The sequence below is a fragment of the Streptomyces sp. CNH189 genome, from assembly GCF_000527195.1.
The window spans coordinates 233,411-288,931 of sequence record NZ_AZUS01000003.1; the positions used below are offsets into that span (position 1 = coordinate 233,411).

At 71.8% G+C, this 55,521-nt stretch carries 54 protein-coding genes and 2 pseudogenes (1 of these 56 running past the window's edge); 27 read left to right on the plus strand and 29 right to left on the minus strand.

The window, feature by feature from the left end; all coding sequences use genetic code 11:
- Positions 1–8 precede the first annotated feature (8 nt).
- The 4 genes from B100_RS0106305 to B100_RS0106320 form a co-directional block, all read right to left on the minus strand.
- Positions 9–2,627, minus strand: a complete 2,619-nt coding sequence (locus B100_RS0106305) for a glycoside hydrolase family 2 (protein WP_024883593.1) — start codon at positions 2,625–2,627, stop codon at positions 9–11.
- A gap of 181 nt (positions 2,628–2,808) precedes the next feature.
- The gene (gene glgC / locus B100_RS0106310; RefSeq protein ID WP_024883594.1) at positions 2,809–4,029 is read right to left on the minus strand and encodes a glucose-1-phosphate adenylyltransferase; all 1,221 of its coding nucleotides are present in this window, start codon (positions 4,027–4,029) and stop codon (positions 2,809–2,811) included.
- A 51-nt stretch (positions 4,030–4,080) separates the two neighbouring features.
- A complete protein-coding gene (gene glgA, locus B100_RS0106315; RefSeq protein WP_024883595.1) occupies positions 4,081–5,232 on the minus strand; it encodes a glycogen synthase in 1,152 nt (383 codons plus the stop codon).
- A 37-nt stretch (positions 5,233–5,269) separates the two neighbouring features.
- On the minus strand, positions 5,270–6,031 hold the full coding sequence (locus B100_RS0106320; protein ID WP_024883596.1) for a (2Fe-2S)-binding protein: 762 nt from the start codon (positions 6,029–6,031) through the stop codon (positions 5,270–5,272).
- Positions 6,032–6,262: 231 nt separating this feature from the next.
- Here B100_RS0106320 and B100_RS0106325 point away from each other — a divergent pair, with 231 nt between their 5' ends.
- Positions 6,263–7,393, plus strand: a complete 1,131-nt coding sequence (locus B100_RS0106325) for a DMT family transporter (protein WP_024883597.1) — start codon at positions 6,263–6,265, stop codon at positions 7,391–7,393.
- On the opposite strand, the gene B100_RS0106330 is transcribed toward B100_RS0106325, so the two are convergent.
- Positions 7,383–8,657 carry a transglycosylase family protein gene (locus tag B100_RS0106330; RefSeq protein WP_024883598.1) on the minus strand — a complete coding sequence of 425 codons (1,275 nt, stop codon included), beginning with the start codon at positions 8,655–8,657 and terminating at the stop codon, positions 7,383–7,385. The two genes, B100_RS0106325 and B100_RS0106330, sit on opposite strands and share 11 nt — an antisense overlap.
- Before the next feature lie 432 nt (positions 8,658–9,089).
- On the opposite strand from B100_RS0106330, the gene gndA reads away from it, so the two are divergent.
- Complete coding sequence (gene gndA, locus B100_RS0106335; protein WP_024883599.1) at positions 9,090–10,529, plus strand: NADP-dependent phosphogluconate dehydrogenase; 1,440 nt, start codon at positions 9,090–9,092, stop codon at positions 10,527–10,529.
- 790 nt (positions 10,530–11,319) lie between these two features.
- Here gndA and B100_RS0106340 read toward each other — a convergent pair.
- Both B100_RS0106340 and panD read right to left on the minus strand, forming a co-directional pair.
- Complete coding sequence (locus B100_RS0106340) at positions 11,320–11,664, minus strand: GNAT family N-acetyltransferase (protein WP_024883600.1); 345 nt, start codon at positions 11,662–11,664, stop codon at positions 11,320–11,322.
- Positions 11,665–11,703: 39 nt separating this feature from the next.
- On the minus strand, positions 11,704–12,126 hold the full coding sequence (gene panD / locus B100_RS0106345) for an aspartate 1-decarboxylase (protein WP_024883601.1): 423 nt from the start codon (positions 12,124–12,126) through the stop codon (positions 11,704–11,706).
- Positions 12,127–12,488: 362 nt separating this feature from the next.
- On the opposite strand from panD, the gene B100_RS0106350 reads away from it, so the two are divergent.
- From B100_RS0106350 to B100_RS0106365, 4 genes are all read left to right on the plus strand, one after another.
- The gene (locus tag B100_RS0106350; protein ID WP_024883602.1) at positions 12,489–14,258 is read left to right on the plus strand and encodes a carboxylesterase family protein; all 1,770 of its coding nucleotides are present in this window, start codon (positions 12,489–12,491) and stop codon (positions 14,256–14,258) included.
- Positions 14,259–14,344: 86 nt separating this feature from the next.
- Positions 14,345–14,821 carry a carboxymuconolactone decarboxylase family protein gene (locus B100_RS0106355; RefSeq protein WP_024883603.1) on the plus strand — a complete coding sequence of 159 codons (477 nt, stop codon included), beginning with the start codon at positions 14,345–14,347 and terminating at the stop codon, positions 14,819–14,821.
- Positions 14,822–14,950: 129 nt separating this feature from the next.
- The gene (locus B100_RS0106360) at positions 14,951–15,940 is read left to right on the plus strand and encodes a pirin family protein (protein WP_024883604.1); all 990 of its coding nucleotides are present in this window, start codon (positions 14,951–14,953) and stop codon (positions 15,938–15,940) included.
- 22 nt (positions 15,941–15,962) lie between these two features.
- Positions 15,963–16,301, plus strand: coding sequence for a GNAT family N-acetyltransferase (locus B100_RS0106365; protein ID WP_024883605.1), 339 nt, complete (start codon positions 15,963–15,965; stop codon positions 16,299–16,301).
- Positions 16,302–16,423: 122 nt separating this feature from the next.
- Here B100_RS0106365 and B100_RS0106370 read toward each other — a convergent pair whose 3' ends face one another.
- The 5 genes from B100_RS0106370 to B100_RS0106390 all read right to left on the minus strand — a co-directional run bounded on the left by B100_RS0106370 (position 16,424) and on the right by B100_RS0106390 (position 19,869).
- Complete coding sequence (locus B100_RS0106370) at positions 16,424–16,888, minus strand: MarR family transcriptional regulator (protein ID WP_024883606.1); 465 nt, start codon at positions 16,886–16,888, stop codon at positions 16,424–16,426.
- Between the two features lie 71 nt (positions 16,889–16,959).
- Entirely contained in the window at positions 16,960–17,703 is a 744-nt protein-coding gene (locus B100_RS0106375) for a GOLPH3/VPS74 family protein (RefSeq protein WP_024883607.1), read from the minus strand.
- A complete protein-coding gene (locus tag B100_RS35030; RefSeq protein WP_037722497.1) occupies positions 17,700–17,960 on the minus strand; it encodes a hypothetical protein in 261 nt (86 codons plus the stop codon). Before B100_RS35030 ends, B100_RS0106375 begins: the two co-directional genes overlap by 4 nt.
- 216 nt (positions 17,961–18,176) lie before the next feature.
- Positions 18,177–18,896: an ABC transporter permease gene (locus B100_RS0106385; RefSeq protein WP_024883609.1), complete on the minus strand. Its 720-nt coding sequence runs from the start codon at positions 18,894–18,896 to the stop codon at positions 18,177–18,179.
- An 82-nt stretch (positions 18,897–18,978) separates the two neighbouring features.
- Positions 18,979–19,869, minus strand: a complete 891-nt coding sequence (locus B100_RS0106390) for an ABC transporter ATP-binding protein (protein ID WP_024883610.1) — start codon at positions 19,867–19,869, stop codon at positions 18,979–18,981.
- 315 nt (positions 19,870–20,184) lie between these two features.
- Here B100_RS0106390 and B100_RS0106400 point away from each other — a divergent pair, with 315 nt between their 5' ends.
- The 3 genes from B100_RS0106400 to B100_RS0106410 all read left to right on the plus strand — a co-directional run bounded on the left by B100_RS0106400 (position 20,185) and on the right by B100_RS0106410 (position 23,943).
- Positions 20,185–21,300: a histidine kinase gene (locus tag B100_RS0106400; RefSeq protein ID WP_024883611.1), complete on the plus strand. Its 1,116-nt coding sequence runs from the start codon at positions 20,185–20,187 to the stop codon at positions 21,298–21,300.
- Positions 21,297–21,899: a response regulator transcription factor gene (locus tag B100_RS0106405; RefSeq protein WP_024883612.1), complete on the plus strand. Its 603-nt coding sequence runs from the start codon at positions 21,297–21,299 to the stop codon at positions 21,897–21,899. Before B100_RS0106400 ends, B100_RS0106405 begins: the two co-directional genes overlap by 4 nt.
- Positions 21,900–22,116: 217 nt before the next feature.
- The gene (locus tag B100_RS0106410; protein WP_024883613.1) at positions 22,117–23,943 is read left to right on the plus strand and encodes a glycoside hydrolase family 3 protein; all 1,827 of its coding nucleotides are present in this window, start codon (positions 22,117–22,119) and stop codon (positions 23,941–23,943) included.
- Between the two features lie 85 nt (positions 23,944–24,028).
- Here B100_RS0106410 and B100_RS0106415 read toward each other — a convergent pair whose 3' ends face one another.
- A complete protein-coding gene (locus B100_RS0106415) occupies positions 24,029–25,480 on the minus strand; it encodes an endo-1,4-beta-xylanase (protein WP_024883614.1) in 1,452 nt (483 codons plus the stop codon).
- Between the two features lie 472 nt (positions 25,481–25,952).
- Here B100_RS0106415 and B100_RS0106420 point away from each other — a divergent pair, with 472 nt between their 5' ends.
- Positions 25,953–27,434, plus strand: a complete 1,482-nt coding sequence (locus B100_RS0106420; RefSeq protein ID WP_024883615.1) for a non-reducing end alpha-L-arabinofuranosidase family hydrolase — start codon at positions 25,953–25,955, stop codon at positions 27,432–27,434.
- Positions 27,435–27,516: 82 nt separating this feature from the next.
- Here the strand turns inward: B100_RS0106420 and B100_RS0106425 are convergent, their stop codons facing one another.
- The 3 genes from B100_RS0106425 to B100_RS0106435 all read right to left on the minus strand — a co-directional run bounded on the left by B100_RS0106425 (position 27,517) and on the right by B100_RS0106435 (position 30,019).
- Complete coding sequence (locus B100_RS0106425) at positions 27,517–28,116, minus strand: TetR/AcrR family transcriptional regulator (RefSeq protein WP_024883616.1); 600 nt, start codon at positions 28,114–28,116, stop codon at positions 27,517–27,519.
- Between the two features lie 62 nt (positions 28,117–28,178).
- A complete protein-coding gene (locus B100_RS0106430; protein WP_024883617.1) occupies positions 28,179–28,895 on the minus strand; it encodes an ABC transporter ATP-binding protein in 717 nt (238 codons plus the stop codon).
- On the minus strand, positions 28,892–30,019 hold the full coding sequence (locus B100_RS0106435) for an ABC transporter permease (RefSeq protein ID WP_024883618.1): 1,128 nt from the start codon (positions 30,017–30,019) through the stop codon (positions 28,892–28,894). The genes B100_RS0106430 and B100_RS0106435 overlap by 4 nt, the downstream gene beginning before the upstream one ends.
- Positions 30,020–30,334: 315 nt before the next feature.
- Between B100_RS0106435 and B100_RS0106440 the strand changes: the two genes are divergently transcribed.
- From B100_RS0106440 to B100_RS0106475, 8 genes are all read left to right on the plus strand, one after another.
- On the plus strand, positions 30,335–31,699 hold the full coding sequence (locus tag B100_RS0106440; protein ID WP_024883619.1) for an MFS transporter: 1,365 nt from the start codon (positions 30,335–30,337) through the stop codon (positions 31,697–31,699).
- Between the two features lie 36 nt (positions 31,700–31,735).
- Entirely contained in the window at positions 31,736–32,671 is a 936-nt protein-coding gene (locus B100_RS0106445) for a 3-carboxyethylcatechol 2,3-dioxygenase (RefSeq protein WP_024883620.1), read from the plus strand.
- Complete coding sequence (locus B100_RS0106450) at positions 32,668–33,552, plus strand: alpha/beta fold hydrolase (protein WP_024883621.1); 885 nt, start codon at positions 32,668–32,670, stop codon at positions 33,550–33,552. Before B100_RS0106445 ends, B100_RS0106450 begins: the two co-directional genes overlap by 4 nt.
- Before the next feature lie 11 nt (positions 33,553–33,563).
- Positions 33,564–34,379: a fumarylacetoacetate hydrolase family protein gene (locus B100_RS0106455; protein ID WP_064751465.1), complete on the plus strand. Its 816-nt coding sequence runs from the start codon at positions 33,564–33,566 to the stop codon at positions 34,377–34,379.
- A gap of 2 nt (positions 34,380–34,381) precedes the next feature.
- The gene (locus B100_RS0106460) at positions 34,382–34,852 is read left to right on the plus strand and encodes a nuclear transport factor 2 family protein (protein WP_024883623.1); all 471 of its coding nucleotides are present in this window, start codon (positions 34,382–34,384) and stop codon (positions 34,850–34,852) included.
- A complete protein-coding gene (locus B100_RS0106465) occupies positions 34,849–35,622 on the plus strand; it encodes an aldolase/citrate lyase family protein (protein WP_024883624.1) in 774 nt (257 codons plus the stop codon). Before B100_RS0106460 ends, B100_RS0106465 begins: the two co-directional genes overlap by 4 nt.
- A complete protein-coding gene (gene mhpA, locus B100_RS0106470) occupies positions 35,619–37,232 on the plus strand; it encodes a bifunctional 3-(3-hydroxy-phenyl)propionate/3-hydroxycinnamic acid hydroxylase MhpA (RefSeq protein ID WP_024883625.1) in 1,614 nt (537 codons plus the stop codon). The genes B100_RS0106465 and mhpA overlap by 4 nt, the downstream gene beginning before the upstream one ends.
- 164 nt (positions 37,233–37,396) lie before the next feature.
- The gene (locus B100_RS0106475; protein WP_024883626.1) at positions 37,397–38,083 is read left to right on the plus strand and encodes a TetR/AcrR family transcriptional regulator; all 687 of its coding nucleotides are present in this window, start codon (positions 37,397–37,399) and stop codon (positions 38,081–38,083) included.
- Positions 38,084–38,117: 34 nt separating this feature from the next.
- Here B100_RS0106475 and B100_RS0106480 read toward each other — a convergent pair whose 3' ends face one another.
- On the minus strand, positions 38,118–38,828 hold the full coding sequence (locus B100_RS0106480; protein ID WP_024883627.1) for an SDR family oxidoreductase: 711 nt from the start codon (positions 38,826–38,828) through the stop codon (positions 38,118–38,120).
- Positions 38,829–39,059: 231 nt separating this feature from the next.
- On the opposite strand from B100_RS0106480, the gene B100_RS0106485 reads away from it, so the two are divergent.
- The gene (locus tag B100_RS0106485) at positions 39,060–39,872 is read left to right on the plus strand and encodes an SAM-dependent methyltransferase (protein ID WP_024883628.1); all 813 of its coding nucleotides are present in this window, start codon (positions 39,060–39,062) and stop codon (positions 39,870–39,872) included.
- A 63-nt stretch (positions 39,873–39,935) separates the two neighbouring features.
- On the opposite strand, the gene B100_RS0106490 is transcribed toward B100_RS0106485, so the two are convergent.
- Positions 39,936–40,994, minus strand: a complete 1,059-nt coding sequence (locus B100_RS0106490) for a DUF6215 domain-containing protein (RefSeq protein WP_024883629.1) — start codon at positions 40,992–40,994, stop codon at positions 39,936–39,938.
- Positions 40,995–41,431: 437 nt separating this feature from the next.
- Between B100_RS0106490 and B100_RS0106495 the strand changes: the two genes are divergently transcribed.
- Positions 41,432–42,472, plus strand: coding sequence for a SpoIIE family protein phosphatase (locus tag B100_RS0106495; RefSeq protein WP_024883630.1), 1,041 nt, complete (start codon positions 41,432–41,434; stop codon positions 42,470–42,472).
- 144 nt (positions 42,473–42,616) lie between these two features.
- On the opposite strand, the gene B100_RS0106500 is transcribed toward B100_RS0106495, so the two are convergent.
- From B100_RS0106500 to B100_RS37500, 5 genes and pseudogenes are all read right to left on the minus strand, one after another.
- The gene (locus B100_RS0106500; RefSeq protein ID WP_024883631.1) at positions 42,617–43,789 is read right to left on the minus strand and encodes a PP2C family protein-serine/threonine phosphatase; all 1,173 of its coding nucleotides are present in this window, start codon (positions 43,787–43,789) and stop codon (positions 42,617–42,619) included.
- 159 nt (positions 43,790–43,948) lie between these two features.
- Positions 43,949–44,434, minus strand: a complete 486-nt coding sequence (locus B100_RS0106505) for a DUF5994 family protein (protein WP_024883632.1) — start codon at positions 44,432–44,434, stop codon at positions 43,949–43,951.
- Positions 44,435–44,577: 143 nt separating this feature from the next.
- Positions 44,578–44,769, minus strand: a pseudogene (locus tag B100_RS35320) (LLM class flavin-dependent oxidoreductase); the annotation flags it as partial.
- Between the two features lie 113 nt (positions 44,770–44,882).
- Positions 44,883–45,440 carry an NADPH-dependent FMN reductase gene (gene ssuE / locus B100_RS0106510; RefSeq protein ID WP_024883633.1) on the minus strand — a complete coding sequence of 186 codons (558 nt, stop codon included), beginning with the start codon at positions 45,438–45,440 and terminating at the stop codon, positions 44,883–44,885.
- Positions 45,441–45,743: 303 nt separating this feature from the next.
- Positions 45,744–45,824, minus strand: coding sequence for a putative leader peptide (locus tag B100_RS37500; protein WP_486585599.1), 81 nt, complete (start codon positions 45,822–45,824; stop codon positions 45,744–45,746).
- A gap of 409 nt (positions 45,825–46,233) precedes the next feature.
- Between B100_RS37500 and B100_RS37505 the strand changes: the two are divergent.
- From B100_RS37505 to B100_RS0106530, 4 genes and pseudogenes are all read left to right on the plus strand, one after another.
- Positions 46,234–46,356, plus strand: a pseudogene (locus tag B100_RS37505) (homoserine O-acetyltransferase); the annotation flags it as partial.
- Between the two features lie 55 nt (positions 46,357–46,411).
- Positions 46,412–47,014: a nitroreductase family protein gene (locus B100_RS0106520; protein ID WP_024883635.1), complete on the plus strand. Its 603-nt coding sequence runs from the start codon at positions 46,412–46,414 to the stop codon at positions 47,012–47,014.
- A gap of 210 nt (positions 47,015–47,224) precedes the next feature.
- A complete protein-coding gene (locus B100_RS0106525; protein WP_024883636.1) occupies positions 47,225–47,794 on the plus strand; it encodes a DUF6328 family protein in 570 nt (189 codons plus the stop codon).
- A 320-nt stretch (positions 47,795–48,114) separates the two neighbouring features.
- On the plus strand, positions 48,115–49,095 hold the full coding sequence (locus tag B100_RS0106530) for a DUF2804 domain-containing protein (protein ID WP_024883637.1): 981 nt from the start codon (positions 48,115–48,117) through the stop codon (positions 49,093–49,095).
- 52 nt (positions 49,096–49,147) lie between these two features.
- On the opposite strand, the gene B100_RS0106535 is transcribed toward B100_RS0106530, so the two are convergent.
- The 4 genes from B100_RS0106535 to B100_RS0106550 form a co-directional block, all read right to left on the minus strand.
- The gene (locus B100_RS0106535) at positions 49,148–49,387 is read right to left on the minus strand and encodes a DUF5302 domain-containing protein (protein ID WP_024883638.1); all 240 of its coding nucleotides are present in this window, start codon (positions 49,385–49,387) and stop codon (positions 49,148–49,150) included.
- An 89-nt stretch (positions 49,388–49,476) separates the two neighbouring features.
- The gene (locus B100_RS0106540; RefSeq protein WP_024883639.1) at positions 49,477–50,907 is read right to left on the minus strand and encodes a DEAD/DEAH box helicase; all 1,431 of its coding nucleotides are present in this window, start codon (positions 50,905–50,907) and stop codon (positions 49,477–49,479) included.
- A gap of 427 nt (positions 50,908–51,334) precedes the next feature.
- Positions 51,335–52,336, minus strand: coding sequence for an oxygenase MpaB family protein (locus B100_RS0106545; protein ID WP_024883640.1), 1,002 nt, complete (start codon positions 52,334–52,336; stop codon positions 51,335–51,337).
- A gap of 44 nt (positions 52,337–52,380) precedes the next feature.
- Complete coding sequence (locus tag B100_RS0106550; protein WP_024883641.1) at positions 52,381–52,728, minus strand: hypothetical protein; 348 nt, start codon at positions 52,726–52,728, stop codon at positions 52,381–52,383.
- A 169-nt stretch (positions 52,729–52,897) separates the two neighbouring features.
- Between B100_RS0106550 and B100_RS0106555 the strand changes: the two genes are divergently transcribed.
- On the plus strand, positions 52,898–53,737 hold the full coding sequence (locus B100_RS0106555; RefSeq protein WP_024883642.1) for an SDR family NAD(P)-dependent oxidoreductase: 840 nt from the start codon (positions 52,898–52,900) through the stop codon (positions 53,735–53,737).
- 92 nt (positions 53,738–53,829) lie between these two features.
- Here B100_RS0106555 and B100_RS0106560 read toward each other — a convergent pair whose 3' ends face one another.
- Together B100_RS0106560 and B100_RS0106565 are read right to left on the minus strand one after the other, a co-directional pair.
- Positions 53,830–54,069 (minus strand): hypothetical protein, encoded by a 240-nt coding sequence (locus B100_RS0106560; protein ID WP_024883643.1) that lies wholly within the window; start codon positions 54,067–54,069, stop codon positions 53,830–53,832.
- A 72-nt stretch (positions 54,070–54,141) separates the two neighbouring features.
- Positions 54,142–54,378: a hypothetical protein gene (locus tag B100_RS0106565; protein WP_024883644.1), complete on the minus strand. Its 237-nt coding sequence runs from the start codon at positions 54,376–54,378 to the stop codon at positions 54,142–54,144.
- 192 nt (positions 54,379–54,570) lie between these two features.
- On the opposite strand from B100_RS0106565, the gene B100_RS0106570 reads away from it, so the two are divergent.
- Together B100_RS0106570 and B100_RS37510 are read left to right on the plus strand one after the other, a co-directional pair.
- Positions 54,571–55,308 (plus strand): nitroreductase family protein, encoded by a 738-nt coding sequence (locus tag B100_RS0106570; RefSeq protein WP_024883645.1) that lies wholly within the window; start codon positions 54,571–54,573, stop codon positions 55,306–55,308.
- A 128-nt stretch (positions 55,309–55,436) separates the two neighbouring features.
- Positions 55,437–55,521, plus strand: partial view of a helix-turn-helix domain-containing protein gene (locus B100_RS37510; RefSeq protein ID WP_486585595.1) — the 5' portion only. Its footprint extends 359 nt past the window's final position; only the first 85 of its 444 coding nucleotides appear in the window; it begins with the start codon at positions 55,437–55,439; the stop codon falls past the right edge of the window.

Genomic DNA, 55,521 nt, shown 5'->3' on the forward strand with positions numbered 1-55,521 from the left:
GGAGCCGGTCATTCGGCGGCCGGGCAGCCCGCGGGGCGGGCCCGGGAGGCGTCCCGGATCAGGTCCCGCTGTGCGGCCCGCACCCTCGGCACGTCGGGCTTCATCACCCGACGGTCGTAGGTGAGCAGACCGTTGAGCTCGCCCTCGACGTCGGAGATCTGGGTGTAGACGGCACCGTTGCCGCCCTTGCACACCAGGGCCCGTACCTCGTCGAGCTTGGTGAGGTAGTCGTCGGTGTAGGTGGCCGGGTCGACGTCGACGTACGACTGCTGTACAGGCCAGGCGTGGCCGGGCACCGCGAGGCCGAGACCGCCGTACTCGCCGCCGACCAGGGCGCGTTCGCCGTCCGGGCGCGGCGGCAGGGCGGGGCTCGGGTAGCCGTGCTCGTCCATGATGTCGCCGGTGCCGCCGTCGGCGCCGAGGTTGAGTCCGGACTGGTTGTTGACCAGCCGGCTGGGGTCCCAGGACTTGGCCTGGGCGGCGATCCGGCCGACGTCGTACTGGCCCCAGCCCTCGTTGAAGGTGACCCACATGACGATCGACGGGCTGCTGATGTGCTCGTCGATCATCTCCTTCATCTCGCGCTCGTAGCGGGCGCGGGCCTCGGCGTCCGGGGTGCGGGCGTCCCGCATGGAGGGCATGTCCTGCCACACCATCAGCCCCAGCCGGTCGGCCCAGTAGAACCAGCGGTCGGGTTCGACCTTGATGTGCTTGCGCACGGAGTTGAAGCCGAGCTGCTTGTGCGCCTTGAGGTCGTACGCGAGGGCCTCGTCGGTGGGCGCGGTGTGCAGGCCGTCGGGCCAGAAGCCCTGGTCGAGGGTGGCCATCAGGAAGACGGGCTTGCCGTTGAGGACCGTGCGCGGCACGCCGTCGATCTTCTCCACGGCGATGGAGCGCATGCCGAAGTAGCTGCTCACGCGGTCGGCGCCGACGCTGACCTTCAGGTCGTACAGGAAGGGGTCGTCGGGTGACCACAGGTGCGGCTTCCTGATCTTCAGGCTGAGCGGCTGTCCGGTCCGGCCGGTCACGGTGGCGACCTTGCGCCGTCCGTCGTAGGCGGTGGCCGTGACGGGCAGGCCCGCGCGGACCCCCTTCGCCTCCACGGAGAGCTTCTCGCCCGCCACGTCGGGGACGAGCTTCAGGGAGTCCACGTGGTCACGGGCGACCGGCTCCATCCACACCGTCTGCCAGATGCCGGAGCTTGGCGTGTACCAGATGCCGCTCGGGTCGAGGCGCTGCTTGCCCATCGGCGGGTTCTCGCCGTCGGCGGCGTCCGTCGGGTCGTGGACGCCGACGATCAGCTCCTGAGGGCCGCCCCGCTTCAGCGCGTCCGTGACGTCCACGGCGAACTTGTCGTAGCCGCCCTCGTGCGTGGTGACCTTCGTGCCGTTGACGTAGACCTCGGCGCGCCAGTCGACCGCCTGGAAGTTCAGCCGCAGCCGCTTGCCGGATCCGATGTGCCAGTCGCGCGGCACGGTGAAGGTGCGGCGGTACCACATGCGGTCCTCGTGCCGCTGGATCCCGGAGAGCTGGGACTCCACCGGGTACGGCACCAGGACGCGCTCCTTCAGGGTGCGGCCCACAGGCGGGCGCTCGCCCTCCTCGGCGGCGGCGAACTGCCAGCTGCCGTTGAGGTTGCGCCAGGTGTCCCGGGTGAGCTGCGGGCGCGGGTACTCGGGGTGGGCGTTGCCGGGACCCACCTGGTCGGCCCACGTGGTGCGCAGCTCATGGGTGGAACGGTTGGGTCCGCTGCTGAGGAAGGCGTCCACGGGGTCGCCGTCGGTGGTCTTCAGGCCGCCCTGGCCGTCGTAGCGGACGTCGGCGCTGCCGCGGGCGGTGCCGGTCCTGTTGCCGACGACGGGCTGGCCGAGCGTGACGAGCAGCGCCTTCGGGTCGGCCGGGTCGGGTTTCGCCGAGGTCAGGGGCCAGGTGGCGCCGCCGATCACCGCGTTGACGTGATCGGTGAAGCCGGCCGGGGGCGCGGCGAGCGGCCGGGGGAAGTCGAGTTTCAGGGTGCGCCCGGAGGCGAGGACGGTGGCGGCGAGGGCGCCGTCGTAGTCGAAGCCGTCCGGGAGGCGGAACGCCGAGCGGGGCACCGGTGCCTTGGTGCCGCCGGGCGGGGTCCAGCGCAGGTGGAAGTTGGAGCCCCCGTAGTGCTCGAAGTACTCGACCTTGATGTCGTAGGCGCGGCCCGCGGTCAGGTCGATCGGTTCGGCGGTCTGTTCCACGTCCCAGTCGTCGACCCAGTGGTCGATGGCGAGGCGGCCGTCGATCCACAGGCGGAAGCCGTTGTCGGCGCTGACCGAGAAGGTGTGGGCGCCGGTGGTCTCCGGCACGATCCTGCCCGTCCAGCGGACGCTGACGTCGTCGGCCCGGCCGGTGGTGAGGCTCAGGCGCGGTTCCAGGTTGTCGAAGTCGAGGTGGGAGTCGAAGGCGACGGACTTCAGTTCGTGGAAGTCGAAGGCGCCGGGGGCGGAGTGGGTCCAGTACTCGCCCTTGAGTCCGTGGATCTCCACGGGGTCGTCCTCCGCCGCGCTCGCGGCGGGCCCGGTCGCGCCGAGTCCGGTGACGCCCAGCACGGTGGCCAGGAGGAGGGCGAAGCGGTTCCTGAGGCGTCTGATGCGCACGGATCCTCCGTCGGTGAGGAAGGTGACGGCTCGCTGTGCATGTGCTGTTCTGTGCGTTGTCAGTCCAGTACAACGTTGTCAAAGAACAGCACTTGGCATAACAGCACGGATTCCGTCAGCAGTCCAGGGACATGACAAAGACCCCGGCCGTCTCGTACGGCCGGGGCCTTCACGACGTCCGCTACGGCACCAACTGCCCCTTGCCGAGCGCGATCACGCCGCCCTTGGACACCGTGTACAGCTCCGCGTCGCGCTCCGGGTTGACCCCGATCGTCGCACCCGGCGGCACCTCGACGTTCTTGTCCAGGACCGCCCCGCGCACCACCGCGCCCCGTCCGATGTGCACGTTGTCGTGCAGCACCGAGCCCTGTACCACCGCTCCCGGGTCGACGACCACGCCCGGCGACAGCACCGACCGCGTCACCTGCCCCCGGATCAGGCACCCGGCGCTGATGATCGACTCGCTGGCGATGCCGCCCGCGTTGAACCGGGCCGGCGAGAGCTGACCGGAGTGCGTGTAGATGGGCCACTGGCGGTTGTAGAGGTTGAACGCGGGGCGCTCGGCGATCAGGTCCATGTGCGCGTCGTAGTACGCGTCGAGCGTGCCGACGTCCCGCCAGTAGCCCTGGTCGCGGCTGGTCTCCCCCGGCACGTGGTTGGTGCTGAAGTCGTACAGGTGGGCCTCGCCCCGCTCGGTGAGCTGGGGCAGGATCGAACCGCCCATGTCGTGCACCGAGTTCTCGTCCTCGGCGTCCCGCTGGAGGGCCTCGACGAGCGCCTTGGTGGTGAAGAGGTAGTTGCCCATGGAGGCGAACACGCACTCGGGATCGTCGGCGAGGCCGGGCGGATCGGTGGGCTTCTCCAGGAAGCGCTCCACGGTCTGCCCGTCGGAGCCCGGCGTGATCACCCCGAACGCGGACGACTCCGCGCGCGGCACCCGGATCCCGGCCACGGTGACGCCCGCACCGCTCTCGATGTGCTGGTTGAGCATCTGGCGCGGGTCCATGCGGTACACGTGGTCGGCGCCGAACACCGCCACGTACTCCGGGCGCTCGTCGTAGATCAGGTTCAGCGACTGCAGGATGGCGTCGGCGCTGCCCAGGTACCAGCGCGGACCGAGGCGCTGCTGTGCGGGGACCGGGGTGACGTAGTTGCCGAGCAGGCTGGACATCCGCCAGGTGGTGGTGATGTGCCGGTCCAGCGAGTGCGACTTGTACTGCGTGAGCACGCAGATCCGCAGGACGTCGGCGTTGACCAGGTTGGACAGCACGAAGTCGACCAGGCGGTAGGTGCCGCCGAAGGTGACCGCCGGTTTGGCGCGGTCCGCCGTAAGGGGCATCAGGCGCTTGCCCTCGCCACCCGCCAGCACGATTCCCAGGACCGAAGGACCACCACGACGCATGGCCGCTCCCCTCACGCCGAGTTTTCCCATGACTGCCCCGGACGGGCCGGGCTAAGCCTGTTCTCCGACCTCCTCGTACAGCGCGGCCGTGCGGCGCGCCACCGCGTCCCAGCCGAACTCGGTGACCGCGCGCTCCCGTCCCGCCTCGCCCATCGCCCGGGCGGTGCCCGGGTCGCCGAGCACCGCGTCCAGCGCCCGGGTGAGCGCCTCCTCGAAGCCGTCGTCCACGTCCACCAGCAGCCCGGTCCTGCCGTCGTCCACGACCTCCGGGATGCCTCCGACGCGGGAGGCGACCACCGCGGTGCCGCACGCCATCGCCTCCAGGTTCACGATGCCGAGCGGCTCGTACACCGAGGGGCAGGCGAACACGGCGGCGTGCGTGAGCAGCTGGATCACCTCGGGGCGGGGCAGCATCTGCGGGATCCAGTGCACGCCGTCGCGGACCCGGCTCAGCTCCTCGTACAGCTCGCGGAACTCGCGGTCGATCTCCGGGGTGTCCGGGGCGCCCGCGCACAGCACCACCTGCGCGGCGGGGTCGATGTCCCGCACCGCCCGCAGCAGGTGGGGCACGCCCTTCTGCCGGGTGATCCGGCCGACGAACAGCACGTACGGGCGGGAGCGGTCCAGGCCGATCCGGTCCAGCGCGTCGGTGCCCGGGTCGGGCCGGTAGAGGGCCGTGTCGATGCCGTTGTGCACCACGTGCACCCGGGCCGGGTCCAGCGCGGGATAGCACTCCAGGATGTCGTCGCGCATGGCACCGGACACGGCGATCACCGCGTCGGCGGCCTCGTAGGCGGTGCGCTCCGCCCAGCTCGACAGGGCGTAGCCGCCGCCCAGCTGTTCGGCCTTCCAGGGGCGCAGCGGCTCCAGGGAGTGGGCGGTGACCACGTGCGGGATGCCGTACAGCAGTTTGGCGAGGTGGCCGCCGAGGTTGGCGTACCAGGTGTGGGAGTGGACCAGCTCGCGGCCCTGGAGGGCGGCGGCCATGGCGAGGTCCACGGAGAAGGTGCGCAGCGCGTCGTTGGCGCCGTCGAGCGACGGCCAGGAGCGGTGGCGCAGCACGCCGTCGGTGCGGCCCTCGCCCCAGCAGTGCACCTCCAGGTCCACCAGGGACCGCAGCTCCCGGGCCAGGAACTCCACATGGACCCCCGCGCCCCCGTACACGTCCGGGGGGTACTCCCGGGTCAGCAGTCCCACTCGCACCCTGAACCCCCTGTCTGCGCGGACGTCGCTCTCATGGTCACCCAGACGGGGCGCGTGGGGAAGAGCGGGGCGGCCGAACGAAGCAACAGTCGCCGCAGACGCCCCCGCCGGGTACCCGGTAGTACAGGCAGCAGCTGCGGCGCCGGAAGGCGGTGCCGGTGAGGGTGCCGGATCCGGTGAGCAAGGGGTGGGCGAGGAGTTCGTGGGACAGCCGGGCGGCCCGGGAGGCCACGTCGGGCCGGGCGTGGCGGCTGAGTTCGCGGGCCGAGGCGGCGAGGGCGGAGGCGGCGTTGCCGCGCAGCAGTCCGGGCGCGAGGCGGTGGCGGGCGCGCAGGGCGGCGGCGAGGGGTTCCAGATGGCCGTGCAGTACGACGTCCGCGAGGGTCGCCGCGTCGCCGGGCAGCGGCCGGAACTCGGTCAGCCACAGGTCGTCGGGGGCGCTCCCCTCGGGGTCCCAGCGCATCGCCTGCGGGTCGAGGTCGGGGACGGCGCCGTACAGCGCGGCGCAGCCCAGGGCCACGGACCACAGGCGGGCGGCCAGACCCTGGTGCGCCACGGAGGCGGCGACCCGCCGCTCGGGGGCGCGCAGGGCGGCGCCGACCCGGCGCACCCGCACGGCCAGGGGGTCGGTCAGGGGGTCGGTCAGGGGATCGGTCTGGGGGGCACCCTGAACATCCGGGCGGCGGGGGCCGTATGCCTGGTCGAGCGTGGGCAGGCGGCGGCCGGCTTCCTCCGCCGCACGCAGGACGAAGAAGCCACCGAGGTCACGGAGGGCGGTGAGGCGCGGGTCGAGGTCCACGAGGTGCAGTAGTACCAAGTCCGCCGAGGCGGGTGGTTGTCAGGGGCCCCGGTCCCCTGGTCCCCACCCAGGGGATGACGGGCGCGCCCCCGTACTCCATCGGCAGTAGGACGCATTGGGTGCTCAGGGACGACGACGGGGAACACCCTGGCACGGCATCGTGTTGCTTATGGAAGCCGACCGTTCGCCGCGCCGGGCAGACCGCCCCCGTCTCACGCAGAGGAGCAGCCGATGAGCGCCCTCGCGTTGTCCGTGGTCCTGTCGTTCGTGTCCGCCGTGGCGTACGCCGGCGGGGCGATCGTGCAGGAGCAGGTCGCGTTGTCCTCCTCCGGTGCGCGGCAGTACGCGCCGCTGCGCCGGCCCGGCTGGTGGGCGGCCGTCGGACTGAACGGTCTGGGCGCCGTACTGCACGTGGTCGCACTGGCCTACGGCCCGCTGAGCCTCGTCCAGCCGCTGGGCGCCCTCACGATCGTGTTCGCGTTGCCCATGGCCGCGCTGTTCGTCGGCCGCAGGGCCGGAGCGACGGCGTGGCGCGGTGCCCTGATGGCGACGCTCGGCCTCGCGGGTCTGCTGGCGCTGGTCGGCGCCTCGGGCGCGCAGTCGCTGGACGGCCCGCAGCGGGTGGCGGCGGCCGTGGGGACGATCGCGGCGGTCGTGACGCTGATCGTCGCGGCGCGGGCCGTGCACCGGCACCCGGCGGTGCGCAGCATCCTCCTGGCGACCGCGTCCGGAGTCGCGTTCGGCATGTCCTCCGTCTTCACCAAGACGGTCGCGGTGGACTGGACGGGCGGCGTCTCGGCGGCGGACCTGCCGTCCCTCGCGGTGATCGGCGTCCTGGCGACGGCGGGCATGCTGCTGTCGCAGGCCTCCTACCGGGGCGCGGGCCTCGCGGCCCCGCTGGCGACGCTCACGGTGGTCAACCCGGTGGTCGCGGCCGCGATCGGCATCACGATGTTCGGCGAGACCTTCCGCTACGGCACGACCGGCACGGCACTGGCGCTGAGCTGCGGTGTGGTGGCGGCCGGCGGGCTGATCCTGCTCACGACCGAGCGTCTGGCGCGCGAGCACGAGGCCACCGCCGGGTCGGTGACGACCGACACGGGGGCTGTGCCGGCCGGGGCCGACGAACCCTCCGTGGAGAAGACCGTCGGCCGGCAGGCGGACGACCCCGCCGAGCTGCTGCTGGCGGACCTGACGGTGCCGGAGGACGTCACGCTGCCGGTCACCGTGCCCGCGGCGGCCGCCGGGCCGGACGCGGCGGACCCGGCGGCGGTGCCGCTGATGCCGTACGCGCCCTTCTACGGCGGCCCCTACGTGCCGGTGCCGGCGTCCGACCGGCACCTCGCCCGCGTCAGATCGTGACGCCTCCGGCGCGCAGATAGGCGAGCGGGTCGACGTCCGACCCGAATCCGGGCCCCGTCCGCACCTCGAAGTGCAGATGCGGGCCCGAACTGTTGCCGGTCGAACCGGAGCGCCCGATGCGCTGGCCGACGCCGACCGACTGACCGCTCTTCACGGAGATCGCCGACAGGTGGGCGTACTGGCTGTAGCGGCCGTCGGTGTGCCGCACCACGACCTGGTAGCCGAACGATCCCTCCCAGCCCGCGGCGACCACGGTGCCGGACCCGACGGACTTCACGGACGTGCCGGTCGGGACGGGGAAGTCCACGCCGGTGTGGTAGCCCTTCGACCAGGAGGACCCGGCCTTGTGGTACGGCGTGCCGAGGCCGGCGCTGACGGGCGCGACGAGCTTCGAGCCGGAGGAGGAGGAGCGGTCGGCGCGTTCCGCGGTGCGCTTCTCGGTCTTCTTCTCCGTCTTCTTCTCGGCCTTGGGTGCGGCCTTCTTCCCGGTCCTCTTCTCGGCCTTGGGAGCGGCCGCCTTCTTGCCCGCCGGTTTGGACGACTGGGCGGGCGGCTTGGCGGGGGCCTTGGCCGTGCCGCCGGCCAGGGTGAGGCGCTGGCCCGGCAGGATCAGGTCGGGGTCGGCGCCGATGGTCGTCCGGTTGGCCTCGTAGAGCCCCTGCCAGCCGCCGCGCACCCGCTCCTGCTCGGCGATGCCGGAGAGGGTGTCGCCGTGCACCACGGTGTACATCTCGGCGCGGCCCGCGCGGGACTGGGGTGTGGTGTGCGGCCGGACGTCCTCGACGGAGGTCCGCCCGTCGCCCTTGCCGCTGCTCCTGGTGCCGGCGGAGCGCCCGCCGTCCCGGTCGGAGCGGTCGGCGGCCGGCCGGATGTCCGGGGTGGCGCCGTCACGGGTGAGTCCGGCCCGTGCCGAGCAGGTGGGCCAGGCGCCGGGGCCCTGTCCGTCGAGGACCTTCTCGGCGACGGCGATCTGCTGGTCCTTGGTGGCCGCATCCGCTCGGGGCGCGTACCGGCTGCCGCCGAACGCCTCCCACGTGGACTGGCTGAACTGCAGCCCCCCGTAGTAACCGTTGCCGGTGTTGATGTCCCAGTTCTTGGTGGACTCGCAGGCGGCGACCTTCTCCCAGGTGTCCACGTCGGCGGCCTGCGCCGCGCCGGTGCCCATGAGCGGGAGGGCCATGCCCGCACCACCGGCGGTGACGGTGAGCGAGGCCCGGTTGATCCTGTTCGGCTGATACCGGCGGTGCCGGCCGCGCACGGCCATGGAATCCCCCTCGACAATGCGTCAGGAGGGGCAAAAGTAAGCGCTGCGAACAGGCCGTGACAAGGCGGCTATCAGCCGCACGGATGCGCCAAGTGGCCGGGACGTTACGCCCGTTGCGGTCCTGTTTGCCACCACGGGGGAGCGTGCGCGGGAGCCTGCCGCCGAGCGCGGGAGCACGTGGGGGTGTGTGCCGGGCGGTGTGCGCCGGGTGGGGTGCGCCGGGTGGGCTCTCGGCCGCAGCGGGCAGTCGTGAGGGGACCGACTGAGTACGGAGGGCACCCTCGCGCGTATGTGCCTGCGCGGGTCCCGAGGACTCGCGCATGCGCACGCGAGTGCGGCACGCAAGGATGGTCGATGTCAGGACCGGCGGGCGTCCACCAGCGGCACCGGCGCCCGGCGGCACCGATACCGAGGTCACCAGGAGTCACCCTTATGAGCAGTTCAGCGCAGATCGGCGTCACCGGGCTCGCGGTCATGGGCCGCAACCTCGCACGCAATTTCGCCCGCAACGGCTACACGGTCGCGGTGCACAACCGCACCGCGGCACGTACGCACGCGCTGGTGGAGGAGTTCGGGGACGAGGGGAGCTTCGTGGCGGCCGAGACGGCCAAGGAGTTCGTGGCGGCGCTGGAACGGCCGCGGCGGCTGGTCGTGATGGTGAAGGCCGGGGAGCCGACGGACGCGGTGATCGAGGAGTTCGCGCCCCTGCTGGAGCCCGGCGACATGATCATCGACGGTGGCAACGCGCACTTCGCCGACACCCGCCGCCGGGAGAAGGCGCTGCGTGAGCAGGGCATCCACTTCGTCGGCATGGGCGTCTCCGGCGGCGAGGAGGGCGCGCTGAACGGGCCGAGCATCATGCCGGGCGGCCCGAAGGAGTCGTACGACTCGCTGGGCCCGATGCTGGAGAAGATCTCCGCGAAGGCGAAGGACGGCTCGCCCTGCGTCACGCACGTGGGTCCGGACGGCGCCGGCCACTTCGTGAAGATGGTGCACAACGGCATCGAGTACGCCGACATGCAGCTGATCGGTGAGGCGTACCAGCTGCTGCGCGACGTCGCCGGGTACTCCCCCACGCAGATTGCGGAGATCTTCCGCACCTGGAACACCGGCCGGCTGGACTCGTACCTGATCGAGATCACCGCCGAGGTGCTGTCGCACGTGGACGCGGCGACGGGCAAGCCGTTCGTCGACGTGGTGGTGGACCAGGCGGAGCAGAAGGGCACCGGCCGCTGGACCGTGCAGATCGCCCTCGACCTGGGTGTGCCGGTGTCGGGCATCGCGGAGGCGGTCTTCGCCCGCTCCCTGTCGGGTCACGCGGCGCTGCGGGAAGCCTCGCGGGGGCTGGCCGGCCCGAAGCCGACCCCGATGAGCGAGTCGGACGCGTCCGCGTTCGCCGACCGGGTGGAGCAGGCGCTGTACGCGTCGAAGATCGTGTCGTACACGCAGGGCTTCCACCAGATCGCCGCGGGCAGCGAGGAGTACGGCTGGGACATCGACCTCGGCGCGGTGTCGGCGATCTGGCGCGACGGATGCATCATCCGCGCGGCCTTCCTCGACCGTATCCGGGCCGCGTACGACACGCGGGCGGACCTGCCGAGCCTGCTGTCGGACGAGACGTTCGCCCGCGAGATCGCGGAGGCCCAGGACGACTGGCGCGAGGTCCTGATCGCAGCCACCCGCCAGGGCGTCCCGACCCCCGGCTTCGCGGCGGCCCTCTCCTACTACGACGCCCTGCGGGCGGAGCGGCTGCCGGCCGCCCTGACCCAGGGCCAGCGTGACTTCTTCGGCGCGCACACGTACCGCCGCGCGGACCGCGACGGCTCGTTCCACACGCTGTGGGGCGGGGACAGGTCGGAGGTCTCGGCGTAGGCAGCACCCCGAAGGAACGCGAGGAACGGCGCGCCCCTTGGGAGCGCGGGGAACCGCGCGACCAGCCCTCACGGGCCCGCAGGTCGGCACCCCTAGGGGCGCGGGGAACCGCGCAGCCAGCCCTCACGGCCCGCACGTCCGCGCCCTTAGGGGCGCGGGGAACTGCGCGGCCAGCCCCCACCGGCCCGCACATGCGGTGGGGGCTGATCGCGCCACCTCACGGGGGCGCGGGGAACCGCGCGGCCAGCCCTCACGGCCCGCACGTCCGCGCCCCTAGGGGCGCGGGGAACCGCGCGGCCAACGCCCGCCCACCCGCACCCGCGGACGGGCGGGTTCAGGTCAACGGCGGCCCGGGCTCCGGGCTCGGCACAGGTTCCGGCCCCGGAGGAATCGGCGAGGGCGACGGCTCGGGCGGCCCCGGATGCGGCGGAGGCGGCTGCGGATTCGGCCCCGGAGGCTGCGGCCCAGGCCCCGGAGGCTGCGGCGAGGGCGCCGGATCGGGCCCGGGCGGCGGCGGCTCAGGAGCCGGCACCGGATCGGGCCCGGGACCGGGATGCGCGGGGTCCGGCCCCGGGGCGGGCCCCGGAGTCGGACCCGGCGGAACGGGATCCGGGTACGGGTTCGTCATCACACGTGTCCTCCGGCCTGTCGCTCGACGTCGGCTCTGGACTACTCCCCCGCCTACCCGGCGGCCCCGCCCGCACTCACCCGCGCGCGTGACGGAAGCACGCCCGCCCGGCGCACGGGGCGTAACCCACAACGCGCCGGACGCAGTACCGGGCCGACCGCCTCAGAACCGCTCCGGATGCTCCGCCAGCCACTGCTTCGCCGCGCGCAGCAGCTCCGGGTCGGCCGCCGGGGCCTCGTCTGGGTGGCGCGCGGCCCACCGGACGACGTACGGGCACAGCGGCGCGACCACCGAGGCCTCACGAGCCGCGAGAGCGTAGAGCTCGCGGGTGAGGGAGCCGGCGATACCCTTTCCCTCGTGCGCGGGCTCGACGACGGTGTGCACCGGGACGAGGGCGGGAGCGGGATCGTCGAGGACGAAGTACTCGATGCGGCCGACGACCTCGCCGCCCACCACCGCCTCGAGCCGGTCCGCGGCCCGGTCGTCCCGGATCTCCATGCCGTCCATGCCCGTCACGCTCCTGTCTTCGGTCGGGTCGGCGCCCCGTCAGACCGTGGCGACGGCCTGGGGGCTGCGCTCCTGGTCCGACCCGGGCACCGGTTCGGACGGGTCGGCGCCGAGGGAGACGATGCGGTTGTCCACGTCCACGTGCACGACCCGCGGCTTCAGCGCCCGCGCCTCGGCGTCGGTCACCTGGGCGTAGCTGATGACGATCACGAGGTCGCCGGGGTGCACGAGGTGGGCGGCGGCCCCGTTGATACCGATCACACCGGACCCGCGCTCCCCCTCGATGACGTACGTCTCGAGCCGGGCGCCGTTGGTGATGTCGACGATGTGCACGAGCTCACCGGGCAGCAGATCGGCGGCGTCGAGCAGGTCCGCGTCGATCGTCACGGATCCCACGTAGTGCAGGTCGGCCTGGGTGACGGTGGCCCGGTGGATCTTGGACTTGAACATGGTGCGCAGCATGTTGGACTCCTGGACGTCGGCTCCCTGCCTGCTCTTTGCTGGTCAAGGGCTGTTTCGACACCTTACAACGAGTCGGATGCCCGGGCAGCTGTCCCCGGACTCCTCACGGTCCGCTCGCCGATCCGCTCGGCGCACCGCCGACACCGTAGCCAGGTGGGCGCGTGAGTTACAGTGGCTCAGAACTTGATACGTCAACTAAGCGCCCGGCCCACGGAGGTCCCGAGCGTGAGGCAGCGGTGGAGATGAGAAGAAGACAGTGGGCGGCCTTCGCCGCCCGGCCCCTCCTCGGTGGTCGCCCGCGCGTCCCGCGCGGATCGAGGCGTTCCACCTGGAGGTGGGTCCCCTTCCTCCCTCTGGGCGCGGTGGCCTTCTCGGTCGCCTGGCTCAACCGCACACCGTGGTGGGGGTGGGGGCTGGTCGTCGCCTGCCTCGTCGCGCTCGGTCTCACCACACGCTGGTGGCTTCGGGGCCCCGCCCCGCTCAAGGCGGGGGCGTGGCTGCTCGCGGGGGCGTTCGTGTGCACCACTGCCGTCCTCGCCTACCCCCCGGCCGAGAACCGCGCCGCCGGCGGCGCCGACCCCCGGCCGTCCCGCACCGTTCTCACGCAGGAGGGGCCGGTCAGGGGGGTTCTCAACGACGAGCGCGACGTCGAGATCTTCGCGGGGGTCCCCTACGCCCGGCCTCCCGTCGGCGACCGACGATGGCGACCGCCGCAGCCCCCCGAACCGCGCTCCGCTCTGCTCACCGCCGACCGGTTCTCCGACGTTCCCTTCCAGGGCACGTCCACCTTCCTCACCCGCGCGCTCTCCCAGGTGGTGGAGGCACCCCTGGAGGGCACCCTCCTCAATCCGTATCCGGTGAGTGAGGACAGCCTGTACCTCAACATCTGGCGCAGCACGAAACCCTCAGCGGCGAGACTTCCTGTCATCGTCTACATCCCCGGCGGCGGATTCGCCACCGGCTCCGGTGCCCTGCCGCTCTACGACGGCGAGTCGCTGGCGTCCAGAGGCGAGGCGATCACTGTCACGATCAACTACCGTCTCGGCGTGCTCGGCTTCCTGTCGCACCCTGATCTCGCCGAGGAGGCCGAGGCCGGCGCCTCGGGCAACTACGGGCTGCTCGACCAGATCGCCGCCCTCCGGTGGCTCCGGCAGAACATCGCGGCATTCGGGGGCGACCCTGACCGTGTGACGATCGCCGGCGAGTCCGCGGGCGGAGAGAGTGTCTGCATCCTCGGCGCGACGCCCCGCGCCAAGGGGCTGGTGGACGGTGTCATCGGCGGCAGCGGAGCCTGCATGGGGACTCTTGGCGACACCGACCGAGGCGATCAGTACGACACTCGGCCGGCGGCGGAAGAAGCGGGGCGGAAGCTGAGTGAGCGGTTGGGGGGCGCCACCGTCGAGGAGATGCGCGGCATGCCCGCGGACCGGGTCGTGGAAGCGGCCGAGTCCCTGAAAGGTCACTGGCGCCCGTCCGTCGACGGGTACGTCCTCGACCGGGCGCCCGCGGACATCTACGCGGCGGGCGATCAATCGGACGTGCCGGTCCTTGTCGGAAGCAACGCGGACGAGGCCTCTCTCGCCCTGCTGAGCCCACCGGACGCCGACGTCGACGGCTACCGACGCGGGGTGCGCGAAGAGCACGGTGCGGACGCCGAGCTGTTCCTCCGTCTCTACCCCGGCGACACCGAGGAACAGGTACGCGATTCCCTCCTCCAGGCCGAGACCGACAAGGTCATGACCCGCGCCATGCGCCGATGGGCGATGCTGCAGACACGCTCGGGCCACGCCGACGCCTACACCTATTACTTCACGCACGTCCCTCCGGAGGCCGGTCTGCGGCAGTTCGGCGCCTATCACGGGGCGGAGGTGATGTACGCGTACGACAACCTCGGCAAGGACGGCGACGCCGCGTACGGCAAGCGCGACTTCACCCTGCGCGACCAGATGAGCGGCTACTGGATCAACTTCGCGCGCACCGGGAATCCGAACGGGCCAGGGCTCCCGAACTGGCCCAGCTTCGAGGAAGAGACGGACAAGGTCATGAGGTTCGACGCCGGCAGCGCGGTGGCGCCCCGGCCGCGGCCGGATGCCGTCGACTTCTGGCTGCGCCACGGAGGCCCTCTGGCGTGACGGCCTATCCCGATACCCCGCTCGGCGAAGCCGGTCGCCCGGCGAACTGGAGCGCTTTCCCGTCCCACACGAACTCAGGGAGCACAGTGGCCATCACCACCACGTCGTACCGTGACCAGCACGTATTCATCGACAAGTTGGACCCCGAAGTGTTCCGCGCCCTGGCGCGGACCGCACAGGCGGCAGGTGCGGCGGCCACGCGCGCGGGTCTGTCGGCCGGCCTGGTGGAACTGGTCAACATCCGCGTCTCCCAGATCAACGGATGTGCGTTCTGCCTGCGCGTCCACACGCGTACGGCGCTCGAGGCCGGCGAGACGGCGCAGCGTCTGGGTCTCCTGCCGGCCTGGCGCGAGACGGAGGTCTTCACCCCCGCGGAGCGCTCCGCACTGGCGTTGGCGGAGGCGACGACGGACCTGCGGGACTCCGCACGAGGCGCCGCGGCAGCAGCCGCACGCGCCGACCTGACCGACGAGCAGATCTCGGCCGTTCTCTGGGTCGCGATCAGCATCAACGCGTTCAACCGCGTCTCGATCATGAGTGGGCATCCGGTGAAGAAGCCCTGACAGCCTCGCGGTCGGCCCGATCGGGGGCGCCCACGCGGGTGCGGTCGGTGTCCGTGCGGGTGAGTGGCCATTTGCACGTCACCATGACATCCTAGTTGACATGACAACCAGATCGTGGGGGTACTTCACGTGAGCAACACGGAGACCGATGTCGCCGCTCTGCGCTGCGGCGCCTCCGTCGACGGGGGCCGCCCCGCCGGAGCCCTCAGGGTCGACGTCCTCTCGGCGCGAGAGGTCCCCCTCGGCGGGCCACGTGCGATGCACGTGCGGAGGACCCTGCCCCAGCGGGCGCGCACACTGATCGGCGCCTGGTGCTTCGCCGATCACTTCGGCCCGCACCAGGTCACCACACAGGGCGCCATGGACCTGCCCCCGCATCCCCACACCGGTCTACAGACCGTGAGCTGGCTGTTCAGCGGCACGTTCGAACACCGCGACACCCTGGGCACCCACGCCTTCATCCGGCCCGGCGAAGTGAATCTCATGACCGGCGGCTACGGCATCGCCCACTCGGAGGTTTCCACCCCGGACACCACCGTCATCCACGGCGTGCAGCTGTGGGTCGCGCTGCCCGGGGAACACCGCGACGCCGCGCGGGACTTCCAGCACCACGCGCCCGAACTCGCCCAGGTCGACGGGGCCGGCATCAGGGTCTTCCTGGGCTCGCTCGCCGGTCAGGCCTCCCCGGTCAGGACCTTCACGCCGCTGCTCGGCGCAGAGATCGTCATCGAACCCCGCACAACGCTCACTCTGGCCGTGGACGCGGCTTTCGAGCACGGCCTTCTCGTGGACAGCGGGGAGATCAGCCTGGCCGGCACTCCGCTGCGTTCCGCCGAACTCGGCTACGCCCCTCCCGGCGCGGACACGGTGACCATGGTGAACGAGACCGATGCCCCGGCGCGGACCATCCTCCTCGGAGGACCTCCCTTCGAGGAGGAGATCGTCATGTGGTGGAACTTCATCGGCCGCAGTCATGAGGACATCATGAAAGCCCGCGAGGACTGGGAAGCCTCCTCCGACCGCTTCGGGGTCATCGAGAACTCCCCCGTCGGCCGGCTACCCGCACCCGCCCTGCCGAACGCCGTCATCACACCGCGCCGGAACCCACCGACCCGCTGAGTTCCCCGACGAAAGGCACACCATGAGCGATACCTCCACCACCACGACCGTCGAGCGCAACGACGCCGATCACCGGTACGAGATCCTCGTCGACGGCCGTCGCGCGGGACTGACCGAGTACCGCGACCTGAACGGGCAGCGCGTCTTCTTCCACACGGAGATCGACGAGGCCTTCGCCGGCCAGGGGCTGGCCTCGCGGTTGGTCCAGCAGGCACTCGACGACGTGCGCGCATCCGGAAAGCGGATCGTCCCGGTCTGCCCCTACGTCGCCAAGTTCCTCAAGCGCCACGACGAGTTCGCTGACATCACCGACCCGGTTACACCGGATGTGCTGCGGTGGCTGAAGGCACAGCTCGGCTGAGTGCCCTCCCGTCCGGCACCCGCTGGTTCGCGGCGCGAGCCTCGTCCGGAGCGGTGCGCGCAGGCGCAGGCCTCACACCCGCGCCTGGCACCGGACAGGCAACGCGGCCGCGAGCCGGCGCTTCAGTCGGGCTGCTTCTCCAGGTGCGCGAGGACACGGGCCGAGATCCGGGCCATCGTGGCGAGCTCGTCCTCGGTCAGAGCGTCGATGAACAGTCGGCGGACGTGCTCGACATGCAGGGGCGCGGCGTCCTCGATCGCCTGGTAGCCGGCCGGGGTGGCGACGATGAAGGCTCCGCGCCCGTCGTCGGGGCATTCCTCCTTGGCCACCAGCCCGCGCTTCGCCATCCGTCCGACCTGGTGGGACATGCGGCTCTTCTCCCACTCCACCAGCTTGGTCAGGTCCATGAAACGCATCCGCCCGCCGGCTTCGGTGAGCTTGGCCAGCACGATGAAATCGGCGGCGGACATACGGGAGTCAGCCTGGACGTTTCGGGAAAGGCGCCCGATGAGCTTCTCCTGCATGCGGATGAAACCGTCCCAGGCCGCCTGCTGCTCCGGGGTCAGCCACCGCGGTGTTGCGTTCATGGGGGAAGCGTAGCGAGATCATCGGCGCCTCCTCCATTCGGCCGATGCCGCCGGCGCACAGCTGAAGAGGCTCACTGCTGCGGCGACGGCGACGTCGTCGCGCTGATGACGTTGTTGACGATGGCAGCGGTCATGGTGCGTGCGACCGCTTCGCCGGTGGCTCCGGCGCCCCAGTTGCCCTGTTCCAGTTCTCGCGCTCGGTCGATCACTGATGAGTTCCAGGGGATCTCCGGGTCGAACTGGTGGAGCGTGCCACTGCCCCAGATCAGTGCGGCCAGTGCGGCCGTACGAGCGGTGGGTTCCTTGCCGTCGACGAGGACGTCGCGGACGTCCTTGACGAGGCCGGCCCGTCGCCCGTTGTGTCCGTCCTTGAGGACGGTGGTGTTGAAAAGAGCGAGTACTTTGCGCTTCTCCTCGCGCATGTCCCCGCGGGCGAGGAGGCGGTTCAGCACGGGCCGGCGGAGTGTCGGACCGATTGCCGGAAGTACGGTCTGGACGCCACGGGGTCTGTCCGACAGGTACTTCCAGGCAGAGAGAAGGATCTCGTCCGAAGGCGCCTTGTCCTGGACCGCTTCCACATCGATGGACGCGGCGCGGGTTCTCCTTGCCGCCACCGATCCCTGGAGGGCGAGGTCCGCGAGCACGGCTCCGGCGAGCGCGTAGAAGAGAGTGTTCTCGCCCGCGATAACGCCCTGCTCGGGTTGGAAGAGGAGAAGCAGGAGGTCCTCGGGCAGGGTCGGGGGGTCGGAGCTGTGCGCCTCGGGGGGCGCATCCGCCCTTGCCTCGACGGGTGGCTCATCGGGCTGCTGGTTCATTCGTCAGTACCTTCTTCCGCCGCGTGAATGCTGTCGATCGAGGTGGAGGACACCGAACGCACCCGCTCGCCGGGTTCCGCCCCAGGGGTGCGGTACAGGGTGGCCAGTCGTTCGTTCAGACCGGCGACGACCGTCAGGTCGTCCCCCAGGGAGAACATGGCGGCCATCGTGCTGCGGACAGGGTGTTCGTCATCCGCGGGCGCCGACGGCGGTGCGCTCCCGGCCTGCGTGCCCTGTCGAGCCTCGCCGCCGGTCACGCTGTCATCTCTTCCAGCGCCTCCGGGCCTGAACGTCCCGTCGGCCCCTCGGCCCTCGTGCTTCGCGATGGGCTGGACCGTCCCCTTCATGCCCGTCTCACCTGCGGGACTCCCGGCGGAACATCCGCCGCGCGGCAGGGACCGGTTGTCGCTGGGTGCGTCTCGTGCACTGATGAGCCCCTTCCAGTAGTGGATCTTGCGGATCGGAAGGCGAGGTCAGCGACGCGGTTCCCATCGGAACATGCGGGAGGCGAGCACGACCGCGACGACGACCCAGATCACCGTCGGCAGCAGCAGCGGCAGGGAGTCCGCCACGGAGACACCGCCGTTCCAGGCGTTGAGGACGAGTTCGGTGGCCGAGCCGCCGGGGAGAAGCCGCTTGAGTTCGGTGAGTTCCTGGGTCCCGGTGATCCCCACCCAGGTGGAGACACCGATGGCACCGAGGCTGACGGGCAGGGTGGTCACCTGGGCGTGCTCGGGGGAGTTTGTCAGTCCCGCCGTGGCCAGGCCCAGGGCGAGCATCATGGCCACGGTGGAACCGACCGCCGCCGCCAGCAGCGGGAGGCTGTCCGGAGCTCCGGTGACAGCTGCCAGCACGGTGAGGATGACGACCACCTGCACGATCGCGAGGACGGTGACCGGGAGCATCAGCCCGACGAGAATCGCCGCGTCACTCGCCGGGGTGCTGCGCAGCCGCTTGAGGAAGAGGTTCTGGCGTCGCGAGGCCAGTGTGGTCACCGTGGTCGTGTAGAGCCCGAACGCTCCCACGGTGAACATCACCACCGCGGCGATGTATCCGAGGCTGCCCAGGTCGGCGAAGACCTCGTGCCGGTAGATGAAGAAGGCGCACGGCGCGATCGGGATGACGAAACTGGTCAGTAGCACCAGCCGGTTGCGGAAGATCTGGATCAGCTCGCTGAGAGCGATGGAGAGCATCGTGATGTTTCATTCCTGTGTGGTTCCGGCGCATGGGGGCGAGGGCGGCCGCTGCCGGTGGTCGGCCGGACCTCCCGATGCATCAGTCGCTGCTGATCGCCCGGAAAACGTCGTCGAGCCGGGTCGGTCCGGCTTCGAGGTCGCGCAGTTCGACTCCGTGGGTGTGCGCCCAGCCGAGCAGGGTGTAGAGGTCGTGCGGCAGGTCGAAGGTCTCGATCAGGAACTTCCCCCCGGCGCCGGCGTCGCCGGCCAACAGCGGCAACGGCGCCGGCGCGGGGGTCGCCAGGGAGAAGCGGATGGTGGCCGGCAGGGTCCGGGTCAGCTCGGAGACGGTGCCTTCCTGGTGGAAGGTGCCCTTGTGCATGAGCCCGATGCGATCGGCGTGCTGTTGGGCTTCCTCCAGGTAGTGGGTGGTCAGCACCACGGTGGAGCCGTCCTCGCGCAGTCTCTCCACGGCCCGCCACAGGGCGTCGCGGGACTGGATGTCCAGACCGGTGGTGGGCTCGTCGAGGAAGATCAGCTCGGGCCGGCCGTAGACGGCGGTGGCGAAGTCCAGACGCCGCTTCTCCCCCCCGGACAGCTGGGACACCTTGGTGTCGGCCTTGCGCTTCAGGTCGACAATATCGAGCACACGTTCGACAGTGTCGGTACGCCGGGACAGTGTGCCGACCAGCCTCACGGACTCCTTCACCGTCAGGTCCGGAGAGAATCCGCTCTCCTGCAGCATGATGCCCATCCGGGAGCGCACGGCCCGCCGCTCCCGAGGGCTGCGCCCGAAGACGCGCACGGTGCCCGAGTCGGCCACGCGGTGACCTTCGACCGTCTCCAGGGTGGAGGTCTTACCGGCCCCGTTGGTTCCGAGCAGCGCGTACAGCTCTCCCTTCCGCACATGGAACGACAGGTCCTTCACGGCGTGGAAGCCGCCGTAGCTGAGGTTGAGCCGGTCAACGTCGATGACGGTCGTGGAGGTCATGTACCGATTGCACCCGAAACTCGGGATGCCCGGCAGTGGCGTGGTGTCACCACCGGTCCGTGACATTTGTCGGGGTGCGAGCATGACGTGGTGTCACTGGTGGTGACCGAAGAAACGGGGAACACTTCGGACCCGACCCCGCCGTCCGATTCCGGAGAGAGCTCCCATGGACACCCGGTCCCAGCGCGTCCTGCCGACGAGCAGCCCCGACGCCTTCACCCTCCGGCGCCCCGGCACCGGTCTCTATCCTGGTCCCATGGAGTCATGGCTGGACGGCCGGCGGATCCCGCGGTGACATCGAGGCGGGCCGGCGCCGTGACCACCGGACCCCGTGCGCAGACACGCGAGCGGCTGCGCCGGCTGAACGTCGTCACGATGGCCGTCGTCACGCTTACGGCGGGCACGCTCGTGGTGGCCGTCACCGCCCGGACCTGGCCGCAGGTTCTCGTCCTGAGCACCGGCGCGATCGCCGCGTTCGTCGCCTCCGTACGGTGGACGGCGGTCGGTATCCCGCGCGTCGTTCTTCCGTGCCTGGTCATCACGGCGGCCGTGTGGATCGTCGGCGCGCCGGCACTCGATGCCCACGCCGCGTTCTACGGTGTTTCCGTCGTCGGCTCGCTCTACGCCCCCAAACTGGCGCGCCGTCGCGTCGCGGCCGCCGTCGGACTGGTCGCCTTCGTCGCCCTCGTGGGCGCGGTGAAGGTGCTCATCGCGCCGGACGACGCGACGGACGTCCTGCTCCTGTACGTCCTGCTCCCGGCGGGCGTCACCGTGGTGATGGTCGGCAGCCTGTTCGCCGGCCAGGTCTTCTACGACCTCGTCGAGGAACTGGAGGACGCGCGGGAGCGGGAGGCGGAACTCGCCGTCGTGAAGGAACGCATGCGGTTCGCCAGCGACCTGCACGACATCCAGGGACACACCCTGCACGTGGTGAAGCTGAAGATCACGCTGGCCGAGAAGCTGCTGCGAACCGACATCGGGCGCGCGGGAGAGGAACTGGGCGAGGTGCGCGCCCTCGTCGGCGACACCATCGCCCAGACCAAGGAGCTCGCCTACGCACAGCGACGGCTCAACCTCTCCGCCGAGCTGGAGAACGCCAAGAACCTCTTCGAGGCCGCCGGCATCCACGTCCGGGTCGAGCGGGAGGCCGACGTCGACGAGCGGGCCAACGAGCTGCTCGGCCAGGTACTGCGCGAGACGACGACCAACATCCTGCGCCATGCGCAGGCCACGTACGTGAGGATCACGCTCTCCGAGGCAGGCATCGCCGTCCTCAACGACGGCGCGGGCACCACGCCCCTGTCCGGACTGGGCGGACTGTCCACGCTCAGGGAGCGCGTCGCCGACAACGGGGGCGAACTGACGGCGGAGAAGAGGGACGGGCGCTTCCTCACCCGCGCCCGGTTCCCCAACGGGAGGTCGGACGGATGACGACGGTGGTGCTGGCCGACGACGAGGCTCTGCTGCGCAAAGCGCTGGCGGCGCTGCTGACCCTGGAGGACGGGATCACCGTGCTCGCCGAGGCTCAGGACGGCGAATCCGCGGTCCGGGCGACTCTCGAACACCGGCCCGACGTGCTCGTCATCGACCTCGAGATGCCCGGGGTGGACGGCCTGGGCGCGGTCGCCGAGATCCGCCGTACCCTGCCGGACCAGGTGATCCTCATGCTGACCCGGCACGCCCGGCCGGGTGTGCTGCGCAAGGCCCTGAAGCTCGGCGTCCAGGGCTTCGTCAGCAAGTCGGCGGAGCCGGCGCACATCACCTTCGTGATCACCACCTTGCACGCGGGCAAGCGGTGGATCGACCCCGACGTCTCCGCGCTCGCCGTCGTCGACGACTGCCCGCTCACCGACCGCGAGGTCGACGTCCTGCGCGGCACCCGCGACGGCTACTCCGTCGCCGACATCGCCACCCGCCTGCACCTGGCCGAGGGCACCGTACGCAACTACCTGTCGAACGCCATGCAGAAGACCCAGACCCGCACCCGCCACGAGGCGGCCCGCTACGCGTGGACGCACGACTGGCTGTAGGCGGCGGTTCCGGCGGGGTGCGTCGCGCGGCGCGACGAGGTCACCGGGAGGCTGTCGTCTTCCGGGCGGGGTCACTCCCTTCCCGTCTTTCGTCCGGACCAGTTTTGTCTAGACCTCTTGTCCCGCCCCTCCCCCGCGGGCTACGTTGCCCGCTGTTCGGAGCCCTTCGCGTTTCCTTCAACTCCCGTGCCCCACAGGCCGGAAGGAGCATGTCCGCATGCAGGACCGGAGTCTGTCCAGGCGGTCCGTCCTCGCCTCCGCGACCCTGGTCGCCGCCGGCGCGACGGGCCTCGCGGGTGTGGCGGCCGCGCCCGCCGCCGCGCACGGGCGCGACAAGCGCCTGAAGAAGATCATCGCAAGGATGAGCGTCGAGGCCAAGGTCGGCCAGCTGTTCGTGCCCTACTTCTACGGCGCGTCGGCGACCTCGCCCAGCCAGGCCGACCAGGAGCGCAACCTTCGTGAACTCGGCGTCCGTACCGTCGCCGAGCTCGTCGCCAAGTACCACCTCGGCGGGGTCATCCTCTTCTCGGGCTGGACGAACAACATCCACAACCCGCGTCAGGTGGCCGAGCTGACGAACGGTGTGCAGCGGGCCTCGCTGTCCCTGCCCACACCCGTCCCCTCCCTGATCTCCATCGACCAGGAGCACGGGGCCAACGTCCGCGTCGGCAGCGGGGCCACCCAGTTGCCGGGCGCGATGGCGCTCGGCGCGGGCCACTCGCCCTCCGACGCCCGCACGGCCGCCCGCATCTCGGGCACGGAACTCGCCGTCCTGGGCATCCACCAGAACTTCGCCCCGGTCGCCGACGTCAACGTCAATCCGGCCAACCCCGTCATCAACATCCGTTCCTTCGGCGCCGACGCCCGCGAGGTGGGCCGCATGGTGGCGGCCCAGGTGGCCGGCTACCAGCGCGCCGGCGTCGTGGCCTGCGCCAAGCACTTCCCGGGCCACGGCGACACCGGGCAGGACAGCCACACCGAGCTGCCCGTGATCACCCACACTCGGGAGGAGTGGGACCGTATCGACGCCCCGCCCTTCCGGGCCGCCATCGCCGCCGGCGTCGACTCGATCATGACCGCGCACCTCCAGGTCCCCGCGCTCGACCCGAGCAACGATCCGGCCACCCTGTCGCCCACGATCCTCCAGGGCGTGCTGCGCGGCGAGCTCGGGTTCGACGGGGTGATCGTCACCGACGCCCTCAACATGGCCGGCGTGCGCACCAAGTACGGCGACGACCGCGTGCCCGTCCTCGCGCTCAAGGCCGGGGCCGACCAACTGCTGTTCCCGCCGGACATCGACGTCGCCTACCACGGCGTCCTGGCCGCCGTCCGCGACGGAGAGATCACCGAGAAGCGGCTCGACGAGTCCGTACTGCGGATCCTCCGCCTCAAGGACAAGGCCGGACTCCTCAGCGGCAGCCCCCTCACTTCCCCCAGGGAGGTCGACCGGGTCGTCGGCTCCCGGCAGCACCGGCTCGCCGCCGACCGGATCGCCGAGCGCACCACCACCCTGCTGGTCAACGAGGGCCGCACGCTCCCGCTGCGCCGCGGGCAGCACGAGCTGCTGGTGGTCGGCGCCAGCCCGGCCTTCCCGACCGACGACACCCGGAGCACGGTGCCCGAACTGGCCAAGGAGTTCGACGCTTTGGGTTACGGCACCACCCACCTCGTCACCGGCCGGTCGCCCGACGCCGCCGCGATCGAGGCCGCCGTGGCCGCCGCACGGGGGCGGGACGCGGTGGTGGTCACCACCGACAACGTCGACGCCGACGGCGCCCAGCGCACCCTGGTGTCCCGGCTGCTCGCCACCGGCGTACCCGTCGTGCATCTCGCCGTGCGCAACCCGTACGACATCGCCCACCTCGGCGGTGTCCGCGCCTCCTTGGCCTCCTACTGCTGGACCGAGGTCGAACTGCGCGCCGCGGCCCGGGTGATCGCCGGACGGGTCGCACCGCGCGGCACGCTTCCGGTCCCCGTCCAGCGCGCCGACGACCCGGCCGAGGTCCTCTTCCCGTCCGGGTACGGGCTGTCGTACGGCCGCTGACCGCGCCTCGGCAGCGAACGGGAGACAGTCATGAGGGCCACCGCCGTACGAGGCGGTGACCCTCACGGTCGTGGAGAAGGGTCGGTCAGGCGCGGGTCCAGCGCTGGTTGCTGCCGCCCGAGCAGGTGTAGATCTGGACCTGGGTGCCGTTGGCGGTGCCGGCGCCGACGGCGTCGAGGCAGCGGCCGGACTGGACGCCGACGATGGAACCGTCGGAGTTCAGGCGCCACTTCTGGTTGTCGCCGCCCCAGCAGCTGTAGATCTGGACCTTGGCGCCGTTGGCAGTGCCGGCGGCGTCCAGGCACTTGTTGCCGTAGACCCTCAGCTCACCGGAAGAGGTGAGCTCCCACTGCTGGTTGGTGCGGCCGTTGCAGTCGTACAGCTGCACCTGCGTGCCGTCGGACGTGCCGGCGTTCGGCACGTCCAGGCAGCGGTTCGAGCCGACGCCCTTGACGGCGGTGCCGTCACCCGGCTCCGGGTCCGGGTCCGGGTCGCCGCCGGTGCCCGCGTTGAGGGCGTTCAGCACGGCGCTGTACGCCTGCTTCTTGCTGCCGTCGTTGTTGAACAGCAGCGGGGTGTCCCCCGAACGCCACGAGTCCATGTCACGCACGCCCCACACGGTCACGCCGAGGCAGCGGGAGACGGCGAGGCAGTCGTTGACCACGGCCGCGTAGGTGTTCGGCGAGGCGCCCTGGATGTCCAGCTCGGTGATGGCGACGTCGACGCCGAGCGCGGCGAACTCCCGCAGGGTGGTGCGGAAGTTGCTGTTGTAGGGGCTGCCGCTGTTGAAGTGCGACTGGAAGCCGACGCAGTCGATCGGCACGCCGCGCTGCTTGAAGTCCTTCACCATGCGGTACATGGCCTGGGTCTTGGCCCAGGTCCAGTCCTCGACGTTGTAGTCGTTGTAGCAGAGCTTGGCGGACGGGTCGGCGGCGCGCGCGGTGCGGAAGGCCACCTCGATCCAGTCGCTGCCGCTGCGCTCCAGGTTGGAGTCACGCCGGGCGCCCGAGTTGCCGTCGGCGAAGGCCTCGTTCACCACGTCCCACTGCGCGATCTTGCCCTTGTAGTGGGCCATCACGCCGTTGATGTGGTCGATCATCGCCTGGCGCAGCGCGCTGCCGCCGAGGCTCTGCATCCAGCCGGGCTGCTGGGAGTGCCAGGCCAGCGTGTGACCGCGCACCTCCTTGCCGTTCTGCACCGCCCAGTTGTAGATGCGGTCGGCGTTGGAGAAGTTGAACTGGCCCCGCTGCGGCTCCGTGGCGTCGATCTTCATCTCGTTCTCGGCCGTCACCGAGTTGAACTCGCGGTTCGCGATCGACGCGTAGGTCGAGTCGCTGAGGCGGTTCGCGGCGACGGCGACGCCGAAGTAGCGGCCGCTCTGCGCCGCCGCGGCGCCGAGGGTCGACTCGGCGGCATGGGCGGCCGGCGGGGGCGCGGCCAGCGCGCCGACCGCACCGAGTGCGCCGACGAGCAGCGTGGGGAGCAGGACGCGGAATGTCCGCCGGCCGGCGGCTCTGGGGAGGGCATAGGAGCCCATTGCTGTGCCTCCAAGGTAGGTATGACGGATCACCCGACCGACAGCGCGGGGCCGGGGGGACCCGGAAGGACTGCCTGCGGTGCGTGGATCCGTCGTGCGGCTGTGCGCGGCTCTGTGTGGTGCGGCATGTCCGCACAGGACAGTTAGTTCGTCATTTCGAACTGCGGTCGGGTTGCCAGACAGGATGATTGGGGTTTGCTGAGTACGCGTCAACCCTCGCGGCAGAAAAAGTTTCTGTTCCTCTTTCGAAACTTTCGCATCCCGGTGCAGACGCTCAGTAAGCCCCGAACTAGCGGTTGTTTGCGGCCAGATCGGCGACAGGCCTTGACCGGATGCCCTCCGCTTTCTACCTTGTGGCGTCACAGAGCCGGAATTACTTCGAAACATTCGAACCCCCTCTCCGCCCTGCGCGGTGGCCGCTCCGCACCGTTCGCCGGCGTCATCTCCCCCCCCACTTCGAGGAGGCCGTCCCATGTGGCTTCGCCACACCCTTCCGGTCCGTTCCAGACGTTTGCTCGGTGTCCTCGCTCCCCTGCTGCTGCTCGCCACCTTCCTCGGCGCGCAGCCCGCCGAGGCCGCGACGGTGGACACCAACGCCTCGTACGTGCTGGTGAACCGCAACAGCGGCAAGGCGCTGGACGTCTACAACCTGGCGACGAACGACGGCGCCCGGATCACCCAGTGGGCGAGGAACGACCAGGCGCAGCAGCAGTGGCAGTTCGTCGACTCCGGCAACGGCTGGTACCGCATCAGGTCCCGCCACTCCGGCAAGGTGCTGGACGTCCACAACTGGTCGACGGCGAACGGCGGTTCGATCGTCCAGTGGTCCGACCTGAACGCCACCAACCAGCAGTGGCGGCTGGCCGACAGCCCGGACGGCCACGTACGCCTCATCTCCCGCCACAGCGGCAAGGCCCTGGAGGTGCAGGGCGCCTCCACCGCCGACAACGCGAACGTCGTCCAGTACGACGACTGGGGCGGAACCAACCAGCAGTGGCAACTCGTCAAGGTCGGCTCGGACACCGGCAACCCCGGCGACCCCGGCGTCTGTGACCTGCCGTCGAGCTACCGCTGGAGCTCCAGCGGCGCGCTGGCGCAGCCGCGGCAGGGATGGGTGTCGCTCAAGGACTTCACCGTCGCCCCCTACAACGGCAAGCAGCTCGTCTACGCGACCACGCACGACGCGGGGACGCGCTGGGGTTCGATGAACTTCGGTCTGTTCGGGGCCTGGTCGGAGATGGGCTCGGCGAGCCAGAACGCGATGAACAACTCCACGGTCGCCCCGAGCCTGTTCTACTTCGCGCCGAAGAACATCTGGGTGCTGGCCTACCAGTGGGGCGGTACCGCCTTCTCCTACCGGACGTCGACCGACCCCACCAACCCCAACGGCTGGTCGTCCGAGCAGGTGCTGTTCTCCGGGAGCATCTCCGGCTCCGGAACGGGCCCCATCGACCAGGCACTCATCGGTGACGGCACGAACATGTACCTGTTCTTCGCCGGCGACAACGGCAAGATCTACCGGGCGAGCATGCCGATCGGGAACTTCCCCGGCAGCTTCGGCTCGACCTCGACCGTGGTCATGAGCGACACGACCGACAACCTGTTCGAAGCCCCGCAGGTGTACAAACTGCAGGGTCAGAACCGCTACCTCATGATCGTCGAGGCGATCGGCTCGCAGGGCCGGTACTTCCGCTCGTTCACCGCGACCAGCCTGGGCGGCAACTGGACGCCCCAGGCCGCGACGGAGAGCAACCCCTTCGCCGGCAAGGCCAACAGCGGTGCCACCTGGACCAACGACATCAGTCACGGCGAGCTGCTGCGGACCAGTGCGGACCAGACCATGACCGTCGACCCCTGCAACCTGCAACTGCTGTACCAGGGCCGCAGCCCCAACTCCGGAGGTGACTACGGCCTGCTGCCCTACCGCCCGGGTCTGCTGACCCTGCGGCGCTGAGAAGCCCTGTTCCGAGGGGGAGCCGGTGCGGCGGGTTCCGGTGTCATGCCGGACCCGCCGCGCCGCCGTGCCGGTTCCGGTGTCATGCCGGACCCGCCGCGCCGCCGTGCGGACCGAGGCAGCGGCGCACCAGGTCCAGCGTGCGCCCGGTGACCGTGTCGAGCGGGGCGCCGCCGTCCACGGCGGCCAGGGCCGTGTGGAGCATCCCGGCGATCAGGTCCGCGGTGAGGGCGGGCTCAGGGGCGCCGAGCTCCCGGACGGCCGCGCGGAACGGCTCGACCTGCTCCAGGTGGAGCTCGACCAGCCGCTCCTGGCAGGCGGGCGGGAGACCGGCGTTCATGAGCGCGGCGGCCGGCCGGTGGGCGCCCTCGGCGCCGAGGCGCAGGCTTTCCCGGAAGAACGCCTCGACCCGCTCCACCGGGCCCTCCGCGGTGGCCATCGCGCGGGCGAGTGCCTCGTTGGACCGCCGGAATGCCTCCTCGGTGACGGTGGCCAGCAGGGCCGCCGAGGAGTCGAAGTACTGGTACACGCTGGAGCGTGCCAGGCCCGCGCGGGCGCCGACCGCCGCCGGGGTGACGGCGACGGCGCCCTCGTTCACCAGGATGTCGATCGCCGCGCCGATCAGCGTCTCGCGCTGGTGCGCACGGTGTTCGGCGACGGTGGCGGCGTTGATCTTCGGCATGCGGGTGGGACTCCTGGCAGATGGACGGGGCCGGGCGGCACGGGCGCCGGCCGCCGCCCGGTTCAGGACAGCCGGCCGTCGACCATCTCGTGCACCCGGTCGGCGGCGTCCATTATCGCCGTGTCGTGGGTGACCATGACGGTCGCGGTGCCGTGCCGGTGGGTCTGTTCGGCGATCAGCCGTACCGCTTCCGCGGATCGCTCGCGGTCCAGCGCCGAGGTGGGCTCGTCCACCAGCAGGACGGCGGGTGAGGTCATCAGCGCGCGGGCGAGACCGGCGCGCTGGCGTTCGCCTCCGGACAGCTGGTGCGGACGCGAGCCCGCGCGGTGTGCCAGGTCGACCGCCTCGATGAGCTCGTCGGCCCGGGCCCGGGCCGCGGCGTCCAGGCGTCCGTCGATGTGCAGGGGCAACAGCAGCTGTTCCCGGACGGTCAGGGACGCGAGCAGGTTGGACTGCTGGAAGACGAAACCGATGTGGCGCCGGCGGGCCGCCGTGCGTTCCTTGTCGGACAGGGCGGTCAGCTCCGTGCCGGCGATGTGCACCGTGCCCGAGGTGGGCCGCTGGAGCCCGCCGGCGACGGCGAGCAGGCTGGACTTGCCGGATCCCGAGGGGCCGACGACGGCGACGAACTCGCCCGGGGCGACCGTCAGTTCGACGTGGTCGAGGGCGGTGACGGCGGTGTCGCCGTCCCCGAGGGTCAGGCTGACGCCGTGCAGGCGCAGTCCGCCGGAGCCGGTGGCGTCCGGGGTGGCCCGGTGGTCGGTGCTGGTCGTGGTCATCGGGTGGCTCCCAGGGCGGTCAGGGGATCGACGGCGGTGATGCGGCGGACGGCGACGACGGCGCCCACGGTCCCCAGGCCGATGAGCAGGCCGGCGGACGTGGCGATGGCGGAGGCGGACAGGGAGAACGGCGCCTTGCCGATCATCGCGCTGCCCAGGGCGAGACCGGCGGCGGTGCCCACGGCCGTGGCGGCGACGAGGACGGCGACGACCTGGGCGAGGGCGTCGCGCAGGATGTAGCCGGTGGGGGCGCCGAGCGCCTTCAGCAGGGCGATCTCGGGCTTGCGCTGGACGGTCCACACGGTGAAGAAGGCACCGACGACCAGGGCGGAGATGGCGTAGAGGAAGCCCTTGATCAGGGCCATGGTGCTGGACTCCGCCGTGTAGCCGGGGGACGCGCCGTAGGTGGTCTCCTTGCTGTCGGCGCGGGTGCCGGTGGCCTTCTCGACGGCGGTGACGTCGGCGCCGTCCTCCAGGGTCAGGGCGACGGCCGTGGCCTGGCGCAGCGCGGCCTCGGGCAGCTCGCCGGGCAGGCCGTAGTGGAGGTGGCGCCAGGTGTCCAGGTCGGCGTAGGCGACGCCGATGTGGCCGTAGGAGACGGTGTCGTCGACGAGGCCGGTCACCGTCAGCCGGACCTCGCTCTTGTCGGCGGTCAGGACGTCCCCGACGCGCACGCCCAGGTCTGCGATCTCCTGGGTGATGACGATGCCGCCACCGCCGTCCTTCAGCCCCTCGCCCTCGCCGGGGCTCGGGGCCAGGGGCGAGTCGGGTGCCATGCCGAAGACGGCGAGGTTGACCTGCTCGCCCTTCTGCTCGCCCTGGGTCACCTGGGCGTTGACCAGGGCGTTGCCGAACGGTTCGGCCCGCTTCACACCAGGGGCCTCGGACCAGGCCTCCCAGTCCGCCTGCTCGACGGTGGAGCGGGAGAACTGCTCGCTGCTCGCCTTCTCGTCGAAGGCCATGTGGGTCACGGGCAGCGCGCGCAGGCCGGAGATACCGGCGTCCGCCAGTCCGGAGGCGAGCCCCGAGAGGAGGACGCCGAGGACGGCGATGAGGGCGACCACGGCGCCCATCAGGGCGAAGCGGCCGCGGGCGAAGCGCAGGTCGCGTAGGGCAAGGAACACGGGAACTCCGGGCTGCGGGGACGAGGGAGGCGCGGCACGCACGCCTTTTACTCGCACTTGACGACACGAGCGTCGGCATCCTATCGGACGTTACCGACACATGCGTCGGCATGTCCCCCTCACCGGCTCAGCCTGTTCAACCGATCACCCGGCACCCCTTGACACCACCCCGGGCCGCTCGTCACTGTAATGGCGATTCTAGAACGTAACTTCTAGTTTTCGTCGACGGAACGCGACTGGGTGCGCGTTCCGCGTCCTCCTTGCGGGCCGCTGCGATGGCACGGGTCCGCTCTGTCCCGGAACAGGGAGACTTGCATGAGGATCACCGACCACATCCCGCAAGAAAAGATGAGCGGTCTGCAGATCCGCGCCATCGTCATCGCGATCACTCTGGTCGTGCTGGACGGTTACGACGTCTCGTTGACGTCGTTCTCCGCCCCGTACATCGAGAAGGGGTTCGGCGTCTCGAAGGCCGAACTCGGACTTGTCATGTCGGGGGCCCTGATCGGCATGCTCGTGGGCTCGATCATCGTCGCACCGCTCGCCGACCGCATCGGCCGGCGCAAGATGGGCGTCATCGCCACCACGACGATCGCGGCGGGCATGTTCATCGGCCCGTTCGCCACGCCGGAGACCGGGACCTGGCCCCTCGTGGTGAGCCGCATCGTCACCGGTGTCGGCGTCGGCTGTCTGGTGGCGGTGGTCGGCGTCATCCTCGCCGAGTACACGGGCAAGCGCGTGTACTCGCTGGTGATGGCCGTCTACGCCGCCGCGATCAACGTCGGCGGACTGCTCGGCTCGATGATCGTCGGCCCGATGCTCGACACACGTGGCTGGGAGTTCGGCTGGTGGATCGGCTTCGGCCTGAGCGTGTTCGCCGCGGTCGCCACGTACGCCCTCCTCCCCGAGTCGCTCGCCTGGCTCTCCGAGGGCCGGCGCCCGGACTCCCTGCACCGCCTCAACGCGCTGCTGGCGAGAATGCACCGCCCCGCCCTCGCCGCGCTCCCCGAGCCCGACTCCACCGACGTCAAGGCCAAGGGTTCGCTGCGCACCGTGTTCACCGGCCGGACCGGCTTCTACACGCTGCTCATGATCGTCGGCTACGTGGCCTACATGCTCAGTTTCTACTTCATGACGAACTGGGCGCCCAGCAGCGTGGCGTCGGCCAACGACAACCCGGCGCTGGCCCCGCAGCTGGTCACCGCCTTCAGCATCGGCGGCATCCTCGGCAACGTGCTCTTCGGGTACCTGGGCGGCAGGATCGGCATGCGCTTCCTGGCCCCCGTCTTCCTGGTGCTGGCCACCGTCACCCTGTCGCTGTTCGGCATCGCGGGCTCGGAGATGCCGACCGCCTGGTGGACCCTCTTCACGGCCTCCTTCTTCGTCTGCTCGGGCACCGCCGCCTTCTACGCGATCGTCCCGACGCTCTACCCGACGCTGGCCCGCTCGACCGGTTTCGGAGTCGTCATCGGCATCGGCCGGTTCGGGGGCATCGCGGCGCCGGTCATCGGCGGCGCGGCCTTCGACGCCGGCTGGGGGATGGGCGCGGCCTTCACCGTCTTCTCCCTTCCCATGCTCGTCGCAGGCGTCAGCATCATCGCCCTCCACGTCAGCCGGCGTCGCTCCGACGCGTCGGCCGAGCCCCGGCCCGAGCCCGTGCTCTCCGGCACGTCCGCGTAGCGGTCCTGCCGCAACCTCCGAGAAAGGAACCGTTCCATGCCGCTGGCCGTCGCAGCGCTCTCCCACGCGCCGTCCTTCGGCAACGTCGACCCGGGCGGGGAGACGTTCGCCGAGATCAATGCCGCCATCGACGAGGTCAGGGAGTTCGTCTCCGCGTACGACCCCGACCTGGTCGTGGTCTTCGGGCCCGACCACTTCAACGGCCAGCTCTACTCGCTGATCAGCCCCTGGGTGATCGGAGCGGTCGCCGAGGGCGTCGGCGACTACGGCACCACCGCCGGGCCGCTCCCCGTCGACGCCGACGCCGCCCGGGCCCTGCACGCCGCCGTACTGGCCGAGGGCATCGACATCGGCCGCAGCGAGCGGATGACGGTCGACCACGGCATCGTCCAGCCCCTGGACTTCGTGTTCGGCAAGAACTTCACGCAGCCCATCGTGCCGGTGTTCGTGAACGCGATCGGCCTGCCCCTCTCCCCCATGCGGCGGGTGCGTCTGATGGGCGAGGCGTTCGGCCGGGCCGCCCGGGCCCTGGACAAGAAGGTGCTGTTCCTCGCCTCGGGCGGCATCTCCCACAACCCGCCGATCCCCCGCTGGGACGGCGCCCCGGGCACCGTGCGGGAACGTCTGGTCGCCTACGCGCCCTCCCCTCAGGAGCGGCACGAGCGTGAGCAGATGATCGTCAAGGGCATCCAGGCGATCGCCGACGGCAAGGCTCCGAGCGACCCGCTGAACGAGGAGTGGGACAAGCTCGTCCTCGACACGTTCCGCTCCGGCGACCTCACCGCGGTGGACGGCTGGGAGAACGGCTGGTTCGTGGCGGAGGGCGGCTCGGCCGCGCACGAGATGCGCAGCTGGATCGCGGCCTACGCGGCGCTGTCGAGCTCCGGCCCCTACCGCTTCGCCGTCGACCGCTACTGGGCGGTCGAGAAGTGGGGCGCCGGCTTCGCCGTCCAGGCGGCGGTGACCGCGTGAGCCGGACGGAGAAGGCGCACTTCGCGACCCTGTGGGAGGAGATCGCGGACCTGGAGCACGCGCTGCGGTACGTGGACGCGGGCGGCTGCCGCACCCGGGTCCTCGACATCGCCGGGGCGTCCCCGGACGCGCAGACGGTCGTGCTGGCCAGCGGCACCAGCGGCCACATCGAGGCGTGGACGCAGAACGTACGGGCGTTCGCCGAGGCCGGTTTCCGGGTGGTCGGCTACGACTACCCGGGCCACGGGTACACCGCGCTCGCCGACCACCCGCTCGAGATCCGCGACTACGTGGAGCACCTGCTGGCGCTTCTCGACGCGCTGGAGCTGGACCGCGTGCACCTCGCCGGCGAGTCGCTCGGCGGCTGGCTGGCGCTGAAGTTCGCGCCGGAGCACCCCGAACGCCTGCGCACGGTGATCCTGTCCGCGCCGGGCGGCCGGGTGATCGGCGAACCGCAGCTGGACCGGACGCAGTCGGTGAGCGCCAAGGCGGTGAGCGAGCCGACCTTCGAGAACGTGCGCAAGCGCCTCCAGGTCGTCATCCACGATCCGCGGAACATCACCGACGAGCTGGTCCGCGTCCGCCAGGCGATCTACGCCCGCGACGGGTTCAGCATGGCGAACGTCTCCGCGCTGCGGGAGCCGGAGCGGCGGTGGCGCAACCGCGTGACCGACGACGACTTCGCGGCCGTCCCGGTCCCCGCCCTGATGGTGTGGACCGACAACGAGCCGACCGGCGACGAGGCCGAGGGCGAGCGCCTGTGCGGGCTGATCCCGGACGGGGAGTACCTGCTGGTGCGCGGCGCCGCGCACTGGCCGCAGTGGGAGGGGGCCGCCGAGTTCAACGCCGCGGCCGTCGCCTTCCTCCAGAAGCACGCCTGACGACCAGAAGCATGCCTGACGAAAGGACCGGAGTGAGCGTCACCCGGGAGACCATCAGCGAGATCGCGCGCGAGCTGTTCGAGGCCAGGCGCGGCGTGTACACCGTGCCGTACGTCAGCCCCCGGCTGCCCGAGCGCGACCTCGACTCCGCGTACGCGATCTCCGCCGAGTTCGCCGCCCTGCGCGAGCGCGAACTGGGCGTGAGGCGGGTGGGCCGCAAGGTCGGCCTGACCAACGCCCTGGTGCAGCGGCGCGTGGGCATCGACGAGCCGGACTACGGGATCATCCACGACGACATGGTGCACGCCTCGGGCACCCGCCTGCCGTTGTCCGCGTACAACCGCCTGCTGATCGAGGCGGAGGTCGCGTTCGTGCTGAGGAGCGACGTCCTGGAGCCCTCCCGGGCGTGCGTGGAGGCCGCGATCGACTACGTGACGCCCGCGTTCGAGGTCGTCGACTTCCGTTACGCCGGCTCCGTCGGGCAGATCGTCGACACCATCGCGGACAACGCCGGCTGCAGCGGGGTCGTCCTCGGCGAGGAGCGGCACCCCTACGGCGAGGTCGACCTGACCCAGGTCGAGATGGTCATCACCGGTGGCGGCAAGGAGATCACCCGGGGTGTCGGCAGCAACGTGCTGGGGGACCCGGTCAACGCGGTCGTCTGGCTGGCGGAGACCGCGCTGCGCACCGGTGAGCCGCTGCGCGCCGGCGAGGTGCTGCTGTCGGGCTCCATCGGCTACATCGAGCCGTGGCCCGCCGACGTCGAGTGCGTCGCCACCGTCACCGGGCTGGGTCGCGTGGTCGCGACCGCCGATTCGAAAGGCTGAACATGACTGACTACCGTCCCGTCGACGCGACCACCCGCGTCGAGATCGAGCAGCTCGTCACCGAGATGCTCCACCGCCTGGACCACAACCGCGCGGACACCACCTGGGAGCTGTACACCGAGGACGGCGTCTCGGTCGGACCGATGGGTGACATGGACCGCGAGGCCATGAAGGTGTGGGGTGCCAAGCGGGCCCGGCAGACGGACGTCGTCGGCCGTCACCACATCGGCGGGATCCGCCTGGTGTGGGCCGCGGGCGGGGACGAGGTCGAGGGCACCGTGCAGTACCTGACCTTCCGCGACACGAACGAACCGCAGACGCTTCCCGCGTCCGTCGGGGAGTTCCGCGAGCGTTACCGCAAGGTGGACGGCCGGTGGCTGTTCGCCCGCCGGGAGATCGTGCCGGTCTTCGGCGGCCGGGCGGCCGCGGCCCACGCCGCGCGCGTGGCCGGACAAGACGGGCCGGCACGGTGAAGCGGGAAGCTCTCGGCGGCGACCGGCATCCGGTCCTGTACCACCAGACGGTCCCGGCGTTCTCGGTGCCGGAGTGGGCGGTGGCCGCCGGTTACGACGGCGTGATCCTCGATCTCCAGCACGGGGAGCTGGGGCTGGAGGCGGCCTGCGGCATCCTGCGCTCGATTCCCCGGGACAACGCCTACGCGTACGCCCGGGTGGGCTCGCCGGACCCCGCGCCGATCCTGCGGCTCCTGGACAGCGGGGCCCGCGGCATCGTCGCGCCGACCGTCGAGTCCCGGTCCCAGGCCGAGGCCCTGGTCGCCGCCACCAAGTACCCGCCGGCCGGCAACCGCAGTCTCGGCCCCTCCCGGCCCGCGTTGTACCCGGGAGACTCCTACACCGACGCGGGCAACCGGGCGGTGTCGGCCGTCGCGCAGATCGAGACGAGCACCGGGGTCGACCGGGCCGAGGAGATCGTCTCGGCCCCCGGCCTGGACTCGGTCTACATCGGCCCGGCCGACCTCGCCGTCTCCTACGGCCTGCCCGGGCGCGGCGACTGGGAGGAGGGCCCGGTGCGCGAGGCGATCGTCCACCTCCGCGAGGTGACGCGCGCGCACGGCGTCACCCTCGGCATCTACTCCGGCCGTCCGGAGTACGCCGCCCGCCTGTTCGCCGACGGCCTCGTCGACTACGTCGGCCTCGGCATCGATCTCGTCCTGCTGAACCGCGCGTTCGGCGACATCATCGCCGGGCTCGGCCCGGCACGATCCGCACGGAGCACCACATGAACAAGGCCTGCGACGTCCTCGTCGTCGGGGCGGGTCCGGTCGGCCTGACCCTGGCCAACCTGCTGGGGCAGCAGGGCATCGACGTCCTCGTCGTCGAGCGGGAGCACGAACTCGTCGACTACCCGCGGGCCGTGGGCATCGACGACGAGGCACTGCGCGCGATGCAGACCGCCGGCCTGGTCGACGAGGTGCTCCCGCACACCATCCCGGACCAGAAGATCTACATGATCAACGGTGCCGGGGCGATCCTGTCCGAAGTGAACCCGACGACACGCGAGTTCGGCTGGCCGCGCCGCAACGGCTTCGTGCAGCCGCTGGTCGACCGGGTGCTGCTCGCCGGCCTCGACCGCTTCCCCGGCACAGCCGTGCGCTTCGGCGCCGAGGTCGTGGACCTGACCGAGGACGCCGACGGTGTGGTCGCCACGCTCGCGGACGGCGGGACGGTGCGCGCGCGGTACGTCGTCGCCGCCGAGGGCGGATCCTCCCCCACCCGCAAGCGTCTCGGCATCTCGTTCGAGGGCGAGACCCGGCCGACCGACGGCATCGTGATCGACGTCGCCAACGACCCGATCGGCACGCCCCACGCGGTCTTCGGCGGTGACCCCGCCCGCAGTTACGCCTCCATCGCGCTGCCGCACGGCATCCGGCGCTGGGAGTTCACCCTCTTCGAGCACGAGGGCGAGGCCGAGGTCGAGGACGACGCGTTCGTGTTCGCCCTGCTCGCGCCCCACGTGCCGGACCCGTCGAAGCTCGACATCATCCGCCGCCGCGTCTACCGTCACCACGCCCGCATCGCGGGCCGGTTCCGGCACGGGCGGATCTTTCTCGCCGGTGACGCCGCCCATGTCATGCCGGTGGTCGGCGGGCAGGGCTGGAACTCGGGTATCCGCGACGCCTTCAACCTGGGCTGGAAGCTCGCCGCCGTCGTCAAGGGACTGGCGGCCGACGGTCTGCTGGACACGTACGAGACCGAACGGCTCGGCCATGTCACGCAGATGGTGGCCGTCTCCCTCCAGATGGCGAAGGAGATGACGGACCACGACCCCGAGAAGGCCGCCGAGCGCGACCGGATCGCCGCCTCCCGCACGCCCGAGGAGCGGGAGGCGCAGAAGCGGCAGGCGTTCAAGCCGCAGCCGAAGTTCGACCGGGGCGTGGTGGTGCACACCCCGCTGCCGGTGTCCAAGTCGCTGCCGGTCCGCGACGTGCCGCGGCTGGCGGGCACGATCTTCCCGCAGCCGAAGGTCACCGACGCCGACGGCTCCGAGATGCTGCTCGACGACGCGACCGGTCAGGGCTGGCGCGTCCTCACCTGGAACAACGACCCGACGGCGTTCCTGTCGGCCGAGCGGCGCGCGGCGCTGGCCCGGCTCGGCGCTCGTCTCGTGCAGGTGGTGCCGAAGGCCCAACTGCCGTGGGCGCGCAAGCAGGCCACGGCCGGCGTCACCGTCGTCGGCGACCTCGGCGGCGAGGCGGGCCTGCAGGCGTGGTTCGACGCGCGGCCGGTGGGCGCGGTCGTCCTGCGCCCCGACCATGTGATCGCCGCCGAGTGCCTGACCCAGGAGCTCGACGACGTGGTGGCCCGGGTCCTGGAGGCCGCCTGCGCCGCGTGACGGAGGGCGCGGCACCGGCCCCGCGTGGGACGGTGTGCGCCGGGTCCGGGACCGAAAGGGCGTACGGATGTGCCCTTTCGGTCCCGGACCCGTTAGTAGCCGCGTTCTAGAATGGGCACTTCACTGAACGTGGGGCACGCACGACACGGCGACAGGGTGGCGGCATGAAGCAGGGCACACGGCAGAGCGGCGGTACCAGGGGCAAGGGCACGCGGCAGGCGCGTACGGGCCGGAGCCGGGAGCAGATCCTGCGTGCGGCGCTGGACCTGGCGCTGGAACATGGCTACCAGGGCACGACGATGGCGGCCGTCAGCACGGAGTCCGGCCTTCCCATCGGCTCGGTCTACTGGCACTTCAAGAGCAAGGAGCAGCTCTTCGTCGCCCTGCTCGAGCACTGCTACGAGGTGTGGATGGAGATCCACTCCGGGCCCGAGGGGCTGCGCCAGAAACTGTCGCGCGGGATCGCCGGCCTGTCCGGGGCCGACCCCGAGCAGTACACGAAGGAGGAGGCGCTGCTCAAGGCCGCGGCGGTCTGGGCGTTGAGCCGGCAGCTCGGCGGCCTGGGCGAGGACAGCGAAGTCCGTGCGGCGTATCTGCGGATGCGGGTGGAGATGTTCAAGGTGGACGTCTCGCGGATCACCGAGTCCGTCCCCGCCGACGTCACCGAGCGCTTCCCCGATCTGCCGACCAAGCTCACGGTGCTGAGTCTGGCGCTGACCGACGGCCTCTACGTCCACGCGAACTCCGAGGTGCACCTGGAGCTGGACTTCGCCGAGTACGCGGACCTGGCCGCGCGGGCGCTGGAGAGTCTGGTGGACGACCACGCCCGCCGGGTGGCCGAGGAGCGGTAGCCCCTCGCGTCCCGCCCGGGCGGGACGGGTGACGTCAGACGCCGCGGGTGAGTCCGCCGTCGACGCGGAGGTTCTGCCCGGTGGTGTACGTGGCGTCGCAGGCGACGTAGGCCACCGCCCGCGCCACCTCCTGGTAGGCGGCGGCCCTGCCCAGCGGGATGGTGGCGGTCCAGGCCGCCGGCACGGCCTCCGGGTCGGCGACGGTGTAGCCGGGGAGCACGTTGTTGACGCGGATGCCGTCCGCGGCGACCTCGTCCGCCCACAGCTTCGTCCAGGTCGTCATCGCGGCGCGGGCCACCATCGAGGTGGGGAAGCGGGGCGAGGGCTCGGTGGGGCTGGCCGAGGAGATGTTGACGATGCTGCCTCCGCCCTGGGCGCGCATCGGGGGCAGGGCGGCGCGGCAGGCCCGCACCACGTTGTAGAAATACAGGTCGAACCCGGTGGCCCAGTCCTCGTCGGTCAGCTCCTCCAGTTTGCCCTTGGGGCCGTGACCCGCGCTGTTGACCAGCACGTCCAGCCGGCCCCAGGCGGAGAGCACCTGCTCGACGGCGCCCTCGACGACCCCGGGTGCGGTGTAGTCGCCGCGGAGGGCCAGGCCGCCCAGTTCCCCGGCCAGCGCGTCCGCCCCTTCGCCGCGCGCCAGCACCGCCACCCGGTGGCCGCGTGCTGCCAGTTCCCGCGCCGAGGCGGCGCCGATACCGCTGCTGCCGGCGATCACGAGGGCGGTGGGGCGTGCTTCGGTCATGGTGCGCTGCTCCTGGGTCACGGTCTTGATCCGAACAATCCCTCTAGAATCTGTATTCTAGTAAAAGGTAATCGGCCCCTGCGGTGCCCGTCAACGGTCCTCGACGGTGGCACGGCGAGCGAGCGTCCCCGGGCGGCGACCGGAAGACGGTTGTGCCGTGAAGTCCGGTGAACATGCGGGCACTTGATCACTTTCGACACCACCGTGTGTGAAGCTATGCCCATGGAATCCATGGAATCTCCCGAAACCCCGCGCGGCGACGTCCGGGACAGGCTGCAGACCGACCGTCCGCACTCCGCCCGGGTGTGGAACTACCTCCTGGGCGGCAAGGACAACTACCCCGTCGACAGCGAGGTCGGCGAGGCCATCCTGACGACGTTTCCGGAGTTCGCCGCCGTCGCCCGGCTGCAGCGGCGGTTCCTCGCGCGCGCCGTGCGTTTCCTGGTGGGCGAGGCCGGCATCCGGCAGTTCCTGGACATCGGGACCGGGCTGCCCACCGCGGACAACACGCACGAGCTGGCCCAGCGCATCGCGCCCGAGAGCCGCATCGTGTACGTGGACAACGATCCGCTGGTACTGGTGCACGCCGAGGCGCTGCTCACCAGCAGCCCCGAGGGTGCCTGCGCCTACGTGGACGCGGACGTCCGGGACCCGGAGCGGATTCTGGCCGAGGCGGCGAAGACGCTGGACTTCAGCCGCCCGGTCGCCCTGACCATGCTGGGGATCATGGGGCAGATCTCCGACGCCGACCGGCCCTCGGAGCTGGTGAGCGCCCTGCTCGCCGGGCTCCCCTCGGGCAGCTACCTCGCACTGAGCGACGGCACGAACTCCAACGAGGCGCTCAACCGGGCCGTCCTGGCGTACAACCAGCAGTCGGCCAACACCTACCACCTCCGGGCACCGGAGGAGATCGCCTCCTACTTCGACGGTCTGGACCTGGTCGAGCCGGGTGTCGTCCCCACGGTCTCCTGGCGCCCGGAGCCCGACGGCGGCACCGCGGACGCGCCGGACGTGTCCGTCGCGGGGGTCGCGCTCAAGAAGTAGGGCACCCCCGGGTGATCGCCGGCCCGAGGTCCGCCGCGCGCGGGCCTCGGGCGGGGCGTTCCGTCACACGTTCCCGTGCGGGATCGCCGGGAGCACCGTCTCCACCACGTCGACGAGGACGCCGTCGTCCGGGAGACCGGCCGACTCGCTCCACACCGTGAAGTCGTAGTAGCCGCCCCCGTCCTTCGCGTCGAGGGCCACGGTCAGCGTTCTGGCCAGGGGGCCCTGGCCGACGGGGCCGCCGGACGCGCTGCCGCCCAGGTCGATCTGGATGCTCATCATGTGGTCCGAGGACAGGATCGCGGGCCGGCCGAGGACCGTGAGCCTCTTGACGTCCGTCTCGTCCCCGTACTTCATCAGGTTCGCGTACTGGTCGATCGTCAGCTTGTTGTAGGTGGCCAGGACGTCCACGGTGTACGTGTCGAAGCCGACCCTGGCCTCCGGCTGGGCGATCTTCTCGTCCGTCAGCGGGGCGGTGCCGCTGGAGCCGGACGCCGACGTCGCGATCTCGGTCGGGGTGCCGAGGAGTTCGGGCAGGTCGGGCCGGTTGAGCGCCTCGCACAGCTCCTCGCCGGTCACGGCCCCGGGCGTGGACCGGTAGGCACGCGGCAGCTCCTCGCCCTCCCCGGTCTCCTCCGCCCCGGGACACGAGACGGCTTTCTCGGTCCCGGCCCCGACCTCGTCGGAGGGCAGGAACTTCGGGCCCAGCCAGAGTGCGGCCCCGAGCGCCACGAACAGACCCACGGCGGCGGCCGCCTGCCCCCAGGCGTTGGGTTCCTTCTCCTTGACGGCCGGAGCGGCGGGACGCGGGGCCGCCGGAGCCTGCGGCCGGGGGCGCGGCGAGGGCTGCGTCTGCGTCTGGGACGCGGTGGCGGCCGGTGTCGTCCCCGGGTCCGCGCCGGACGCCGGGCTCCGATGTCGCCGGGCCCGCAGCGCCTTCACCACGATGCGCACCCGCAGCGCCGTGGCCAGCAGGAACGCCGCGCCGATGGCGGCCGGCACCCATCCCTCGCCGTCGAAGACGGCCATGTACATGATGCGTACGCCGAAGACCGACCCGACCAGGATGAGCAGCGGCTCACGGACCCAGAAGGGCAGGAGACGTACGAGAAATCCGAGCATTCGGTGATCTCACCAGCACAGGATCACCACGGCCGTGATGGAAGCCACAATTCCGGCCCGGTGCTCAACCGTGATGAACGGGTGCCGGGCGTCTTGGCCGGCTCGGCCTTCTCGGGGCCGCCGACGGTAGCAGCGAGTTCCAGTCCATCCGGAGGGCGAGTTCCGGGTCGGTGTACCCGGTGTTGACCTTGTTGATCGACCGGCCCGGAAGACGAGGTAGTCGCGCGCCATGGGCGGGACGCCAACGGGCCGGAATCAGAGGGCTCCGAGATCGCGTGTCCCCGCCGGGCCCCGGTGCCTTTGCGGCGTCGGGCGGTTCGCGGGAGCCTGAAGGGGTGATTCGTCGGCGTGTGACGGCCCGTGCGTCCGGCGCGCCCGGCAAGCCGCGCGCTGAGGGCGGTACCGAGCAGTCTCCCGCGGGTGCCGTCAGGGCGCCGATGGCCTACGTGGTCCTGGCGACCCTGCCGATCGTGCTGCTGGAGCTGCTGATCGACGACCGCACGGTGCGTGTCGCCCCCTTGCTGATCCTGCTGCCCGCGTTCCCGGCGGCGGTGGGGACCGTGCGGCAGACCGCGTACGCGGTGGGCTGGATGCTGGTCGTCCTCGCCGCGGTGCTGATCGCTCGGCCGCTCCCGTCGTCGTTCGACTACGGCGTCGTGCTGCTGCTCGCCGTCGTGCTCGGCGTGCTGTGCGTGCTGACCTGCCGGTGGCGGGTCCGGCGCGAGCGGGAACTGCTGAGAACCCGGTCCGCGGCGGTCGCGCTTCAGCGGCAGATGCTGCGGCCGCTGCCGGTCCTCACCGACCGGGTGGTCGTCGACGGCGCGTACCAGCCGGTGGAGACGGACCGGCTGGTGGGAGGGGACGTCTACGAGGTGGCGGCCTCACCGTACGGCACCCGGTTACTCTTCGGGGACGTCCAGGGCAAGGGCCTGCCCGCGATCGGAGCCGCCTTCGCCGTGCTCAGTGCCTTCCGCGAAGCCGCTCAACGCGAGCCGACCCTCACCGCGCTGGTGGACGACCTGGAGCAGGCCGTGGTCCGGCACAACGCGTTCGTCCAGCAGACGGGTGAGCCCGAGCAGTTCGTCACCGCTCTCGTCCTGGGGATCGACACCGCGACCGAGACACAGGCCGTCAACTGCGGCTACCCCCCGCCCCACCTGCTGGGATCCGGCCCCGTCGCCCCGGTGGAGCTCGGCGACCCGGGCGTACCGCTCGGGCTCGCGGACCTCTCCCCCCGGCCCAGAACCGTCTCGTGGTTCCCCTTCCCCGCGGGCGCCACGCTCCTCAGCTGCAGCGACGGTGTCACCGAGGCCCGCGGCGTCACCGGCGCCCCCTACCCCCTCGACGGACGCCTGGAGGAGTGGACGGCCGTCTCCTCGTGGGAGGTCGCCGACCGGCTGACCGAGGACGTCGGCCGCTACACGGCCGGGGAACACCGGGACGACATCGCCGTTCTCATGGTGCGCAGGACCGACTGAGCGCGGACGTCGGCGTGCGGGCGGCGCACCGGCAGTTCTGGGCCGGCCACGCTCCTCGGGGGCCGCCTGACGGTCCAGGAGTCCCCGCGGCGGGAGGCGACCGCCGTGCCGCGCGTCCGCCCTCTCGCATGCCGGGGGGCGCGGTCACCCCCTCACGCGGCCCGGTGAGGCCTGTCCGGTGTCCGCGCCGGAGCTGACGTGCCGCTGGGTCTCCTGAGGGCCGTGCCAGTCCAGGCACATCACGGTGGCGTCGTCCTGCAGCCTGCCGCCGGCGGCGTCCCGCACCGCCGACGTCAGCGTCAGAGCGACCTCCCTCGGGTGCAGGTCCCGGGTGCGCTCCAGCAGGCCGAACAGATCGACCTTCTCCCCGTGCCGTTCCAGCATGCCGTCGGTCAGCATCAGCAGACGGTCTCCGGGGCGCAGGTCGATGTCCTGGACCCGGTAGGAGTGAGCCACCAGCGCGGACAGCCCGAAAGGAGGGTCCACATCGCAGACGACCGTCTCCGCCGCCCCCTCGCGCAGGCGCAGGGGCCAGGGATGTCCGGCGTTGACGAGCCGGGCCCGCCCGGTGTTCAGGTCGGCGCGCAGCAGTTGTCCGGTGGCGTGGCCGTGGCCGTGGTCGGCCAGGGCCCGGTCGGCCCGGTGTGCCTGGTCGGCCAGGCCCGCCCCCGCCCGCCGGGCGCCACGCAAGGCGCCCACCAGGATCGTGGCGGCGAGCGCGGCGGCGACGTCGTGGCCCATGGGGTCGGTCACCGACACATGCAGGGTGTCGCGGTCCAAGGCGTAGTCGAAGGTGTCGCCACTGAGGTTCTCGGAGGGCTCCAGACTCCCGGACAGGGTGAACTGTGCGGCTTCGCACGACAGCGACGGGGGCAGCAGCTGGTACTGGATCTCCGCTGCCAGGGTGGGGGGCCGGGAGCGTTTCCCCCAGATGTAGAGGTCGGTGAAACGCCCGTTGGCGATCACGATGTAGGCCAGGACATGGGCGGCTTCCCCGACCTCCTCGAGGACGTCCGCGCCGGGCTCGTCCGGAAGGATCAGTTCCAGCAGCCCGATGGCGTCCCCCCGGTTGGTGACCGGCACGATCACACGCCTGCCCCGTCCGCACTTCTCCTGGTACAGGCGCTGGGAGCGGACCACGTACTCGTAGACGCTGCCGGACAGAGGGATCCGCTGGGCCTCCCTCCCGCCCGGCACGGGGCCGGCGGTGGACAGCCTCGCCACCGCCTGCCCGGTCAGGTCCACGATGAGGAAGGACACCTCCTCGGCGGAAAGACGCCGCCTCAGGTGCTCGGCGACGACGTCGACCGCGTCCACCGGTGCGGCCGTCTCAGCGGCCGTCAGCAACCGGGGAAGTACGCTCTGCCCAACGCTCACGGCCACGGTCCCTTCGTCTGCGCCTGTCATCAGCCTGGGGACCACCCCGATGGGCGTCAATCGGAGACAGGCGAACGCCTGTCGATCCGACGGACGAGGTCAGGGCGACGGCGCGCCCGCCCCGCCGTCCGTCTCCCACGCCTCCACCGCGCTCCGTCCGTCCATCCTGTCCGCTGCCACTCCCGCCCGGCCCCCGGCGCCACCGCCGTCCCCGGACATCAGCCCCACGGCGGCGGCACCGGCCTCGGGGGGAACCACCAGCACGTCCCGGCGGCCGTCGGCGAAGAAGAGGGTCAGCCGGTGCGGATCCTGCTCCTCGGTGGACCGGTCCACCCATACGGCACGCCCGGCCACGGAGACCCAGCTCGGGACGACGGGCCAGTGGGCCGGGTTCACGGTGACGCCGGTGAGACGGCCCCAGGGACCGTCGAGCGCGGCGGTCAGGGGCGGCAGCTCGCGCCCGAGGGCACGGGAGCGGGGCCACCACACGCCGTCCAGTCCTCCCGGCGCGGGCGTCAGGGACAGCCGGGCCGGTGGGGCGGGCAGCCGCCTGCTCGCCGTCGTGCGGTCGATCGTCACATTCATGGCGCGGCCCTTGCCTCCGGGCCCACGGTCGCGGCCCGGTGTCGCCGATCCCCGGGAACGGCACCGGCGGCGGAGCCGGTGCACGAGGAACTCCCAGCTCCTCCACGGTACTCCCCCGCCGGACCGGAACGACGTGACTGACCAGCGGTTTTCTCCGCGACGGCGGCGGGCGGTTCGCCCCTGGTGAGGTAGACGTCGACGTGCTTCGCCGCGACCCGTCCGGCGACCGGCGAGGACCCGCCGAAGTACACCTCGGGAACCGGGTCAGGCACGCGGGCCTGCCTGGCGTCCTCCACCCGGAGGTGTTCGCCCTCCAGCCCGACGGTCCTGCCTGCGACCAGGAACTTCAGCCGTTCGGTGTTCTGGCTGATCCGAGGCGGGGTGGTCGTGGGAGCCCGTCACGGCTCCGGGTGCGGGAGCCGTCGTCCCGTGTGCCGTACGGCCGCGTTCATCCGGTGGCCGCCAGCAGCGTCGTACGGCCGCCGAGCGCGCGGGAGAACTGGTCGGTGACCTGCGCCAGCGCTTCCGCGGCGGCGGGGGCGACGGTCAGGGCGCCGTCGTCGCCGACGGTGATCTCCTTGTCGAGGGTGAACCAGCCGGGCGTGATGTGCGCGGGGCCCATGGAGTTGAGGACGGGCCGCAGGGCGTAGTCGATGGCGAGGACGTGCGCGGTGGTGCCGCCGGTGGCCAGCGGCAGGACGGTCTTCCCGGTCAGCGCGTACTGCGGGAGCAGGTCCAGCAGCGCCTTCAGCAGTCCGGAGTAGGCGGCCTTGTAGACGGGGGTGCCGATGACGACACCGTCGGCGCGCCGGAAGAGGGCGGTGGCCTCGACGATCGCCGGATGGTGGAAGTCGGCGTGCAGCAGGGCCTCGGGCGGCAGCGTACGCACGTCGAGCGGTACGACCTCGTGCCCCTGGGCGACGAGCCGCTGGTCGAGGTGGCGCAGCAGCCGGCCGGTGCGGGAGGTGGCGGAGGGGCTTGCGGAGACGGACAGGACGGTGGCCATGCGAAGGACCTTCCGGGAGTCGGTGCAGGGCGGGCGAGTTCAGGCGCGGGCGGCGACGGGGACTCGGTCTCCCGGGTCCGGTTCGCGCACGACGGAGCGGCACGGGCGGCATGGGCCGGACGAGCCGCACGGGCGGGACACCCGGGTGCGCGACGGTAAGGAGAACGCGGTGAGGGAACGTCAGGCGGCGGCCCGGCAACGGCAGGCGTCCACGGACATCCGGGAACCGTGAGCGATCCGGGAGCCGTGAGTCAGCCGTGAGTCAGGAGAAGGCGCGGGCGCGAGGGTTTCCCTCGGCTGCGCTCAGATCCGAGTGCGACAGCAGGAGCTGGAGACACGCGCAAGGTCGACGTGGCGTCGCCGCGTGAGCTCCTGTCGCTTCATGCCGCCGATCAAAGCAGCGGTCGGTGACACGGGTCAAGGACACCCGGGCCACGTTCCACATGCTGAGAGCCGTTGCCCGAAGGCCTGTTGGAGGGCCACTTCGCGCCGGCCGCGCCCGGGGCGTCGTCCCGGCGGGTGGGGCGACGCCCGTCTATCTGGCGCGCCGCCGCCCCCGTGTGGTTACCTGAGCGCATGACCGTGCTCGTGACCCGCCGCCACGTCGACTTCGTGCGTGTCACCACCACGGGCTGTCCCGCCGCGAGCTGACTCCGCGCGCCCGGCCGTGGAAACCGGCCTTTCCCTCCTCCTCGCCGTACCGCACCCCGCTGATCACCGCCCACCTGTGTCCGGGCCGTGACGCGTGGCGCCGCGGCGTCCCTCAGGCCCGACCTCCTTCCCTCCTTCTCCCGTGCTGTCCGAGGCGATGAACAGTCACGACGTCGGGCGCGGGCGCGGGGGGGTGCGGGCCGCCCTGGGCCGGGTGAGCGCCCCGACGCTGGTGGCCGGCGTCGACTCGGACCGCCCGTCCCCGGCGCGGGCGCCGGGACACCATCTCCCTCACCCCTGACGCAGAAGGATCACCACACATGTCACCCCAGAACGCGACCACGGCCGTGGCCGTCCATCCGCTGCTCGCCAGGCGCTGGAGCCCCCGTTCGTTCGACGCCGCGCACACTCTGGGCGACGAGGAACTGGTCTCCCTGCTCGAAGCGGCCCGCTGGGCGCCCTCCGCCTTCAACGCGCAGCCGTGGCGGTTCCTGGTCGGCAGGCGCGGCGACACGACCTACCGGCGCATCCTCGACAGCCTGATTCCCTTCAACCAGCAGTGGGCGCACTCCAGTTCCCTGCTGGTGGCCGCGCTGGCGGAGGAGCGCGCCGACAACGGCGTGCCGCAGGACGGCCCCGCGTACGACACCGGGCTCGCGGTGTCCCAACTGGTCCTGCAAGCCCACGCATTGGGGCTGCACGCGCACCAGATGTCCGGCTTCGACGCAGAGGTGCTGCACGGCTCGCTGGGCGTGCCGGACGGCTACCGCGCGCTGTCCGTCGTCGCCGTCGGCGCGCTGGCCCCGGCGGACCTGCTGCCGCCGAAACTGCGCGAGCGGGAGACGGCGGCCCGTGAGCGGCGCCCCGCCGCGGAGACGTTCTTCGGCCCCGCCTGGGGCACCCCCCTGCCCGTCGGCCCGTGAACACGGGCCACCGGCACCTTCACGGATCGCCCTGGGCGCGCCCACCAACAGCCGGGCCGGTGACGTCCTCGGCGGGCCATGAGTCGCGCACCGTGTGACGGGTCACCAGGGGCCGGTTCCGGTGCGGGCGGTCGCCCCTCGATCGTCCCGGATGCTGCATGACGGCGCCTGATCGGGGCAAACGGTCCGTCTGGAACTGGGGAGGACGCCATGACGATGACGGAGCAGCCGGCCGAGCCGACGGAGAAGGGGCACACCTGCTGCGCGCGCCACGACGACCATGCCGCGCGGTCCCGCACCGAGGTGCCGGAGTCCGCGCGGGAGCGGGTGAACCGCCGTTGGAACGAGATTCTCCAGGAGACACGTGTCACTCAGACAGGTGTGCAGATCCTCTTCGGGTTCCTGCTCAGCGTGGCGTTCACCCCGCTGTTCCGTGAGCTGGAGACGCTGGACCGGGTCATCTACGTGATGACGGTGGTGTTCGGAGCGGCCGCCACGGGGTCACTGATCGCGCCCGTCTCCATCCACCGTTTCCTGTCCGGTCAGCGCATGAAGGACGAGGTGGTGGAGGCGGCCGGCCGGCTGATGGTGTGCGGGATGGTGCTGCTCGCGCTCACCATCGGCTGCACGCTGCTGCTGATACTGCGGTTCGTGGTGCCGGGCGTGCTCGCGGAGGTGCTGGTCGGCGGGGTCATGCTGTGGTTCGGGCTGTGCTGGTACGTGCTGCCGCTGCGCCTGCGCCGCCGCGCCGCCCGGCGCGCCCGCCGCGAGCGGGCGTAGCACCCGGGCGGGTCGGTCGTCCTCCGGTCCGGCCGTCCTGCGGTCCGGCCGCGGCCGGGCCAACCGGCTCGCGGTCATCGTCCACCAGAAGGGCGGCTCGTACGAGCCGGGGGCGTTCACGGCGGCGTTCGCCGAGGGGTGACGCACGGAGGCGGGCGAGCTGCCCGGAGTCGCGGTGACTCCGGGTGGCCTCCCCGGGGGGCGGCGCACGCCGGTGTCATGCCTCGCGGTATGACTGGGCACGGACATCGGTGACCAGGCCCGGGCCGTCCGCTGGACCCGGCCGAGGCGCGCCACCCGGATGAAAGGGCCACACCGCCATGACCGCCGAACGCGAGATCACCTCCCCCGTCGACCTGTGCCTTCCCGACGGGCGGCTCGATCCGGCGGCGGTCGGCTGGACCAGGCGGCCGCTGCACCGTGCGAACCTGCGTGGGTGGGGGCGGGCCAAGCGCTGGGAGTACTGGGGCATCGTGACCCCCACCCACATCGTGGGCCTGGTCGCCTCGTCCCTCGACTACGCCGGTACGCACGGCGTGTACGTGCTGGACCGTGCCACCGGCCGTGAGCTGGCCGAGGACGCGGTGACGCCGCTGGCGCGGGGCGTGCGCATGCCGGACCGCAGCGGCACGGGGACCGCGTCCGCGCGGGGCGGCGGGGTGGCGCTGGAGTTCGTCCAGCACCAGGACGGCACCAGCATCAGCGCGACCGCTCCCGGTTTCCGGCTGGAGGCCGAGGCGCCGCTGGTGCCGGGACACGAATCGCTGGGCGTGGTCGTGCCGTGGGGCCGGCACCGCTTCCAGTACACGGTGAAGGACCTCGGTCGTCCCGTGCACGGCCGTCTGACGCTCGGCTCGCGGGAGGTCACCTTCGACGCGTCCGACTCCTTCGCCGTCCTGGACCACGGGCGCGGCAAGTGGCGCTACTCCGTCTCCTGGAACTGGGCGGCCGGCTGCGCCCCGGGGCGGGCGGTCCAGCTCGGCGGCCGGTGGACCGACGGGACCGGCTCGACGGAGAACGCGCTGTTCGTCGACGGCCGGACGCACAAGATGGGGGACGACCTGACCTGGGAGTACGACCGGGCCGACTGGTTGCGGCCGTGGCGGATCACCGGCCCCCGGGTGGAGGCCGAGTTCCACCCCTCCCGCGTGCGAACCGCGCGGACGAATCTGCTCGTCGTGTCCAGCGTCACCCACCAGTGCTTCGGTGACTTCACCGGGCGCGCCCAGGCCGACGACGGCACCTGGGTGGACCTCGACGGCCTCACCGGCTGGGCGGAGGAGGCCCGCAACCGGTGGTGAGAAGGGAACCGCCCGTGACGCGCGCGTCACGGGCGGGGCGGGGCAGGACGGCTCAGCCGCTCTTGCGCCGGAACGACCGCTGGCTCGTCGCCGGTCCGTGCGTCGCGCGCACCTTGGACGCGTTGGGGTTGCCTGCGGCCTCGGCGGCCTCCGCCTGCGCGCCGCGCTTGCGCGCCAACGCCTCACGGAACTTGCGCTTGAGGTCGTAGGTGCCGTCCTCGTCCGGGGTGAGAGGGGACGTTCCGGCGTCCGCCGGCTCCGAACCTTCCGTGGCGGGCTGCTCTGCGGTCATGGTGACCTCCTGGGTTCGGTGCGGGGACGGGCGAGCTCAGCTTGTCACGTCCGGCCGCGTGCGGGGAGCGAATATCGGGGCGGCGCCGCTCAGCCGGAGCGGCGCACCTGGGCGGCCCGGCGCGCCTCGGCGAGCTTGCGGGCCTCACCGGCCTTGCGGGACGTCCTGCCGCCGGAGGCGCGGGGGGTGCCCTTGCTGGTTCCGAGGCCGCGGAAGGGGGCGTTGGTGTTCTTCGGCCGGGGCACGGCGGGTCCGCCGTCGAGGGGGACGCCGGTGGGAGCCTTGGCGCCGGTGATCCGGGTCAGTTCCGCCTCGCCGGAGCGCACCGTGGTGACGGTGGCGCGGATGCCGGCGCCGGTCAGCATGCGGACCGTCTCGCGGCGCCCGCCCGACGCGACGAGCGTGACCACGCGGCCGGACTCACCGGCGCGGGCGGTGCGGCCCGCGCGGTGCACGTAATCCTTGGGGTCGGCGGGCGGATCCACGTTGACGACGAGGTCGAGGTCGTCGATGTGCAGGCCGCGGGCCGCGACGTCGGTCGCCACCAGGGCGGAGATCCGGCCCTCCTTGAACTGCGCCAGCGTCCGGGTGCGCTGCGGCTGGGACTTGCCGCTGTGCAGGGCCCCGGCCTGCACCCCGTGTGCCCGCAGGTGCCGGGTGAGCTGGTCGACGGCGTGCTTGGTCTCCAGGAACAGCAGGACGCGGCCGTCGCGGGCGGCGATCTCCGTGGTGACGGCGTAGCGGTCGGGGCCGTGGACGACCAGGACGTGGTGCTCCATGGTCGCGACGGAGCCCTCGGCCGGGTCGACGGAGTGGACGACGGGGTCGTGGAGGTGGTCGCGGACCAACTGGTCGACGTCGCCGTCCAGGGTGGCGGAGAACAGCATGCGCTGCCCCTCGGGGCGCACCTGGGCCAGCACCTCGGTCACCTGTGGCAGGAAGCCCAGGTCGCACATCTGGTCGGCCTCGTCCAGGACGGTGATCCGTACCCGCCCGAGCCGGCAGGCGTTGCGCTCGACGAGGTCGTGCAGGCGTCCGGGCGTGGCGACGACCACCTCGGCCCCCTGGCGCAGCGCGGCGATCTGCCGGCCGATCGACATGCCGCCGACGACCGTGGCCATCCGCAGTCGCAGGGCCTCGGCGTACGGCGCGAGCGCCTGGGTGACCTGCTGGGCCAGCTCCCGGGTGGGCACCAGGACCAGGGCGAGGGGCTGCTTGGGTTCGGCTCGCCGCCCCGCCGTACGGGCCAGCAGCGGGAGGCCGAAGGCGAGCGTCTTGCCGGAGCCGGTGCGCCCGCGCCCCAGGACGTCGCGTCCGCGCAGGGCGTCGGGCAGCGTGGCGGCCTGGATGGGGAAGGGGTCGCGCATCCCCTGCTCGTCCAGGGTGCGCAGCACCGCCCCCGGGAGCCCGAGGGCGGCGAAGGAGCCGGCCGGGGCGTCCATGGGCGTCGTCCCGGGCAGGCCGGTGCCGTCGTGGACGGTGCCGTCGTGGACGGTGCCTGAGTCGTCGGGGTGCGTCATGAAGAGCCTTCCGCAGGGGAACGTGCCGAGGAAGGCCCGGCAGGAGGGGACGGTCCGCGCAGGGGGCGGAACCGGCCTGGGAGAAGCACCCACCGCGACGACACGCAAACGCGTCACACTAACACAAGGCACGAAGCGGACCCGCTTCGTGGATCACCGGCCCCCGCGCGGACCCCCTTCACGGTGCAGCTCACCGGACCGACCCATGGCCCCAACCACCAGCCGGCATGCGAGCGCCGCCGGTCCCCCGTCCGCCGCGATGCCGTGCGCGGGCGGCCCAGGCAGGGCGCCCTCCGCGTCGAGGACCAAGGGGGTCGGCGGGCCGCGCGCCCAACTCCCTCGACCGCGCCGTCACTTACTCCGACGGCCCCGGCTCGGCGTACGGGCGGCGCGGCGGGCCGCATGAGCCGCGGGAGCCCGGCGCGGGTCAGCCGAGCGGCAGACGGCGCCGGCGTGCCGGGCGGGCTGACGACTCGGTTCGGACGCGGGCCGCGCGGCGGGCCGCGTAGGCAGCGGGCAGATAGCGGAGCCGCTCGGGCAGGCGCGGAACCACCGTACGCACGACGCGGCCGAACAGCCGCAGCCGGCGCTCGTCGCGCGCCGTCCAGACGATGTCCAGCCGCTCCCGCGCGACGGGCGGCAACAGCCCCTTGGTGGCGAAGACTTGAAGCCGCAGCAGCGGCGGACACAGCACCGGCCAGAGCCGGCGCAGCACCGCACCCGCGCCGTCCGGCGGGGGCACGGACCGCCGTGCGTCGAGCAACTCCTCGACGACAGCCGTCCGTTCCAGCTCGTCACGGACCATCGCGTCGAAGTAGACCCAGAACTCCTCCGGGGACACCGGCATGTCCCGCTCCCGAATGCCGAGGATGCGGCCGAGCCGGCGTGCCTCCTCGTGCAGACGCCGTTCCCCCTGCTCGTCGAACGGCCGGAACAGGTAGTGCGCGGCCCGCAGGAAGACGGGGAATCCGGTGGCGTGCACCCAGGCGTAGGGGGCGGGGTTCAGCGCGTGGTAGGGACGGTCGCGGGTGTCGGTGCCACGGAAGTCCTTGTGCAGCCGGCGCAGCCTGCGCCCCTCCTCGACGGCCCGGTCACCGCCGTACACCCACAGTTGCAGTGAGTCGAGCGAGCGCCGGGCGCGCCCCCAGGGGTCGGTGCGGAAAACGGAGTGTTCGTCGACCCCCGCGCCCACGGCCGGGTGCGCGACCTGGAGCACCAGGGCGGCGGGCAGGTACAGCACGACGCGGATGTCGCCGACCATGTCCCAGAGAAGGGTGTCGGGGGTGAACGGGACGGGTTCGGCGCGGGGCGCGCGGTCACCGCGCGCCGGTGCATGCTCCGGGCCCGGCTCCGGCACCGGTTCCAGCCCCGGTTCGGGCCTCGGTTCCGGTATCGCCTCGGGGGCGGAGTCCGCACGGCCGCTGTCCATACCTCCAGCCTCCCACGCCCCTGCGGCCGCAGGTCGGCCGGGCCTCAGGGCAGTTCCGGACGCACCAGCGCCCTGGCGAACGGCTCCCCCGTGCGCCGGGCGTACGCCATCCGCTCCCGCACCTCCCTGAGCGTGCGGGGGCGGTACCCCGCCCCGCAGCAGCAGCCCATGGGGAAGCGGACGCCCGCGTGCAGCAGCAGCGACAGCACCCTCCACCCCTCGGTGTCCCTGCGGGGCGGCGCGGCGAAGGCGGCCCCGACGTGGATCAGCGTCCCGGCACAGCGCGGACAGACCCGACGGTCGACCTGGCCGTCCACCGGGCGCGACGGGTGCCGCTGCTTGTACGAGGCCCGGCACGGCAGGCAGACGAAGGAGGTCCTGGCGGGAGACATGGACGTCAGGGTAGAGGCGTGCGCACAGCCGCATCCACGCCTTTTCGGCGCCTCGCCTGGCAGGGCGTCACCGCGTTTCACCGCCGGGCCGCCGGGACACCCGGCGCTGGTCGGGCGCGGCCGGGAAGGCCGCCGGCCGGCAGTCACCGGCGACGGAGGGATCAGGCGTATGACCTCGCACGACGCGTCCGGCACGGCCCTCGTGACGGGGGCCTCCTCCGGCATCGGATGGGAGTACGCCACCCGGCTGGCCGCGCGCGGCCGGCACCTGGTGCTGGTCGCCCGGCGGGCCGAGCGGCTGGAGACCCTGGCGGAGGAGGCGCGGAAGGCGGGCGCGGCCGGCGTCGAGACGCTGGTGGCGGCCCTCGCCCGCCCGGAGGACCTGGCCCGCGTCGCGCAGCGGGTGTCCGGTGACGACGTGGACCTGCTGGTGAACAACGCCGGCATCAACGGCTACGGCCCCTTCGCCGAGGTCGACGCCGACCTCCTCGGCAGGGTCCTGAACGTGAACGTGGTGGCTCTGACGGCGCTGACGAGGACCGCGGTGCCGGGCATGCTGGCACGCGGCCGGGGCGCGGTGATCAACGTGGCGTCGCTCCTGGCGTTCGCCGGCGACCTGCCGCCGGATCCCCTCCCGCAGCGGGCCGTGTACGCGGGGTCCAAGGGCTACGCGGTGACCTTCACCCGGACCCTGGCCGCCGAGCTGGCCGACGCTCCGGTGCGGGTGCAGGTCGTCTGCCCCGGGCTCACGGCGACCGAGTTCCACCTCGGCGCCGGGGACACCCCGGTGAGCGGTGAACGCCGCATCCACGACGAGGGCGGCATGCCGGCGGCGGACGTGGTGACGGCGTCCCTCGTAGGTCTGGAGACCGGTCAGGTGGTGTGCGTGCCCGGGCTTGCGGAGGCGGACGCCGTGGCCCGCCTGGCGGCGGCGGAACTGGACCTGCGCCGCGGCTCGGGCGCCCGTATGGCACCGCGCTACGGACGGCCCGACGATGTGGCGCAGTGACCGTGCGGAGTGGGCGGAGTGACCGTGCGGAACGGACGGTGACCGCCCGCTCCGGCCTTTCCGGAGCGGGCGGTCACCGCGGGTGAACCACGTCAGGCGCCCAGTTTGCCGACCGTGTCGGTCAGGGTCCCCGCCACGTCGTGCAGGTCCTGGTCGCTCGGGTCGGGGCCCAGTCGCTCGACGAGGTCGCGCTTGGTGATCACGAGCAGCGCTCCCCGGGACTCCTCTCCCGACGGCTCGTCGACCACGCGCGCCCTGCCTTCCAGCAGGACGAGCGCGGCATCGTCGTTCGCGGCGTCACAGAGGTCCCTGACATGGCTCTCGTCGATCATTCGTCACCCTCCGGTGAGTGGGTCGGTGGGGCAGGCTTCCGCGCGGTTGCCGTCGTCACTCTTCGCTCACGGCTACGCGCTGTCGGCCAGCTCGGCGTGCCCCTGTGCGCGGGCGCAGTGGGCGCAGCAGAAGAACTGGCCGCCCACCTGATGCCCGTGTCCGAGGACCTTGCACTGACAGTTGTCACAGATGGGCGCCAGCTTGTGGGCGGCGCACTCGATGCTGTCGAACGTGTGGGCGGAACCGTCGACCGTGCGCACCTCGAAGGACAGGGCGTAGTCGTTTCCGCACACTTCACAGACCGCCATGATCCGCTCCCTTCCGCAGTACCGGCCGAGTACCGCGCCGGGGCCGACGTCATGCAGGCGAACCGTGCGGCAGGCGGGACGGCTGCGACACCCGGGACCGTGCCGGCACCCGGCCGACGAAGACCGGGACCAAAGGGCCGATCTCAAGTTGGGGCGTTCCACGGGAAGTTCACAGTCCCTACACTCACGATCATGACAACTGAGACGCCCCTCGCCGGCGCGGTGGCCGACGGCACCGCCGAGCCCTCCCTCTTCGCGACGATGTCCACCATGAGGGCCATGCGGCGCCTGCGCCCCGACCCGGTCCCCGACGAGCTGGTGGACCAGCTCGTACAGGCGGCCGTATGGGGCCCCAGCGGCGGCAACATGCAGCGCTACGAGTACGTCGTCGTCACCGACCCGGCGGTCATGGCCGAGCTCGCGCCGCTGTGGAAGCGGTGCGTGGACGCGTACCTGGCCACGACCGGCAAGTACGCCCCCGAGGGCATGGACGAGGCCGCGTACGGCCGCATGGTCGCGGCGATCGAGTACCAGCGCGACCACTTCGCGCAGACCCCGGCGCTGGTCATCCCCTGCTACCAGTTCCCCGCGCCGAGGATCGAGGAGGAGGGCCTGCGGATCTACGCCGAGGCGCTGGGCGCGGAGGCGACGGAGCGCATGGGGCGGATCCAGGAGCGGTTCTCCGCCCTCGCGGAGGGCTCGTGCGTCTACCCGGGCGTGCAGAACCTGCTGCTCGCGGCGCGCGGCCTGGGTCTGGCCGCCAACATCACCATCTGGCACCTGTTCCTGGAGAACGAGTGGAAGGCGGCCCTCGGCATCCCCGAGGACATGAACACCTTCGCCGCGATCCCGGTGGGCTGGCCCCAGGGCAACTTCGGCCCGGTGCGCCGCCGGGCGGTCGAGGAGGTCGTCCACCGCAACCGCTGGTAGGACGTACGACGCGGTACGGCGGGCGTACGAATCCGTACGGCCGCCGTACGGCTTCCCGCCGTGGCCGGAGGGGCGGCTCGGTCGTTGTGCTCCACGACGGATCACTGTGCGACGGAGCAGGGGGCTCGATGGGCAGGACGACCCAGCGGGAGTGCGGTACGGCCGGCCGGCGCGGGCCGGACCAGGAGCGTCCGGCGGCTTGGAGCGCGTACG

Coding starts and splice junctions, on each gene's coding strand:
- glgC (WP_024883594.1), bottom strand. CDS start 4,029: ATGCGTCGTGGTGGTCCTTCGGTCCTGGGAATCGTGCTGGCGGGTGGC.
- B100_RS0106325 (WP_024883597.1), top strand. CDS start 6,263: ATGAGCGCCCTCGCGTTGTCCGTGGTCCTGTCGTTCGTGTCCGCCGTG.
- B100_RS0106330 (WP_024883598.1), bottom strand. CDS start 8,657: ATGGCCGTGCGCGGCCGGCACCGCCGGTATCAGCCGAACAGGATCAAC.
- gndA (WP_024883599.1), top strand. CDS start 9,090: ATGAGCAGTTCAGCGCAGATCGGCGTCACCGGGCTCGCGGTCATGGGC.
- B100_RS0106340 (WP_024883600.1), bottom strand. CDS start 11,664: ATGGACGGCATGGAGATCCGGGACGACCGGGCCGCGGACCGGCTCGAG.
- panD (WP_024883601.1), bottom strand. CDS start 12,126: ATGCTGCGCACCATGTTCAAGTCCAAGATCCACCGGGCCACCGTCACC.
- B100_RS0106365 (WP_024883605.1), top strand. CDS start 15,963: ATGAGCGATACCTCCACCACCACGACCGTCGAGCGCAACGACGCCGAT.
- B100_RS0106370 (WP_024883606.1), bottom strand. CDS start 16,888: ATGAACGCAACACCGCGGTGGCTGACCCCGGAGCAGCAGGCGGCCTGG.
- B100_RS0106375 (WP_024883607.1), bottom strand. CDS start 17,703: ATGAACCAGCAGCCCGATGAGCCACCCGTCGAGGCAAGGGCGGATGCG.
- B100_RS0106385 (WP_024883609.1), bottom strand. CDS start 18,896: ATGCTCTCCATCGCTCTCAGCGAGCTGATCCAGATCTTCCGCAACCGG.
- B100_RS0106390 (WP_024883610.1), bottom strand. CDS start 19,869: ATGACCTCCACGACCGTCATCGACGTTGACCGGCTCAACCTCAGCTAC.
- B100_RS0106405 (WP_024883612.1), top strand. CDS start 21,297: ATGACGACGGTGGTGCTGGCCGACGACGAGGCTCTGCTGCGCAAAGCG.
- B100_RS0106410 (WP_024883613.1), top strand. CDS start 22,117: ATGCAGGACCGGAGTCTGTCCAGGCGGTCCGTCCTCGCCTCCGCGACC.
- B100_RS0106415 (WP_024883614.1), bottom strand. CDS start 25,480: ATGGGCTCCTATGCCCTCCCCAGAGCCGCCGGCCGGCGGACATTCCGC.
- B100_RS0106420 (WP_024883615.1), top strand. CDS start 25,953: ATGTGGCTTCGCCACACCCTTCCGGTCCGTTCCAGACGTTTGCTCGGT.
- B100_RS0106425 (WP_024883616.1), bottom strand. CDS start 28,116: ATGCCGAAGATCAACGCCGCCACCGTCGCCGAACACCGTGCGCACCAG.
- B100_RS0106430 (WP_024883617.1), bottom strand. CDS start 28,895: ATGACCACGACCAGCACCGACCACCGGGCCACCCCGGACGCCACCGGC.
- B100_RS0106440 (WP_024883619.1), top strand. CDS start 30,335: ATGAGGATCACCGACCACATCCCGCAAGAAAAGATGAGCGGTCTGCAG.
- B100_RS0106445 (WP_024883620.1), top strand. CDS start 31,736: ATGCCGCTGGCCGTCGCAGCGCTCTCCCACGCGCCGTCCTTCGGCAAC.
- B100_RS0106455 (WP_064751465.1), top strand. CDS start 33,564: ATGCCTGACGAAAGGACCGGAGTGAGCGTCACCCGGGAGACCATCAGC.
- B100_RS0106460 (WP_024883623.1), top strand. CDS start 34,382: ATGACTGACTACCGTCCCGTCGACGCGACCACCCGCGTCGAGATCGAG.
- mhpA (WP_024883625.1), top strand. CDS start 35,619: ATGAACAAGGCCTGCGACGTCCTCGTCGTCGGGGCGGGTCCGGTCGGC.
- B100_RS0106475 (WP_024883626.1), top strand. CDS start 37,397: ATGAAGCAGGGCACACGGCAGAGCGGCGGTACCAGGGGCAAGGGCACG.
- B100_RS0106480 (WP_024883627.1), bottom strand. CDS start 38,828: ATGACCGAAGCACGCCCCACCGCCCTCGTGATCGCCGGCAGCAGCGGT.
- B100_RS0106485 (WP_024883628.1), top strand. CDS start 39,060: ATGGAATCTCCCGAAACCCCGCGCGGCGACGTCCGGGACAGGCTGCAG.
- B100_RS0106490 (WP_024883629.1), bottom strand. CDS start 40,994: ATGCTCGGATTTCTCGTACGTCTCCTGCCCTTCTGGGTCCGTGAGCCG.
- B100_RS0106495 (WP_024883630.1), top strand. CDS start 41,432: ATGGCCTACGTGGTCCTGGCGACCCTGCCGATCGTGCTGCTGGAGCTG.
- B100_RS0106505 (WP_024883632.1), bottom strand. CDS start 44,434: ATGAATGTGACGATCGACCGCACGACGGCGAGCAGGCGGCTGCCCGCC.
- ssuE (WP_024883633.1), bottom strand. CDS start 45,440: ATGGCCACCGTCCTGTCCGTCTCCGCAAGCCCCTCCGCCACCTCCCGC.
- B100_RS37500 (WP_486585599.1), bottom strand. CDS start 45,824: ATGAAGCGACAGGAGCTCACGCGGCGACGCCACGTCGACCTTGCGCGT.
- B100_RS0106520 (WP_024883635.1), top strand. CDS start 46,412: ATGTCACCCCAGAACGCGACCACGGCCGTGGCCGTCCATCCGCTGCTC.
- B100_RS0106525 (WP_024883636.1), top strand. CDS start 47,225: ATGACGATGACGGAGCAGCCGGCCGAGCCGACGGAGAAGGGGCACACC.
- B100_RS0106530 (WP_024883637.1), top strand. CDS start 48,115: ATGACCGCCGAACGCGAGATCACCTCCCCCGTCGACCTGTGCCTTCCC.
- B100_RS0106535 (WP_024883638.1), bottom strand. CDS start 49,387: ATGACCGCAGAGCAGCCCGCCACGGAAGGTTCGGAGCCGGCGGACGCC.
- B100_RS0106540 (WP_024883639.1), bottom strand. CDS start 50,907: ATGACGCACCCCGACGACTCAGGCACCGTCCACGACGGCACCGTCCAC.
- B100_RS0106545 (WP_024883640.1), bottom strand. CDS start 52,336: ATGGACAGCGGCCGTGCGGACTCCGCCCCCGAGGCGATACCGGAACCG.
- B100_RS0106550 (WP_024883641.1), bottom strand. CDS start 52,728: ATGTCTCCCGCCAGGACCTCCTTCGTCTGCCTGCCGTGCCGGGCCTCG.
- B100_RS0106555 (WP_024883642.1), top strand. CDS start 52,898: ATGACCTCGCACGACGCGTCCGGCACGGCCCTCGTGACGGGGGCCTCC.
- B100_RS0106560 (WP_024883643.1), bottom strand. CDS start 54,069: ATGATCGACGAGAGCCATGTCAGGGACCTCTGTGACGCCGCGAACGAC.
- B100_RS0106565 (WP_024883644.1), bottom strand. CDS start 54,378: ATGGCGGTCTGTGAAGTGTGCGGAAACGACTACGCCCTGTCCTTCGAG.
- B100_RS0106570 (WP_024883645.1), top strand. CDS start 54,571: ATGACAACTGAGACGCCCCTCGCCGGCGCGGTGGCCGACGGCACCGCC.